General features: G+C 37.0%; 52 protein-coding genes, 2 pseudogenes and 2 riboswitches. Of the genes and pseudogenes, 45 read left to right on the forward strand and 9 right to left on the reverse strand.

Annotated elements, in window-relative coordinates:
* The first annotated feature begins 213 nt into the window (after positions 1-213).
* The 15 genes from HMPREF3116_RS06745 (at position 214) to HMPREF3116_RS06810 (ending at position 13,987) form a co-directional block, all read left to right on the forward strand.
* On the forward strand, positions 214-816 hold the full coding sequence (locus HMPREF3116_RS06745; RefSeq protein WP_026465298.1) for a CadD family cadmium resistance transporter: 603 nt from the start codon (positions 214-216) through the stop codon (positions 814-816).
* Positions 817-1,164: 348 nt separating this feature from the next.
* Positions 1,165-2,355, forward strand: a complete 1,191-nt coding sequence (locus HMPREF3116_RS06750) for an NAD(P)/FAD-dependent oxidoreductase (RefSeq protein ID WP_070468610.1) — start codon at positions 1,165-1,167, stop codon at positions 2,353-2,355.
* Between the two features lie 628 nt (positions 2,356-2,983).
* A complete protein-coding gene (locus HMPREF3116_RS06755; protein WP_070468612.1) occupies positions 2,984-4,261 on the forward strand; it encodes an ABC transporter permease in 1,278 nt (425 codons plus the stop codon).
* A gap of 9 nt (positions 4,262-4,270) precedes the next feature.
* The gene (locus HMPREF3116_RS06760) at positions 4,271-4,927 is read left to right on the forward strand and encodes an ABC transporter ATP-binding protein (protein ID WP_070468613.1); all 657 of its coding nucleotides are present in this window, start codon (positions 4,271-4,273) and stop codon (positions 4,925-4,927) included.
* Positions 4,927-6,303, forward strand: a complete 1,377-nt coding sequence (locus HMPREF3116_RS06765) for an ABC transporter permease (protein WP_070468615.1) — start codon at positions 4,927-4,929, stop codon at positions 6,301-6,303. The genes HMPREF3116_RS06760 and HMPREF3116_RS06765 overlap by 1 nt, the downstream gene beginning before the upstream one ends.
* A 96-nt stretch (positions 6,304-6,399) precedes the next feature.
* The gene (locus HMPREF3116_RS06770) at positions 6,400-7,053 is read left to right on the forward strand and encodes a response regulator transcription factor (protein ID WP_070468617.1); all 654 of its coding nucleotides are present in this window, start codon (positions 6,400-6,402) and stop codon (positions 7,051-7,053) included.
* On the forward strand, positions 7,050-8,372 hold the full coding sequence (locus HMPREF3116_RS06775; protein ID WP_070468619.1) for a sensor histidine kinase: 1,323 nt from the start codon (positions 7,050-7,052) through the stop codon (positions 8,370-8,372). Before HMPREF3116_RS06770 ends, HMPREF3116_RS06775 begins: the two co-directional genes overlap by 4 nt.
* A 364-nt stretch (positions 8,373-8,736) precedes the next feature.
* Positions 8,737-9,762, forward strand: a complete 1,026-nt coding sequence (locus HMPREF3116_RS06780; protein ID WP_070468621.1) for a KPN_02809 family neutral zinc metallopeptidase — start codon at positions 8,737-8,739, stop codon at positions 9,760-9,762.
* A 258-nt stretch (positions 9,763-10,020) separates the two neighbouring features.
* A riboswitch (SAM riboswitch) is annotated at positions 10,021-10,118 on the forward strand.
* A gap of 71 nt (positions 10,119-10,189) precedes the next feature.
* Positions 10,190-10,504: a hypothetical protein gene (locus HMPREF3116_RS06785; RefSeq protein WP_070468623.1), complete on the forward strand. Its 315-nt coding sequence runs from the start codon at positions 10,190-10,192 to the stop codon at positions 10,502-10,504.
* A gap of 82 nt (positions 10,505-10,586) precedes the next feature.
* The gene (locus tag HMPREF3116_RS06790; RefSeq protein WP_070468625.1) at positions 10,587-11,150 is read left to right on the forward strand and encodes a helix-turn-helix domain-containing protein; all 564 of its coding nucleotides are present in this window, start codon (positions 10,587-10,589) and stop codon (positions 11,148-11,150) included.
* Between the two features lie 5 nt (positions 11,151-11,155).
* Positions 11,156-11,707 carry an IS3 family transposase gene (locus HMPREF3116_RS09005; protein ID WP_083272798.1) on the forward strand — a complete coding sequence of 184 codons (552 nt, stop codon included), beginning with the start codon at positions 11,156-11,158 and terminating at the stop codon, positions 11,705-11,707.
* 51 nt (positions 11,708-11,758) lie between these two features.
* The gene (locus HMPREF3116_RS08790; protein ID WP_083272799.1) at positions 11,759-11,980 is read left to right on the forward strand and encodes an IS3 family transposase; all 222 of its coding nucleotides are present in this window, start codon (positions 11,759-11,761) and stop codon (positions 11,978-11,980) included.
* A gap of 431 nt (positions 11,981-12,411) precedes the next feature.
* Positions 12,412-12,723: a PadR family transcriptional regulator gene (locus HMPREF3116_RS06800; RefSeq protein ID WP_070468689.1), complete on the forward strand. Its 312-nt coding sequence runs from the start codon at positions 12,412-12,414 to the stop codon at positions 12,721-12,723.
* Positions 12,724-12,738: 15 nt separating this feature from the next.
* Positions 12,739-13,386 carry a DUF2812 domain-containing protein gene (locus HMPREF3116_RS06805; RefSeq protein ID WP_070468627.1) on the forward strand — a complete coding sequence of 216 codons (648 nt, stop codon included), beginning with the start codon at positions 12,739-12,741 and terminating at the stop codon, positions 13,384-13,386.
* Between the two features lie 52 nt (positions 13,387-13,438).
* A complete protein-coding gene (locus HMPREF3116_RS06810; protein ID WP_070468629.1) occupies positions 13,439-13,987 on the forward strand; it encodes a DUF3267 domain-containing protein in 549 nt (182 codons plus the stop codon).
* A 53-nt stretch (positions 13,988-14,040) separates the two neighbouring features.
* Here HMPREF3116_RS06810 and HMPREF3116_RS06815 read toward each other — a convergent pair whose 3' ends face one another.
* On the reverse strand, positions 14,041-14,421 hold the full coding sequence (locus tag HMPREF3116_RS06815) for a lactoylglutathione lyase (protein ID WP_070468631.1): 381 nt from the start codon (positions 14,419-14,421) through the stop codon (positions 14,041-14,043).
* 155 nt (positions 14,422-14,576) lie between these two features.
* Here HMPREF3116_RS06815 and HMPREF3116_RS06820 point away from each other — a divergent pair, with 155 nt between their 5' ends.
* The gene (locus HMPREF3116_RS06820; RefSeq protein ID WP_070468633.1) at positions 14,577-15,947 is read left to right on the forward strand and encodes a hypothetical protein; all 1,371 of its coding nucleotides are present in this window, start codon (positions 14,577-14,579) and stop codon (positions 15,945-15,947) included.
* Between the two features lie 195 nt (positions 15,948-16,142).
* Here HMPREF3116_RS06820 and HMPREF3116_RS06825 read toward each other — a convergent pair whose 3' ends face one another.
* A complete protein-coding gene (locus HMPREF3116_RS06825) occupies positions 16,143-16,625 on the reverse strand; it encodes an ECF transporter S component (RefSeq protein ID WP_070468635.1) in 483 nt (160 codons plus the stop codon).
* A gap of 533 nt (positions 16,626-17,158) precedes the next feature.
* Here HMPREF3116_RS06825 and HMPREF3116_RS06830 point away from each other — a divergent pair.
* A complete protein-coding gene (locus HMPREF3116_RS06830; protein ID WP_070468637.1) occupies positions 17,159-17,827 on the forward strand; it encodes an RluA family pseudouridine synthase in 669 nt (222 codons plus the stop codon).
* A 37-nt stretch (positions 17,828-17,864) separates the two neighbouring features.
* The gene (locus HMPREF3116_RS06835; protein WP_070468639.1) at positions 17,865-18,431 is read left to right on the forward strand and encodes a sugar O-acetyltransferase; all 567 of its coding nucleotides are present in this window, start codon (positions 17,865-17,867) and stop codon (positions 18,429-18,431) included.
* Between the two features lie 259 nt (positions 18,432-18,690).
* Here HMPREF3116_RS06835 and HMPREF3116_RS06840 read toward each other — a convergent pair whose 3' ends face one another.
* Positions 18,691-19,443, reverse strand: coding sequence for an SDR family NAD(P)-dependent oxidoreductase (locus HMPREF3116_RS06840; RefSeq protein WP_070468641.1), 753 nt, complete (start codon positions 19,441-19,443; stop codon positions 18,691-18,693).
* Between the two features lie 153 nt (positions 19,444-19,596).
* Here HMPREF3116_RS06840 and yaaA point away from each other — a divergent pair, with 153 nt between their 5' ends.
* The 9 genes and pseudogenes from yaaA (at position 19,597) to rlmD (ending at position 28,264) form a co-directional block, all read left to right on the forward strand.
* Positions 19,597-20,319, forward strand: a complete 723-nt coding sequence (yaaA, locus tag HMPREF3116_RS06845) for a peroxide stress protein YaaA (RefSeq protein WP_070468643.1) — start codon at positions 19,597-19,599, stop codon at positions 20,317-20,319.
* A 52-nt stretch (positions 20,320-20,371) separates the two neighbouring features.
* Positions 20,372-20,500 (forward strand): annotated as a pseudogene (locus HMPREF3116_RS09350) (NADH-dependent oxidoreductase); the annotation flags it as partial.
* A gap of 215 nt (positions 20,501-20,715) precedes the next feature.
* Complete coding sequence (locus tag HMPREF3116_RS06850; RefSeq protein ID WP_210382491.1) at positions 20,716-22,425, forward strand: catalase; 1,710 nt, start codon at positions 20,716-20,718, stop codon at positions 22,423-22,425.
* Positions 22,426-22,468: 43 nt separating this feature from the next.
* Positions 22,469-23,026 carry a hypothetical protein gene (locus HMPREF3116_RS06855; RefSeq protein WP_070468644.1) on the forward strand — a complete coding sequence of 186 codons (558 nt, stop codon included), beginning with the start codon at positions 22,469-22,471 and terminating at the stop codon, positions 23,024-23,026.
* Positions 23,027-23,357: 331 nt separating this feature from the next.
* Positions 23,358-24,305, forward strand: coding sequence for a 2-keto-3-deoxygluconate permease (locus HMPREF3116_RS06860; protein ID WP_070468646.1), 948 nt, complete (start codon positions 23,358-23,360; stop codon positions 24,303-24,305).
* A 174-nt stretch (positions 24,306-24,479) separates the two neighbouring features.
* Complete coding sequence (locus HMPREF3116_RS06865) at positions 24,480-25,415, forward strand: 2-keto-3-deoxygluconate permease (RefSeq protein ID WP_070468648.1); 936 nt, start codon at positions 24,480-24,482, stop codon at positions 25,413-25,415.
* A gap of 214 nt (positions 25,416-25,629) precedes the next feature.
* Positions 25,630-26,214 carry a sugar O-acetyltransferase gene (locus HMPREF3116_RS06870; protein WP_070468650.1) on the forward strand — a complete coding sequence of 195 codons (585 nt, stop codon included), beginning with the start codon at positions 25,630-25,632 and terminating at the stop codon, positions 26,212-26,214.
* Positions 26,215-26,251: 37 nt separating this feature from the next.
* Positions 26,252-26,749: a YehS family protein gene (locus tag HMPREF3116_RS06875; protein WP_070468652.1), complete on the forward strand. Its 498-nt coding sequence runs from the start codon at positions 26,252-26,254 to the stop codon at positions 26,747-26,749.
* Between the two features lie 102 nt (positions 26,750-26,851).
* Positions 26,852-28,264, forward strand: a complete 1,413-nt coding sequence (gene rlmD, locus HMPREF3116_RS06880) for a 23S rRNA (uracil(1939)-C(5))-methyltransferase RlmD (RefSeq protein ID WP_070468654.1) — start codon at positions 26,852-26,854, stop codon at positions 28,262-28,264.
* Positions 28,265-28,358: 94 nt separating this feature from the next.
* Here rlmD and HMPREF3116_RS06885 read toward each other — a convergent pair whose 3' ends face one another.
* Entirely contained in the window at positions 28,359-29,246 is an 888-nt protein-coding gene (locus tag HMPREF3116_RS06885; protein WP_246819068.1) for a polysaccharide deacetylase family protein, read from the reverse strand.
* 197 nt (positions 29,247-29,443) lie between these two features.
* On the opposite strand from HMPREF3116_RS06885, the gene HMPREF3116_RS06890 reads away from it, so the two are divergent.
* Positions 29,444-30,016 carry an LOG family protein gene (locus HMPREF3116_RS06890; protein WP_070468657.1) on the forward strand — a complete coding sequence of 191 codons (573 nt, stop codon included), beginning with the start codon at positions 29,444-29,446 and terminating at the stop codon, positions 30,014-30,016.
* Between the two features lie 47 nt (positions 30,017-30,063).
* Here HMPREF3116_RS06890 and HMPREF3116_RS06895 read toward each other — a convergent pair whose 3' ends face one another.
* A complete protein-coding gene (locus HMPREF3116_RS06895) occupies positions 30,064-30,579 on the reverse strand; it encodes a hypothetical protein (protein ID WP_070468659.1) in 516 nt (171 codons plus the stop codon).
* A gap of 178 nt (positions 30,580-30,757) precedes the next feature.
* Between HMPREF3116_RS06895 and budA the strand changes: the two genes are divergently transcribed.
* From budA to HMPREF3116_RS06915, 5 genes and pseudogenes are all read left to right on the forward strand, one after another.
* Positions 30,758-31,462 (forward strand): acetolactate decarboxylase, encoded by a 705-nt coding sequence (budA, locus tag HMPREF3116_RS06900; RefSeq protein WP_083272804.1) that lies wholly within the window; start codon positions 30,758-30,760, stop codon positions 31,460-31,462.
* A 56-nt stretch (positions 31,463-31,518) separates the two neighbouring features.
* Positions 31,519-32,226: a M48 family metallopeptidase gene (locus HMPREF3116_RS06905; RefSeq protein ID WP_246819069.1), complete on the forward strand. Its 708-nt coding sequence runs from the start codon at positions 31,519-31,521 to the stop codon at positions 32,224-32,226.
* Between the two features lie 107 nt (positions 32,227-32,333).
* The gene (locus tag HMPREF3116_RS06910; RefSeq protein ID WP_070468663.1) at positions 32,334-33,536 is read left to right on the forward strand and encodes a dicarboxylate/amino acid:cation symporter; all 1,203 of its coding nucleotides are present in this window, start codon (positions 32,334-32,336) and stop codon (positions 33,534-33,536) included.
* A gap of 815 nt (positions 33,537-34,351) precedes the next feature.
* A pseudogene (locus HMPREF3116_RS09355) lies at positions 34,352-34,609 on the forward strand (VOC family protein).
* 20 nt (positions 34,610-34,629) lie between these two features.
* On the forward strand, positions 34,630-35,130 hold the full coding sequence (locus HMPREF3116_RS06915) for an SRPBCC domain-containing protein (protein WP_070468664.1): 501 nt from the start codon (positions 34,630-34,632) through the stop codon (positions 35,128-35,130).
* 63 nt (positions 35,131-35,193) lie between these two features.
* On the opposite strand, the gene gpmA is transcribed toward HMPREF3116_RS06915, so the two are convergent.
* Positions 35,194-35,883, reverse strand: a complete 690-nt coding sequence (gene gpmA / locus HMPREF3116_RS06920; protein ID WP_070468666.1) for a 2,3-diphosphoglycerate-dependent phosphoglycerate mutase — start codon at positions 35,881-35,883, stop codon at positions 35,194-35,196.
* A 451-nt stretch (positions 35,884-36,334) separates the two neighbouring features.
* Positions 36,335-36,431, forward strand: a riboswitch (Fluoride riboswitch).
* A gap of 45 nt (positions 36,432-36,476) precedes the next feature.
* Here gpmA and HMPREF3116_RS06925 point away from each other — a divergent pair.
* A complete protein-coding gene (locus HMPREF3116_RS06925; protein ID WP_070468668.1) occupies positions 36,477-37,658 on the forward strand; it encodes a cation:proton antiporter in 1,182 nt (393 codons plus the stop codon).
* A gap of 145 nt (positions 37,659-37,803) precedes the next feature.
* Here HMPREF3116_RS06925 and HMPREF3116_RS08800 read toward each other — a convergent pair whose 3' ends face one another.
* Positions 37,804-38,082 carry an SDR family oxidoreductase gene (locus tag HMPREF3116_RS08800; protein WP_083272805.1) on the reverse strand — a complete coding sequence of 93 codons (279 nt, stop codon included), beginning with the start codon at positions 38,080-38,082 and terminating at the stop codon, positions 37,804-37,806.
* A 44-nt stretch (positions 38,083-38,126) separates the two neighbouring features.
* Positions 38,127-39,323 (reverse strand): NADH-dependent flavin oxidoreductase, encoded by a 1,197-nt coding sequence (locus HMPREF3116_RS06935; RefSeq protein WP_070468671.1) that lies wholly within the window; start codon positions 39,321-39,323, stop codon positions 38,127-38,129.
* Between the two features lie 207 nt (positions 39,324-39,530).
* Here HMPREF3116_RS06935 and HMPREF3116_RS06940 point away from each other — a divergent pair, with 207 nt between their 5' ends.
* From HMPREF3116_RS06940 to nox, 7 genes are all read left to right on the forward strand, one after another.
* Positions 39,531-40,547 carry an MsnO8 family LLM class oxidoreductase gene (locus tag HMPREF3116_RS06940; RefSeq protein ID WP_083272806.1) on the forward strand — a complete coding sequence of 339 codons (1,017 nt, stop codon included), beginning with the start codon at positions 39,531-39,533 and terminating at the stop codon, positions 40,545-40,547.
* 147 nt (positions 40,548-40,694) lie between these two features.
* Entirely contained in the window at positions 40,695-41,033 is a 339-nt protein-coding gene (locus HMPREF3116_RS06945; protein WP_070468673.1) for a glycine cleavage system H family protein, read from the forward strand.
* Between the two features lie 3 nt (positions 41,034-41,036).
* Positions 41,037-41,870 carry a protein-ADP-ribose hydrolase gene (locus HMPREF3116_RS06950; RefSeq protein WP_083272807.1) on the forward strand — a complete coding sequence of 278 codons (834 nt, stop codon included), beginning with the start codon at positions 41,037-41,039 and terminating at the stop codon, positions 41,868-41,870.
* Between the two features lie 67 nt (positions 41,871-41,937).
* The gene (locus tag HMPREF3116_RS06955; RefSeq protein ID WP_371440308.1) at positions 41,938-42,828 is read left to right on the forward strand and encodes an SIR2 family NAD-dependent protein deacylase; all 891 of its coding nucleotides are present in this window, start codon (positions 41,938-41,940) and stop codon (positions 42,826-42,828) included.
* On the forward strand, positions 42,825-43,850 hold the full coding sequence (locus HMPREF3116_RS06960; RefSeq protein ID WP_070468676.1) for a lipoate--protein ligase: 1,026 nt from the start codon (positions 42,825-42,827) through the stop codon (positions 43,848-43,850). The genes HMPREF3116_RS06955 and HMPREF3116_RS06960 overlap by 4 nt, the downstream gene beginning before the upstream one ends.
* Positions 43,851-43,905: 55 nt before the next feature.
* Positions 43,906-45,126 carry an AI-2E family transporter gene (locus HMPREF3116_RS06965; RefSeq protein WP_070468678.1) on the forward strand — a complete coding sequence of 407 codons (1,221 nt, stop codon included), beginning with the start codon at positions 43,906-43,908 and terminating at the stop codon, positions 45,124-45,126.
* A gap of 413 nt (positions 45,127-45,539) precedes the next feature.
* Entirely contained in the window at positions 45,540-46,877 is a 1,338-nt protein-coding gene (gene nox, locus HMPREF3116_RS06970) for a H2O-forming NADH oxidase (RefSeq protein ID WP_070468679.1), read from the forward strand.
* 81 nt (positions 46,878-46,958) lie between these two features.
* Here the strand turns inward: nox and HMPREF3116_RS06975 are convergent, their stop codons facing one another.
* The gene (locus tag HMPREF3116_RS06975) at positions 46,959-47,702 is read right to left on the reverse strand and encodes an alpha/beta fold hydrolase (RefSeq protein WP_070468681.1); all 744 of its coding nucleotides are present in this window, start codon (positions 47,700-47,702) and stop codon (positions 46,959-46,961) included.
* A gap of 259 nt (positions 47,703-47,961) precedes the next feature.
* Between HMPREF3116_RS06975 and HMPREF3116_RS06980 the strand changes: the two genes are divergently transcribed.
* From HMPREF3116_RS06980 to HMPREF3116_RS09315, 4 genes are all read left to right on the forward strand, one after another.
* A complete protein-coding gene (locus tag HMPREF3116_RS06980) occupies positions 47,962-50,109 on the forward strand; it encodes a beta-glucosidase (RefSeq protein WP_070468682.1) in 2,148 nt (715 codons plus the stop codon).
* A gap of 141 nt (positions 50,110-50,250) precedes the next feature.
* Positions 50,251-50,691 (forward strand): pyridoxamine 5'-phosphate oxidase family protein, encoded by a 441-nt coding sequence (locus HMPREF3116_RS06985; RefSeq protein WP_070468684.1) that lies wholly within the window; start codon positions 50,251-50,253, stop codon positions 50,689-50,691.
* Between the two features lie 64 nt (positions 50,692-50,755).
* Positions 50,756-51,496, forward strand: a complete 741-nt coding sequence (locus HMPREF3116_RS06990) for a CPBP family intramembrane glutamic endopeptidase (RefSeq protein ID WP_070468685.1) — start codon at positions 50,756-50,758, stop codon at positions 51,494-51,496.
* Between the two features lie 377 nt (positions 51,497-51,873).
* Positions 51,874-53,463, forward strand: coding sequence for a C40 family peptidase (locus tag HMPREF3116_RS09315; protein ID WP_070468687.1), 1,590 nt, complete (start codon positions 51,874-51,876; stop codon positions 53,461-53,463).
* Positions 53,464-53,566: the final 103 nt, after the last annotated feature.

Raw genomic sequence — 53,566 nt, forward strand, 5'->3', positions numbered from 1 at the left:
CAAACTCTCTGTTTTAACAGAGAGTAGTTGATGAGGGAACAAAGCGACTTCATAAATGTTGGTTTAGAAAGCATATGAGTCACGTGAAAAAAATATGAAAGTTGGATGTTTTATATGAAGCAATTTATTAAACATTCTCCCTTGGCTTTGGCCAAGTTGATGTGTTTGTGTGAAAACTACCAATTCTAATAAACATATTGAAAGGGGAGGCTTATGGAAATAATTATATCTTCAATGTTAGTTTTTATCTCTACGTCCATCGATTATTTGGTTGTTTTAACGATTCTTTTCTCTACCATGAATACGGGTAAACAACGATCAATTTATATTGGCCAATATATTGGAACGGGGTTGCTCGTTGGCTTTAGTCTCATTGCAGCGTACTTCCTGAACTTTATTCCACAAGATTGGGTGATCGGATTACTTGGTTTACTTCCTTTGATTCTGGGGATTCGGGCTATCTTCATCGATGAAGATGTAGATGAAAAGGACTTAGAAGAAAAGATGTCGCATAGACAGTCAGAAGTTGCGAGTGTGGTTGCTCTGACCATTGCCCTTGGCGGAGATAATTTGGGGATTTATATTCCTTACTTTACTGGAATGTCCTTCCAGGAAGTCATGGTTGTGATCCTTGTTTTTATCATTGGGATTTTTACCTTGTGTTATTTATCCAAACGATTAGCTTCGGTTCCTATGATTGGTGAAGTAGTTGAGCGTTACGAAAAAGTCATCGTACCAGTCGTTTTCATCGGCTTGGGTATTTTTATTCTGTTAGAGAATGGTACGATTCAACATCTTTGGTCACTGATTGCATAGAATTTTAAGCACCTTCACGGAAAGTAGAATATACCATTAAAGTATATAAGGTTGAGCTTAGATACATATAACACAACCGGAATATGAAAGAGGCACAGAACGATGTAATATCATTAGCGTCGTTTTGTGTCTCATTTTTATGTATATTTTTTAACAATTATGGATCACAGCTTTCTTATTCTCTAAATGGGAAATAAATAAGCTGATATTTTATTAATAGGTTATACTTGAAAAACTGAGACAATCATAGATCTAATTCGAGAGAGAATAAGAAATATAGCGTATGCAAAAATATTTAAGAAGAATTTTGGTAATATATGTAGGAAGAGAAAAAGGGGGGCATGATTTATGCAATATTCATATAAATATATAATATTAGGTGGCGGGATGGCTGGTGCCAATGCCGCAATGGAAATTCGTAAGTATGACCGTAAAGGGACATTGCTGATAGTCACGCAAGAAACTGACAAACCCTACTATCGTCCTCCATTAAGTAAAGAATTTTGGACAGAGCCAGCCTACCCAAAAGAAACGATATATTATAATATTTCGGATAATGAATCGATTGATATCTTAACTGGGACAACTGTGAAGCAAATTAATGCCGATCGACAAACGATTGAGATTGAGAGTGGAGAAATCTATCAATACGAAAAATTGCTTTATTCACTGGGTGGCGCTCCAAAGTGGATTGATGGGCTGGAGAGCGAGCGTGTCCTAGCTTTAAGAAACTTAGAAGATTACCGAAACCTCCGAAAGTTAGCCAAACCTGGGAGCAAAGTCATTATCGTTGGAGGAGGCTGGGTTGGAGCAGAACTTGCAGCAGGTCTAAAGCTGAATGATATGGATGTGACGCTTGTTTTTCCTAATGAAATATTAAATGAAAAACGACTACCACGAATGCTTGCTAAAGAATTTCAACAGCGCTTTGTAGATATTGGCGTTTCTTTGATAAACAATACTTATGCTAATAGTTACAGTGTAGCAGACGATCAGGTGAGTCTTACATTAGAGAATGGCGCTGTATTGAAAGCGGATATTCTTGTTTTAGGAATTGGATTAAAGCCAAATGTTGAATTAGCAGAAGCAGCTGGGTTAGAAGTGGGTAATGGCGTCATTGCTGACAAGTATTTGCAAACTTCCAACAAACATATCTATGCAGCAGGAGATGTGTTGAATTATCCAGATGTAATCATAGGACGTAATCGTTTTGAACATGAAGAGCAAGCGGAGTATTCTGGGAAAGTAGCGGGACGAAACATGACGGGCGCTGAAGAAGTTTATAATCATGGTGCGCCACTCTCTTATACGAATGTCTTAGATATTTCTATTGAAGGTGTCGGTGAAATGAGTCGCAACCGTGATGATGCGATTATTGAAGAAGTTGCCGGAGGTTATATTGTTTATTATCTTTTTAAAGGTAAACCAACAGGAATATTAACTTATAATGTGAAAGTTGATATGGATAAGGCCCGTGAAATTCTTGTTAACCCACCGAAAACATTAGATAAGCTAACGAGAATGTTGAAGCCTATTTAATTGATTTGTTGAATACTAGATAGCTTCAGAATTGAAAAAGATGATAAAAAGGAATATTTTATGGAAAAATTTTACGAGAGTTGACCAATCGTCAACTCTTTTTTATATCAATGACAATTAATGATTGTTGTCGACTTTACTGGTCACGATACTGTGCTGGACTGTACCAAACAAGTTTTGCTTTGATGCGTATTCGTTCTTCGTTATAGTGCTACCTAAATCTTCAAAACAATGATAAGTTTCTCTATCATATTTTTTTTAGTTTGCTAAAAAACTTTTCAATCGATAATTGATTACAATAATTTCTTAATAATACCCTCTAAAGTCAGGTTTCTGGTCTTACTTTAGGGGGTTTTTGTATGCTTATTTGCTAAGTATGTAAGAAGAAATTTAAGGATGTTATTTGTCTTGTTATAGCCTAGCTTAAAAAAATAAAGCAGTATTTCATAAACGTTTCATAAAAGGTGTATAGAATGTTATTGAAAATAGCGATCAAAGCTATTGTGTAAAAAATAATGGAGGACAAGCCTTCAGTTCTGAAGAGCTAGGAAGCTTAATTCATGCGAATGTTTGACCTGTGGCTACAATAAGTTTTTTGGAATAAAAATAGAAAGGGGCTTATTAGTAAGTGATAAAAAACGCACTAGCATATATTACAAGAAAAAAATATAGAACATTGATTATTTTTGTTATTTTAACAATCGTTCTTTCTTGTTTGTATGCATGTTTGATCATAATGAAATCAAGCAACGAAATAGAAGATTTTTTATATAAAAGTTCTAATGCTTCAATATCAATAACCCAAAAGGATGGTCATTATTTTAATATCAGTCAATTTAAAGATATTGAAAAAATAGCAGAGATTGAAGAAAAAATCATTCAATTTGATGGATTAGCAAAACTAAAAGATGCTAAAGCAGTTAGCGGAGAGCAAAAAATAAAAAGAGAGGATTTATCTGACGAGTTTAAAAATGTTGTTTCATTCGAAGCTACTAATAATACTTCAAGAAACATTTTATTCAGTAGCGGAGCATTTACAATGAAACAAGGTAAAAACATAGAAATAAATGATAAAAACGCCATAATTATCCATGAAGAATTTGCTAAACAAAACAATCTCCAATTAGGTGATGAAGTTGAACTTGAATTATTAGATATGGAAGAAAGTGGCAAAATAAATAGTCATAAATTTAAAATTATCGGAATATTTTCTGGTAAAAAACAGGAAACATATACAGGATTATCTTCTGATTTCAGTGAAAATATGGTTTTTATAGATTATTCAACAAGCCAAGAGATATTCAATAAATCAGAAGATAATAAAATTGCCAATAAAATTTTGATGTATGCTGGTAGTTTACAATCTACAGACTTAGCCTTAAAAAAAATTAAAGCCCTTGAAATTGACCAGTCGAGATATGTTATTGAGAAAGAGAATAAGGCGTTTGAAGAATCTCTAGAGTCAGTGAGTGGCATAAAACATATCATAAAATTAATGACTTATTCTATTATGTTAGCTGGTATAGTTGTGTTTTCGTTGATCTTGATTCTATGGTTAAGAGAAAGAATTTATGAAATAGGTATATTTTTATCGATTGGCATAACCAAGATACAAATCATCATGCAATTTATATTCGAGTTAATATTCATATCTATACCCAGTATCATAGTCTCATTATTGTTAGGAAACCTACTCCTAAAAGTAATTGTAGAAGGACTTATAAACTCAGAGGACGCAATGATATTCGGTGGAGGATTCATCAATAAAAGCAGTTTGATGTTGAATATCACAACCTTTATAGAAAGTTATTTAATACTAGTCAGTATCATTGTTTTATCAGTTGTCATTGCTTCCTCATTCATATTAATAAAGAAGCCAAAAGAAATATTATCAAAAATCAGTTAGGAGAAAATAATGGATATATTCGAAATAAAGAATGTAACTTACAGTTACGGAAATTCTAAAGAAAAAGTGTTATCAGGTGTAAATCAAAAATTTGAACTTGGAAAGTTCTATGCGATAGTAGGGAAGTCAGGAACAGGAAAGTCCACACTGCTGTCCTTACTTGCAGGACTGGATAAAGCACAAACAGGGAAAATCTTGTTTAAGAATGAAGATATAGAAAAGAAAGGATATCGTCATCATAGAAAGAATAATATATCCCTGGTGTTTCAAAATTATAATTTAATCGATTATTTATCACCAATTGAAAATATTAGATTAGTAAATAAATCAGCGGATGAGCAGATTTTGTTTGAACTAGGCTTAGATAAAACACAAATAAAAAGAAATGTGATGAAATTATCTGGTGGTCAGCAACAAAGGGTAGCTATTGCTAGAGCATTGGTATCAGATGCGCCAATTATACTAGCGGATGAGCCTACCGGTAACCTAGATAGTGTAACTGCTGGAGAAATCATTCATATATTAAAGACATTGGCTAAAGATAGAAATAAATGTGTAATTGTTGTCACACATAGTAAGGAAGTAGCAGATGCTGCGGATATCATTTTAGAACTGAGTGATAAAAAATTGAAAAAAGTCAATAAAATGAATTTGGAGGCTGAATAATGATAAAAAATGCATTTGCTTATGTAACAAGAAAAAGCTTAAAATCGTTCATCATTATGTTAGTTATTTTATCCATGTCAACTTTAAGTCTCATTAGTTTATCGATTAAAGATGCCACGGACAGAGCTTCAAAAGAGACATTTGCTAATATAACGAATAGTTTTTCTATAGAAATAAATAGACAAGTAAATCCAGGAACACCTAGGGGAGGGGGAAATGTAAAAGGTGAGGATATTAAAAAGATATCTCAAACAGATAGCATTGACGCCTATGTAAAAAGAATAAATAGTGTCGCAGACTTAGTTGATTATGATATTATTGAAACCCAAGATACGCTTGCGAATCAATCACCTGAAAGAGCGAAGAATTTTAAAAGAACAGTGATGTTAACTGGGGTTAACGATTCTTCAAAAGAAACAAAATTTATATCAGAAGCATATAAATTAGTAGAAGGAAACCATTTAGAAAATGAAGATAAAAATAAAATTTTAATGCACAAAGATTTAGCAGAAAAAAACCATCTAAAAGTTGGCGATAAAATAAAAATAAAATCTAATTTATTTGATGCTGATAATGAGAAAGGTGCAAATGAAACTGTAGAAGTAGAAATTAAAGGTCTATTTGATGGACATAATAGCGGTGGCGTAAGTGCAGCACAAGAACTATATGAAAATACATTAATCACTGATATTCATACAGCTGCTAAAGTTTATGGTAATACAGAAGATACAGCTGTATACCAAGATGCAACATTCTTTGTAAAAGGGGATAAAAATCTTGATAGTGTACTAAAAGATCTTGGGAAATTAGATATAAATTGGAGAGAATATAATTTGATTAAAAGTTCATCCAATTATCCTGCACTGCAACAATCTATATCAGGTATCTATTCAATTTCAAACAAATTACTTGTTGGCGCTTTAATATTTGCAGGAGTGGTAGTTTCGTTATTGCTATTCTTATGGATGGATGCTAGAAAAAAAGAAATAGCAGTATTACTATCATTAGGTACATCTAAATTAGAAATTTTTGGTCAATTCATAGTTGAGTTAGTATTTATATCCATTCCAGCACTACTTGGTGCTTATTTCTTAGCTCAATATACATCTGATAAGCTTGGAAACAATATATTGGATAAGGTTACTGATGATATAGCTAAACAAATCGCTAGACAATCTGCATCTAGCCAATTAGGTGGTGGAGCAGAAGTTGAAGGATTCAACAAGACTTTATCAAGTTTAGACATAAATGTCTTACCTAAATTCATCATTTATGTAGCTATATTTATGGGTCTAGTACTTCTGATATCATTGATTATTTCTTCCTTCAATATATTAAGAAAGAATCCAAAAGAATTATTAACTGACAATAATTAAAGCTTTCGGTGCTTTTTAGCACCGAAAATTTTTGACTTTCAAATATCCAATAATAGACATGTATAATATGGTATACATACACCAAAGGAGAAGGCTATGAAAATATTAACTGTTGAAGACGATCATATGATAAGAGAGGGAATCAGTGCATATCTTTCAGAATTTGGATATATGGTTATTCAAGCTAAAGATGGTAGGGAAGCCTTGTCAAAATTTAGTAGCGATATCAATTTGGTTATCCTAGACATTCAGATACCCTTCGTAAATGGTTTAGAAGTATTGAAAGAGATTAGAAAGAAAAGCAACCTACCAATTTTAATTTTGACTGCATTTAGTGATGAAGAATATAAAATTGATGCATTTACGCATTTGGCAGATGGATACGTAGAAAAGCCATTTTCATTGCCGGTATTAAAGGCTAGAATAGATTCTTTAATTAAGAAGCATTATGGTCATATAGAAAAGTTTGAATATAAGGATTTATCGGTAAATTTTAATAGTTATACAGCTAAAATAAATGGTGAAGAAATAGATGTAAATGCAAAAGAACTAGAGATATTAAAATGTTTATTGGATAATGATGGGCAAGTATTAACAAGAATGCAAATTATTGATTATGTATGGAAGGATAGCGAAGAAATTCCTTATGATCGCGTAATAGATGTGTATATAAAAGAACTTAGAAAAAAATTAAAATTGGACTGTATAACGACGATAAGAAATGTAGGATATAAATTGGAGAGAAAATGAAAAAGTTAACCATATTTCCCAAAATGTTCATACAAATATTTTCTGTTCTTGGCATAATTATTATATTCGTTCATTTATTGGTTTTTTTTATCTTTCCTAAAACATATTTGGAGACAAGAAAAGAAGAGATTCATGATATGGCAAATGAAATCTCTAGTAATATGAACGGAAAACACATAAAAGATATAGCGCAAACTTTGGAACTTTATTCTAAGAGTAGTGAAATCAAGGTATTTATAGAAGAAAAGAATAATCCACATGAATTACAGATCAACGATAATATCAATTTTAATTTAGAAAGTGATAGTAATTCTTTGATCATTGAAGAAAGAGAAATAGAGCTGAATGATGGAAACAAAACAAATCTACAATTTGTATCTATAGCAGATATGCAGAAAGATGCGAAAGATTTAAGTCTTAAATTTTTACCCTATTCTTTATTGATATCCATTCTATTTTCTACCGTTATTTCTTTATGGTATGCCAAATTAATAAAAAACAATATACAGGAAATAAAAATTGTTACTGACAAAATGATAAAATTAGATAAAAAAGCGCGTCTAAAAGTGCATTCTAATGACGAGGTTGGACAACTCAAACAACAAATCAATGACCTATATGTTGCTTTATTAAGAACTATTAACGATTTAGAATTTAAAAATAATGAAATTATAAAATTGGAAAAGTTAAAATATGATTTTTTTAAAGGTGCATCTCATGAACTTAAGACGCCTATAGCGAGTCTTAAAATCATACTGGAAAACATGAAATATAATATTGGAAAATATAAAGATAGAGATATTTATATTAACGAATGCATTGAAATAGTTGATAGTTTGACCAAAAACATTACGCAAATATTATCCGTTCATCACATAGAAAAATTGAATAATGATGAAGAATATTTGAAAATAAATGATACTTTAGAAGACGTATTGAACAAGTATGAAGTATTAGCAAATCAAAAGAATATTACTGTTAATAATCATCTATTAAATGCGCATGCTTATATAGGAAAAACAGCTTTAAAAATGATTCTATCTAATTTGATTAGTAATGCTGTAAAATATACTGATGTAGGTGGGGTAATTAATATAGGGATTGATAATAGTTGGTTTTATATCGAAAATTCAAATGGTAATCATAAAATTTCTAATATGGATCAAATATTTAAAGTTAAATTTGATTTAAACAAAGAAAATAGTAATGGGTTAGGCTTATATATTGTAAGTAATATTCTGAATAATTATAATATGGAATATAAAGCAGTGCAGGATGAAGAATTTTTTATTTTTAAAATTAAAATGCTTTCTAAATAATATATAAAGAATATTCTCGTTCTGCCATTTTAGCGGACTCCTTATGTCAATATCTAGGCGTCTTTTTTTGTTATGAGACCTATATACTGTAGCGCCAAAAAACTGGTAGAGCCGAATTATGTGCCCACCAATATATTTTGAACCGCATCCAGTCAGATAAAAGCCATATACTGCACGCACGTGACTTCTGCTACCAACGTCAAGTCGTCCAACCTGTTGACCAAGTTCCGTATAGGTATCGTGTTAAAACGATTGCGTTAGACGATTATCTTATATTTAATGATGTATATCGTTTAGATTACTTTAGTTTTCTGCATTATATTATATATGATATAATGTAGAAAACTGTCAGGAGGGTATTTCCATGAAATGGGAAGGACGTAAACGTAGCGGAAATGTGAAAGATCTCCGTGGCCAAAATACTGGAAGAAGTGGTTTGGGACAAGGACGGTCTGAAGGAAGAATACCTATTCGGCTTCCAGGCGGTCGTGGCACTTCAGCTGGAGGCAGAGGCTTAGGTTGCGGTTCGATTATTTTAATGTTGATTATATTCTTTGTATTTGGCGGGACCTCTTTATTAGGTGGCAACCAGTCTAGTTCAAGTAATCATCAAACCAATGATCAAACTGGACAGGTAGATGTCCAATTACCTGGACAGATGGAATCGAATACGCAAGTGCAAACAAACCCTGATCAGGTGAATTTACCAGAGACTAGGACCACCAATAGTGAGCTAGTTACTGAGGACGATTTAGCTGAATTTGTTTCTGTTATTCTCTATGATACAGAAGCGTATTGGGGACAGGCTTTTTCTGATGCGGGGTATACATATGAAGAACCCGACTTGGTTATTTTTGAAGACGCTGTGAATTCATCTTGTGGGCATAATACGTCTGAAGTTGGACCGTTTTATTGTCCAGTAGACGAAACGATCTATATCGATTTAGATTTTTATAATCAACTTGTTCAAAATTATGGCGGCGGTGGTGATTTTGCTATGGCTTATGTAATCGCCCATGAAGTAGGTCACCATGTTCAACAGCAGCTAGGTATTTCTGATCAAGTGCGACAAATTCAGTCTGAAGTGGGTCAAACTGAACAAAATCAATGGACTGTACGGATGGAATTGCAAGCAGATTATCTTGCTGGAGTATGGGCACATAACGTTGTTGAGAATGATTGGATGGAAGCAGGTGACCTGGAAGAAGGATTAAACGCTGCTTATCATATTGGTGACGACGTCTTGCAAGAAAAGGCTTATGGTTATACAATGCCGGATTCCTTTACCCATGGTACCGCAGAGCAACGGCAAAACTGGTTTAAGAAAGGGTTAGAAGCAGGTGACTTGTCACAATGGGATACTTACAATATAGACTACAATAGCCTATAAAGTGAGTCACAAAAATTGTTTGATGGTTACGTTATAGTATGCATACGCAGAGAATTTTAGTGCAGCAACACATATGAATGGTGACAGTTTTGAAACGTCGAACTAGCGTCTCGTAAAAGTATCATCATTTATACTTCATAATTGAATAGCTAAATAAGTCGAATAAAATTTTGCTTATCTTAATTTAAATATCGAATTTCACCACGATTTGAAATCTATCAATACATTTGATATAATGCAAATACAATTAAAGAACACAACTTATTCAGAGCAAGTGGAGGGATTTGGCCCTATGAAACTTCAGCAACCTACCGTTGGCAAGGTGCTAATTCCAACTCGAAAGAGATAGATGAGTCTAACCAAGTTATTGGCACGACGAGTCGCGTTGTGCTTTTTTTATTGAAAAAAATAACTAGGAGTGTGTCGAATGTTTAATGATGAGTGCGTAAATTTTAGTGAATTTGTAGGTGGGATTGCCGCCTTAGGTTTTATGCCGTATTTCCGTTTTCGCAAAAGTAAGACAGGAGATCCTAATGAGCATGATCATATTGCTGTGATCTGTCGTGATGAGCCATGTTCTGGGGCACATATCGCTAGAGTTTGCGTGTGTTGTATAGGAAAAGTCCATGTCAATGATTATGATGGTTTTAAGGAGGCAATAAGCCTTGAAACTTATGATCAATTAGTCAATTTAATTACTAATTTTTCCTATACAGATGTGGACTATAAAGCAATACGGTAGTAATAAAGAGACCCTACTAGTTGCCGCTAGGACCTTACCCCCAAAAGTTAGAGCTATAAAACTAACTTTTGGGGGTATTTTTATGTCTAAATATACTGAAGAATTTAAAATTAAGCTCGTTACTGAGTATTTAAATACTAATCTAGGATACAAATTACTAGCAAGCAAATATGGTATGCCCTCTTCATCACCATTAAAACAATGGGTTAGAACCTATAAATCCTTAGGGATAGAGGGTTTAAAACGAAAGAGCCGTAAGGCAACATACACTGTTCAATTTAAATTAGATACTGTAAAATTCATGTTAGAAACAGGGGCTTCTTTTCAAGAAACTGCAAATCAATTTAAAATGAATAATCCTGCCTTAATTTATAGTTGGAGGAAAGCATTTAATGAACAAGGAATAGAAGGCCTAAAACGAAAGTTAAAGGGGAGACCTTCAATGACAAAGAAACCTCGAAAATCTAAAAAGAGTGAAGAAAAAGCTTTAACACGTGAAAAAGCATTAGAGCGAGAGAATGAACTACTTAGACTTGAGGTAGCTTACCTAAAAAAGTTGAGAGCTTTTCGGGAAAACCAGAAAAAACTCCACGAAAAGTACAAGCCCAATGGGCATTCGAGCTCAAGCAAGATGGATTCCGATTAAAGAATATTTTAAAGGTAGTGGGAATTCCTGAAGCAACCTATCACTATCATGTCAAAAACTTAGGGAAAGAAGATCCTGAAATAGAACTTAAGACACTTATCACGCACTTGTTTAAACAATATCATGAACGATATGGATATAAGCGAATTACAGATGAGTTACATAAATTAGGATATTGTATTAACCACAAGAAGGTTTATCGACTCATGAAAGAATTAGGTTTAAAGTGTGTTAAATTCATGCGCAAATCTCGTAAATATAATTCTTATCGAGGTAATGTTGGTAAAGTAGCTAAAAATCGATTAAATCGACGTTTTGATACATCGAATCCACTCCAAAAAATCGTAACAGACGTTACAGAATTCAAGTGTTTACATAATGAGAAATTATATCTAAGTCCTATTCTTGATCTTTATAATGGGGAAATTATTGCATTTGAAATGAAAAGACGACCAACTTTAGACCTAGTGATGACACCGTTAAAAGAAGCCATCGGCATCATTAACAATCACGCACGCTACCGTACTACCATTCATTCTGATCAAGGTTGGCAGTAACAACATAAGCAATGGGTAAGTACACTGAAAGAAAATAAAATTTTCCAAAGTATGCCTCGTAAAGCGACCTGTGCAGACAATGCTTCAATGGAAAATTTCTTTGGTATCTTAAAACAGGAAATGTACTATGGGGAAAAACTGGTCAGCTTTGAAGAACTTAAGGTAAAGATTGAAGAATATATCTACTGGTACAATAATGAACGATCAAAGAAAAAATTGGCTGGATTGAGTCCGGTTGAATACCGAAAACAATCCAGCCAAACAGCTGCATAATAAAAACTCTAACTTTTGGGGGTCACTACCTCTATCCTGCAAAGCTCAACTTGCAGTGGGACCGGAATTAGCCAAGGTCTAATTCCTTGCCTGACGATTCAGAGAGTAAGGCATGAATGCCAACTCTCTGATATGAGTCAGTCATCCTCTTTCACTGCTAAGGCATGCTAGGAAGTTTCGGCCGTAGTAGCTAATTAAATACTCTTTCATTTCCAATCATAACTGAATAATTGTAAAAAGGAGTTAGTGACTATGAGCTAGCTTCTTTTTTACTGAGTATTTTCCTGATAAGCGAATGTCTTAAAAGCGAATCCTTGACTATTTTTGCATGGAAGAGTTGCGAATTTTTAAATAGATACTTGCAATATACAGTCTAACTGTATATAATCTAACTATACAGTTGAACTGTATATAATGAATAAGGGATGATCATCATGCGTAACAGCGCTCTACCACTTACAGAAACAACTTATTTAATTTTATTGAGTTTACTTGAACCACGTCACGGCTATGCCATTATCAAAAATGTGGAGGAACTGAGCGACAATCATGTCAAAATTGCAGCCGGTACAATGTACGGTGCATTAGACAATCTTTATAAGCAGGCTTGGATTGAGGAAGTAGCTAGCGAAAATAAGCGACGAAAGGTTTATCAAATTACAGAAAAAGGAAAAGAAGTACTTGAAGCAGAAATTGGTAGATTATCAAATTTAACTGCATTAGGTTATCGATTGTTTAATTAAGAGAGAAGGGGTACTATGTCTAAATCAACATATAAGTTTAAATTATTCTTATTTGCAGATATTGAAAAGGAAGAAGCATGGATAAACGCACAAAGACATAAACATTTATATCTAGATAGCATACCTATTGGCTCCATACTATATCGTTTTCGTGAAGCTGAAACCGACTTCGTCCCAATTACACGGATTGATTTTCGTGAATTCAAGAACAAAGCAGCATATGAAAACTACTTATCTTTATATGAAGACGGTGATTGGTACCGTATTCATGGTAATCGCTGGAATGGTCTGCAATATTTTAGACAGGATAATCCAAGCGGAGATAGCATCTTATATTCTGATGAAGACTCGAAAGCACAGTTATACCTAAGATACGCCAAGTACTTAGTGACCTTATTTATCTGTTTTTTACCAATTATATTAAACCTAGAACTAGTAGATTTATTAAACTTCTATACTTTTAAATCAGCCTATTTAACACCAGGACTTTGGCAAATGACAGGGGCTAAATTCTGGCGTGCATTTGCCTTCGAAACACCATTTGCCCTAATGAGAATTTTTTCTGGTTGGTTACTTGTCATATTAGTCGCTTCATTCTTATTAGGCTCATTTATTAACTGGCACCGCTATAAGAAATTACAAGATGAAGTGGCTAGTTTATAGATTTTTTTCAATATGTTAGCATATAAGGTTAAATACCTTATTGGAGGTTAACGTGGAACGAATACGAGAATACAATTTGCTTGAGGATAAGAAGGTAATTATTGGCATTAATATCGTTGCGCTACCACTCTTCTTGCTGGGCATTTTGATATTTAGAGGGCTCTCTATACATGATTCAATTAATTTATATCCGGAATCTTTAGCCCAGTATTTTATAAATGCCCTTATATTCCTTGCTTGTTATTTTGCGGTGATTATTATCCATGAATTAATCCATGGTCTCTTTTTCAAAGTATTTTCAGAAACAGGTAAGGTAATATTTGGCTTTAAAAACGGGATGGCATATGCAACGAATCCCGGGAGTAAATATACTTGGTGGCAGTTTTTAATTATTGTTTTAGCACCTTGTGTGTTTATTTCAGCTGTCTTATTTATCCTGTATCAATTCACTTGGATAAGTACACTCTTTTTTATCGCTATGGGGAGTATGCATTTCGCAGGTTGCGTAGGTGACCTTTGGTATGCTTTACTGATCATGAAATATGGAGATAAGTATTATGAAGATACTGAAGTTGGCATTTTAATATGGACGAAAGCATAATAAAAAGGCGTTACCCTAATAATAAGGGAGCGCCTTTTAAGGTGCTAAGAAGTTTATTTTTTACGTTTAACTTCGATGCGATAACCATCTGGGTCAGTCACGAAGAAGTATGATGGTGTGCCACCAGAAAGGCCTTTTAAATCACCAGTTTCATAGGCAGAAGCTTTACAAGTTTCATGCATTGCTTCTAAATCATCAACAGTAACACCTAAATGACTAAAGCCATCTCCAATAGTATATGGCTCTGCATCATAATTGTATGTTAACTCGATTTGAACAGAAGATCCTGGAGAATTTAAGTAAATTAAATCAAATTTATTTTCAGGAAACTCTCTACGACTCGCTACCTCAAAATCAAATAGATTCGTATAAAAATCTAATGTAGCATCAATATCTCTTACACGTAAACAAATTTCAACAAGTATTTGGCTCATTCTATTTACCTCCATTAATTTGATTAATTTCATCATAACATAGATGAGAAATGCAGTCGCATGATATGAATTGACTGAAAAAGGTAGGATTTAATTGTACTCCCTGTAACTTTTAATATAATATATCTAATTAAACAGTTTGGGAGACGATTGATATGACGGAGAATACACCATCAAAGAATAATGAAGTTACTGTTATGGTTGATTCCTCAGGAAATGAGCTACAATTTGAGAAAGCGTCAGAGGAAAAAATCAGTTTCGGTAAAAAATTTAAAGAGGTTAATTTAGGTACTACTTCATTAATAGGGGGAAGTTTAGTAGATGCTGGAGTATTTTTTAAGACCAACAGTATGGCATTTGAACAAATCTTAGAAGCTTATCCAAATGGCTTATATACAGCTACAGTAAGTCCTGAAAAATTATCTCATTTTAAAGTTGATAATACCTTCACGACTATGGTGAGAGACAGCGAAAATCATTTAATTGGTCATTCTGGCTTTTCTGAAATAAATATGCCAAACTCTATTAACCCTGCAATGGTTTTAGGAATCGGTATGCAAGTCATGGCTTTTGCTTCAAGTACCTATTATCTTGATAAAATTAATAGTCAAATTTCTGCTATTGATGAAAAATTAGACGTGCTTTTTAATATGCATGAAGATGAAATTATAGGCAAGATAATATCTGCAAGTAAAGGTTTACTAGAAATTGCTAAGCGTAAAATGGTAGATCAAGCGGATATCGTTCAAATCAGACATCTTAAAATTGAAATTACGAGTATCTATGAACAGTTCCAGCAAAGATTGAAACGATATGAACAAGAGCTACAGCAGAAGAATAATCAAAAAACAGAAGACAAATTGATAAGTGATATTAACTATGCAATAAAATATGCCTTTGAAACAGATAAATTATCCTTATATGCTGATTTAATAGAGATTAGTGTTCGAATAAAATTGGGTAATTCAAATGAATTAATTAAAGCGCGAGCTGAAGAACTTAAAGAAAAATTTGCGGATAGTTTCTATTTAAATTATGAAACGAAACTACAAGAGATCTATGATGTCATCGTTCAACAAAAAAATGAAGAGTTGGCCCATAAAACGAATCGACTAGAGGGATCTGAGAAATTGCTGGAAAGTTTTAGCGAAAAGTCTAGCAACTTACCGTTTTTGAAAAAGGATAAGAATGAAGACAAAGCTAAGAAGAAGGGATTAAAATTATCTGGACAAGTCGAGAAGGTTTCTGGGTCTGTTGGACAGTTTTCAAAAAATATTGGTGAGGCGTCAAGTAAGGGGCTTAAGTCCGTCGTAACAGGTTTGCCTAAGCGAGAAGTGGCCAAAGTTGTAGAAAGACTAACCGATATAAATCAGAAATTATTGACTACTACTGAAGCTTTATCTCGTAATAGAGATATCGATGAAATGATAAATGAAGTCATCTCTTTGCCTAATCAAGATCAAGAGTTGCTATATATTGTAACAGAAGATAATGAGCAACGATTATTCATACCTGAAAGGGTCTAATGATACGGAAAATAAAACGTACATTTGAATCTGGCGTATAAGTATAAATAGTCCAAGCAGTTTAAAATAAATTGCTTAGACTATTTTTTCATATTATTCCCCTTCATACCTTGATCGCTCGGAGGCGATAAGTGTTGCGTTTCGCAAGATTTGGGTATAGTTTTTGATTTTTTCCTTTTTAACTACATATTCAACCTATAAGTAGCGTTCAATAACTGGTTTTAACCTGATACTGATTGGAATAGCGATCAAGACCCCTACACCAGATTGTAGAATGTTAGTGAACAAGCCAGCAATCGCTGCAGCAGCCGTTCCATATAAAATCCAGCTAGCAATCGCATAACCGACAATCATCACAACTGCGGATAAAACTAAGTATAATACTTTTTCTTTACGGCCTTTTTCTTTAGCTAAACCAGCAATATATCCCTGCGCTCCGTGGATAAGTGCTGAGAAGATAATCCACTGTGCATAGCCTGAGAGTAGGTCAATTAAACCACCACTCATAGCCCCGACGACTAAGCCACCTATTGGCCCAAAAATCAAAGAAGCTGTGACGATGCCTACATCAGCAAATGTGAAGAATCCATTCGATGCAGGAACAGGAATAATGATTAATAAAGAAATAGCAACAACTAATGCAGCCGTCACAGCATAAAATGCATATTGTTTTTTCATATAAATTTCCTCCCTGACCATATTAAATTAAAAACTTCTCTATAAATGAAATTTTTATTAGATAACATGTATGATTTTAATCCAATATTTATCTTATCATTTGATGAGAAATAAAGAAAGGTAGATAAAACGCTATCATTTTTATTCACATATGAAAAACAATGACCAGCCGAAATTGAAACTAAATGATGAAATATAATTGATTATTCATCATCTATTTAAACATTTAACCGTGTTAAGAAAAATGTCATCTAGCGTCAAAAACGGTACTCATTCAGAACCACATGCTATAATAGTGATTGAAATACCTAGTAAGTTTGATGCTAGCTAAAAGATGCTTGTTGATGGCTAACGGTTGATGAAGAAATTTGTACTTGGTATGCGTCAATCTAAACACTATCAATATGAGCTCTTACCATTTTTAAATGTATCAAATGATCCAATTTTTTATGCATGAAAAACCTATTTAAATTAGAAGAAGTTGGTCAGATATGCTATGGTAGGACCATTATGTTCAAAAAGGAGTAGAGCCAATGGATGTACCAATACTATATGAAGATAATCATTTATTGGTGGTTCAAAAACCAGTAAATATACCCGTTCAAGGAGACAATAGTGGAGATAAGGATTTATTAACCTATCTGAAAGAGGATATTAAATATCGCTATCAAAAACCAGGCAATGTCTACTTAGGCTTAGTACATCGTTTAGACCGTCCAGTTGGCGGTGCGATAGTATTCGCCAAGACTTCAAAAGCAGCGTCAAGATTATCTGACCAAGTACGGCGTAATGCGATGGGCCGAACTTATTATGCAGTAGTTCATGGTAAACCTAAGCAACCTAGTAATCGGTTGGTCGATTATTTATATAAGAATCGCCAGAAGAATATTGTATCTATTGTTTCAAAGAACCACAAAGAGGCAAAAAAGGCTGTTCTGGATTATACTGTCATTGCATCAAAGGATGGTCTCAGTCTAGTTAGCGTGCAATTACAGACTGGTCGTCCTCACCAAATTCGTGTGCAGTTGGCAGGCATGGGGACACCTATCTGGGGCGATCAAAAGTATGGTCAACAATATAGTCAAGTCGGTCAGCAGATTGCCTTGTGGGCACAAAGCCTTACTTTAGAACATCCGGTTAAAAAGACAATACTTACTTTAGAATCACCACTACCAACAACTTACCCTTGGGATATTTGGTAAATAAGCAATGAAGAAGTAGATATAGGAGCGAACCGTCATGGATTTAGAAACTTATTTAGCAGAAGTGAAGAAGGGCAACCGCATTGAAGCGGATTCTCCAGCCCATCAAGTGATGCACCAGATGAGTCAGGAAGCTTTAAAGATAACCATGCAAATCAATAATCAGTATCATGAGCCACCAAAGCTACGGCAACTCATGTCAGATTTAACCGGTCAAAAAATTGATGACAGTTTTACACTGTTTCCACCGTTTTATACAGACTTTGGTAAAAATATTCATATTGGCAAAAATGTATTTATCAACGCCGGATGTAAGTTTCAAGACCAAGGAGGTATTGAAATCGGGGATGGGGCTTTAATTGGTCATAATGTGGTGATGGCCACCTTAAATCATGCAGAAAATCCCAATGACCGTGGTTCAATGATTCCCGGAAAAATTACAATTGGGCATCATGTGTGGATTGGGTCTAATGCCACTATTTTAGCCGGTACAACAATCGGAGATGGTGCGATTATTGCAGCAGGTGCGGTTGTCACAAAAGATGTCCCAGCCAATACGGTTGTAGGTGGCATTCCTGCAAAAGTGATTAAAGAAATACAATAATATCAAAATACCAGTTAACTGAAATAAATCTTTCAGTTAACTGGTATTTTATTACATCTTTATGAGCGAGTTAGTCTTTAGCGCTTACTCGCTTAAATGCGTTAGAAGTCTCCTGTCTAAACGCCCTGTCTCACATCCTGTTTAGTTGGGTTCGCGTCTCCAGAAAGGATTGCGTTTCAGATGAAGTTGTAGCTGACCTCGCATCTACTGCTTTCATCTTCCAACGGTTCCTTTCTTGTCGTCGACACTCACACCCTTTCTATTCTACTGGGTATCCGCCTAGTGTCCAACCGCCGTCTTGGATTAGGTTAATGCCCTGGATATAGTCAGAGTCATCTGAGGCAAGGAAGAGGGCTGTTTTTGCGATTTCATCTGGTTGGCCTGGTCGTCCTAGTGGTGATTTTTCTAGACGTTTGTCTGTTACAGTTTCGGTCATTGGAGTATCAATAAAACCAGGTGATAGTGTATTTACCTTAATGCCTTTAGGTCCTAGTTCATGTGCTAATTGGCGCGTCATCCCTACTAACCCATATTTACTTGACATATAAGGTGTTCCGCCAACACCAACCATACCGGTAGCTTGTGAAGCAATATTGATGATCACACCTGAACCACGTTCAATCATATGTGGTACGACAGTTTTTGTAGCTAACCAAGGTGCTTTTAAATTTAAGCGGATGACATCATCGAAAAGTGCTTCATCCGTGTCTTGAATTGGATCGTAATTATCCAAAATACCTGCACCATTATAAAGGATATCGATTCTACCATAGTGATCTAAAGTGGTTTGAACAGCATCTTTAATGGATTGGCTTTCATTTAAGTCGGCTTTTACAAAAAGACCTGTTGGCCCAAACTCAGCAATTGTATCTAAAATCTTATTTGCCTTGTCTTCGTTACGACCAACGATAGCAACTTGTGCGCCTTCTTTAGCGTACAAAGTAGCAGTTGCCTCGCCAATACCTGATGTACCACCAAAAATTAATGCGACTTTACCATCTAATTTTCCCATGAAAAACATCCTTTCTGATTTTAAATACTTATTACTTCTAGCATAGGAGATTTAGATAGCGCTTGCAAATGAAACACATGGTTGTGTCTTGGCTATTTTTTAAAGAATAAGCTAAACTAGTGACATAGATTGAAAAGTAAGGACGAGTGAACCATGAAAATTATTTTTGCCCCAGCCAAAGAAATGAATCTAGATCAAGTATCAGTAGATCAACCCAAGTATTTAAGCACCACCAAAGCCATTATCCAAACCTTACAGACGCTGTCAGATGAGCAAATAAAAGCAATTTACAAAATTTCCAATCAACAAGTGTCACAAGTAAAAGACTATATCCATCATTTAAATGTGGGAGATGCATACCCAGCCTTATCTCTATACAATGGTCTAGCCTTTCGCCAAATTGATGTGGATACAGGTGACGGCGCGATTGCGAAATATTTAGACCAACACTTGCGTATTTTATCTGCTTTATATGGACCCTTGAAAGCTTTCGAACCTATACGACCTTATAGACTGGATTTCAACACCACTTTAAAAGTTGCGGGTCAAAACTTACGTCAATGGTGGGGAAGTGATTTTAATGATTTTTTTGAAAAAGGGGAGACCATTTTAAATCTAGCGAGTCAAGAATTCTCAACAATGTTAGATAAAGACCGCTACACTTGGATTGACGTTGAATTCTATGAATATGATGCAACAAAAACAAATGGTTTAAAAAAACATGCAACCATTTCGAAAAAAGGACGAGGAAAAATGCTTGAATTCTTAGCGGAAAATCAAATTAAAGAGCTATCAGCTATTAAAGAATTTTGTAAAGATGGTTATCAATTTGACTCAGAGCGTTCAAATGAAAGAAAAATCGTCTTTATAAAATAAAAAATATTAGGCATTTTGTGAAAAAATAACGGAAGAGATTAAAAAAATTGCATATATCTCTTGGACAGAAGGATTGAAGGAAGCCTTTACTAGAGAAGATGCATTAGGATTGCCACCACTACCAGGTGGCGAAACCATCCGACACTTACATACAGGTCGTTATGATATGTTAAGAAAATAAATAAGATTAGGAAAAGCGTTCATACGAGCGCTTTTTTAATACACAATTGTTCTTAATAAACTACTTATTGTCCCCCGGATATTGAGGGGAAGTACTGACGATAGAAGAATGTATAGAATATAAAATGTTTTTATTATTTATTATATAAGCAACATTTTTGAGTACCATTCTAGTAGGTGTTACCCTTTAAGTAATATCAATAGGAGGTTTTAGATTTGAAAAATCCAATGGATAAAAATGGACTAGTTAAAAATAGCGAAAGTCGTAACCAAGTTGTGCCGGATAACCCAGCACTCCATACTGATGAAGGGGCACCGGTGATCAATAATGATGATACGATGACAGCAGGTCGACGAGGACCAAGCGTATTACAAGATACTTGGCTACAAGAAAAACTAGCGAATTTTTCTCGTGAAGTCATACCAGAAAGACGTATGCATGCGAAAGGTTCTGGTGCCTTTGGTACATTTACAGTGACAAATGATGTGACTAAATATACCAAAGCAAAGATTTTTTCTGAAGTAGGTAAACAAACAGAGATGTTTGCGCGTTTTTCTGAGGTTGCTGCTGAACGTGGGGGTGCGGATGCTGAGCGTGATATCCGTGGTTTTGCGCTAAAATTCTACACAGAAGAAGGAAACTGGGATATGGTTGGAAATAATACACCAGTATTTTTCTTGCGTGATCCTAAACACTTTATTGATTTAAACCGTGCAATTAAACGTGACCCTAAAACCAATATGCGTAGTGCCAATACCAACTGGGACTTCTGGACATCACTACCAGAATCACTACATCAAGTCACAATTACAATGAGTGACCGTGGTATTCCATCTTCTTATCGATTTATGCATGGCTTTTCTTCTCATGCCTATAGTTTGATTAATGCCAATAACCAACGTGTATGGGTGAAATTCTTCTTCCGTTCTCAACAAGGTATTCAAAATCTTACTGACCAAGAAGCGGCTCAAGTTATTGCGGAAGATAGAGAATCACACCAACGTGACTTATTTGATGCGATTGAATTTGGACAATATCCTAAATGGACATTATATTTCCAAATTATGACTGAAGAAGAAGCGAAACAAGTAGATTTTAATCCGTTTGACTTAACAAAGGTATGGCCAAAAGAAGATTTCCCATTTGTTGAAGTAGGGGAAATGGAATTAAATAAAAATCCGGAAAATTATTTCCAAGACGTTGAACAAGCTTCATTTAACCCTGCAGCCTTAGTACCTGGTATTGGTGTTTCGCCAGACCGGATGTTACAAGCACGTTTATTCTCATATCCGGATGCACAGCGTTATAGAATTGGTGTCAACTATCATCAAATTCCAGTGAACTATCCGCGTGGTGTAAAAGATTTCCATCCTTATAGTCGTGATGGTCAAGGACGTATGGATGGTAATGGTGGGGGACAAATCCATGTTGAACCCAATTCATATGGCAACTGGAAAGACCATAAAGATATGGCAGAACCGCCAATGGATGCGGGAGATGTAGATTATTATGATTTCCGCGGAGACGATAATGACTATTACACACAACCAGGTATTTTATTTAACCGAATGACACCAGAACAACAATTAGTTTTATTTGAAAATACCGCACGTGCGATGGGCGATGCTACGCTACAAATTAAGCACCGTCATATTAATAATTGCTACCAAGCAGATCCTAAATACGGTGAAGGTGTAGCAGAAGCCTTAGGTATTGATATCCATACTGTTGATTTAACACCAACACCAAGGGATTCAGATCAAGCCAACCGTGAAGCCAATGCCCGCGGTGCTGAAGACCTTAATGTGCCAACTGAACCTGCACAACCAGCATCAGCGAAGGATTTACCAGAAGAAGGCCGTGATACCAACGTTCAAGATCCAACAAGCTTAACAGGTATTATGGACGACCCATTTGTATTATAATCAGCAGCACCTTCAAGTTAGTCATTTATTTTAGGAGGAAAAAATGAAAAAAAGATTTTATCCGATACTAGGAATGGTTATTTTTCTGACACTGCTTGCTAGTTTAATTGGAAAAGCAAGTATTTCAATGGAACTGGTCATGGGTTTAATGGTATTTGCTTTAATGTTAGCGAGTACCCTGCAAATTATTTTGAACAATGACCAAGGTTCACATATACAAGCGGCATCCACTACAATCATAGGCGGAATCTTAGCGATGGTGAGTCACGTTGCAATAGCATTCACAGGTTTCGATAATCTGTTATCAGGATCAGTTGTTGCTATTACAGGATTTGTCGCTATAATTGGTTTTATTGCTTATGCAATAGCTAGTTTTATCCGTTTAAAAATGACCGGAAAAATGACTCAAGCTAGTCAATTGACCTTTAATAAATGGACAAAAGGGATTCTTATTGTAAGCACTTCTGCAACCCTTATCCATATGTTGTCATTTGATTTCTTACATCAAAATATTGTATTCATGACCTTAATTACTTTTTATTTTGTATCAATAGTCATTACTTTTATATACGCCAACAGGAAACAAACCGTGAGCGTGTAAAATTTAAAAAGAAAAAATTGAAAAATCTAACAATATCAAATCTTACTCTATTTAAAATAGTAGCTAGTTAACCATCTAAGGTGATATACTTTAGATGGTTATTTTTTAACTTTTAAATTATTAAAACTTTGATCATAATTGAAGATAGAAATTCACAAAGTATTTCTAAGACGAAATATGCGTTTTATTCATTTCAGCTTATTAAAATTGATTTAAAAATGCTACATTCAGGATTTAAGCAATAGTACATGGCATTTTTATAATCTTTGAAATTCGCTTGAATTATTAAAATTTCAGCCGTATGATTGTGAAGAAAGAAGGAGTGTTATACATGATTAACTTAATGCGTAGAGTGCCAGCGGGTACTTTTTTAATTCCAATGATTATTTCCATGATTATTTACTCGATAATGCCTGATTTATTTAGAATTGGTGGTCCAACCGAGGCTTTCTTCTCAAGTTCAGGAACGAATTATATTATTGGTTTACTTGTATTTGCATCTGGTACAACAGTTGATTTGAAGAAAATAGGTAAATTACTGAAACACCAGGGAGCTTTAGTCATTTTTAAAATCGTGATTGCGACAGTTTTCTCATTTATCTTTTTAAATATCTTTGGTTTAGATGGTATCTGGGGGATTTCAGGTTTAGGATTTGTTTCTGTGATGTTGTCTTCAAATCCAGCTATCAACTTATCTATCACTGATTCATACGGGGATAAAGATGATGCTGCAATTTATCCATTTGCGGTTATTCCTTCACTTCCTGCAATACCTTTAATCATTATGAGTGTTTATATCAACGGCGGTTTTGGTGGTGTAGATTGGATGCCGGTTATTTCCGTTTTCTTACCGTTAGTAGTAGGGATTATTTTTGGTAACCTAGATAAAGAATTCGGTAAAGTATTTGGTGCAGTTATGCCAGCATCATTAATGCTATTAGGATGGCTGCTTGGTCAAAATATGGATATGTTTGAGGCAATTAAGTCAGGGGTTTCTGGTATTATTGTGACAATCATCTTCATGATATTAGAAATGCCAACTTCTTATTTCTTTGAGAAAAAAGTATTACATTATGAAGGCTATTCAGCGATCGCTTTATCAACCGTTGCAGGTGTAACAACAGCCGTGCCAGCGGTGGTTGCAGTGGCTTTACCTGAAGTTGCTAAAGACGTAACTTCTGCTACAGCGCAAGTATTAATGGCTACAATTATCACATCGATTGTTGCACCACTAATTGTTAATAAAATTCATGATAAGTATACAGAAATAGATCACTAGATTAAGATAAATAGCAATCGATTTTGAGACTGGATTTTACAGTCTCTTTTTCTTCGTCAAGATGTTAAAAAAAAATATTGAATACTAGTAAGGTCCTTGTATTCAATATTTATGCATAGTATGATAGTTTTGATGTACTGATTTATAAAATAAAAACAGAAGGAGTTTATGTGGTTGATTAAATTTATGCGTCGAATACCAGCAGGGACATTTATAGTCCCAATGGTTGTGTCTATGGTGATTTATTCGTTTTTCCCTAGTTTATTTAATATAGGCGGTCCAACAGAGGCTTTTTTCTCTAATTCAGGGACAAATTATATTGTTGGTTTATTGGTATTTGCATCTGGTACAACAGTAGACTTAAAAAAATTAGGGCATTTGATGAAACATCAAGGCGCGTTAGTTTTAATAAAAATGTTTATTTCCATCATTTTTGGGACAATCTTTCTGCTAGTATTCGGTCTTGATGGTGTTTGGGGGATTTCTGGATTAGGTTTCTTAGCGGTTATTTTATCGATTAATCCAGCTGTACACTTGGCTTTAACTGAAATGTATGGTGATAAGGATGATGCTTCTATTTATCCATTTGCGGTTATTCCAGCCTTGCCAGCCTTACCAATGATTATGTTATCAGCATACATCTCAGGTGGTTTTGGTGGTATTGAGTGGACACCCATCATCTCGATCTTCTTACCTTTGGTGATAGGTATTATATTGGGTAATTTGGATCCTGAATTTGGCAAAGTATTCGGTCCGGTAATGCCAGCTGCCTTAATGCTACTTGGTTGGTTACTTGGTCAAGGGATGGATATGTTTGAAGCTATTCGATCAGGTATTTCTGGTATTATTGTGACAATTATTTTCATGGTTTTATCTATGCCACTAATGTACTTCATTGATAAGAAAATATTGAAATATGATGGGTTAGCTGGGGTATCTATCGCTACAGTCGCAGGTATGTCTACAGCTGTTCCAACAACTGTTGGTGCAGCTATACCAGCGGTAGCAGGCGATGTAACATCTGCTACTGCGCAAGTGTTGATGGCAGCGATTATCACTAGTATACTTGCACCAATCATTGTAGATAAACTTTATCAAAAAAAGGATTAATTTAGTATCATTAAATGAGCTTGAGAGGTCGGGAATTGATCCCGGCTTTTTTTATTAGACTTTAGACTTAAATGGTCTAGCGCGATCAGTACATGATGCGTATTACACAATCTAGACAGATTTGTAAATGAGGAAGGACGTTATTTCTGGTTAACAATAGATTTTGTTATACTAAGCATTAAGAAATAGGTTAAAGACATAAGGAGTTTCATTCATGACAACTGAGAAAGAAAAGATGCTAACTGGCAAAATTTATGATGCGAATTACGATCCAGAACTCGTTGCTGCAAGAGCGGATGCTAAGGAATTGTGTTTTGACTTTAACAATGCGCGACCTAAAGAAATATCTAAACGACAAGATATTATTCGACAATTATTAGGTAAGATAGGTAAGCAATTTGAAATTGCAGGGCCATTCTTTTGTGATTACGGCTTTAATATTGAAATTGGAGACCATTTTTATGCTAACCATAATTTAGTAATTTTGGATGGTGCCAAAGTGATATTTGGAGACAATGTTTTTATCGCACCAGACTGCGGTTTCTATACTGCTGGTCATCCGCTAGATGTTGACAGACGTAATAAGGGATTAGAACACGCTAAACCAATTACAGTCGGTAATAATGTATGGTTTGGTGGTGGCGTAAAAGTTATGCCAGGTGTGACGATTGGTGATGGGGCTGTTATTGGTGGTGGATCGGTTGTTACTAAGGATATTCCAGCAAATATGGTTGCAGTGGGAAACCCTTGTAAAGTGATTCGTGAAATCACTGAAGCAGATGCCCATCGTGATGGTTAAACTACTATAATAGGCCATTAAGAGAGGTTGAGATAAAATGAATAATAATGACCGACTAACGCGCTTGCGTTATGCTTTAGATATCAAAGACGAAGATGTTGTAAAAATTTTCGATATGGGTGGGGCAAGTGTGACTGCTGATCAAGTTCGTGCTTTTACCACTGTTACACGAACGAATGAAAACGAAAATGAATATGAGCGTGAGTATGAAGAAGTATTGAATAATGAATACTTTGAGCGCTTTCTAAATGGGCTGATTACTTCCCAACGTGGTGTTCGAAAAGATGCGCCTGAACCTAAACTAGCGCTAACTGCTGAAAATGCTAACAACTTATTATTGAAGAAGATGAAGATTGCTTTATCACTAACCACCGAAGAGGTACATGAAATCATGGAAGATGCTGGTGGTCGTTTAACTAAAAGTGAGTTGGGTGCTGTTTTACGTAAAGAAGGTCACCGTAATTACAAAGCTTGTGGCGATCGTTATGTACGAAGCTTCTTAAATGGGTTAAAAATACGCTACCGTGGTGAATAAAAATTTGTCAGCTAGCAGTAGAAATTTGACTAGGGGAAACCTAGTCTTTTTTAATGTAACCTGTTATAATTTCATGACAATTGCTTGAAGAGGTGTGAATCATTGAAGAAGAATCTATATCCAACTGAGATCCTTGATGTGACGGTTGAAAGTCTTGACCATAAAGGGGTGGGCTTTGCACGTTATATCCATCCCCCAGAAAAAGGGCCCCATGGAAAACATTTATTATTATCTATTGACAATGTTGTACCAGGAGATAAAGTTCGGGTGACTGTTCCTAATGCTAAAGGTCGTCATAAAGCTAGTGTATCGTTTGATGAGTTACTGGAACCAAGTCCGCTGCGGAACCTAGATATGCCGATTACGCCTGAAATGGCCGCTGGTGCGCCTTTACAATTTATGAAATATGAAGACCAGCTTAACTACAAAGAAAATCTGATTAAAGGCTACTTAGCTGAGGCTGGTTTTGATACGGATTTAGTTAAACCAATTATGGGAATGGATAATCCTTATCGCTACCGTAATAAGATGGAGCTAACCTTTGGTGTGGATGGTAGTTTAGGGATGCACCAACAAGGAAACTACCGTAAAGTAATTGATTTAGAAGATTCTATTCTAGCCCCAGAGGAAATGATTGAGATTAAAAAAGTTGTCTCACAGTGGCAAAAAGATTACCAATTACCAGGATTAGATAAGGATTCTAAAGAAGGTTTATTGTGTAATTTATTGATGCGCCAATCATTTGCGACGGGAGAAATTATGGTAGTCATCTATGCTTTAGAAGCGCCGGATGCTTATATGCGAGCTATTGAAGACCTTACACAACGTCTGTTGAATGCGCAGCCCCGTATTGTTTCTTTCCAGTGGTTGAAGAAAAATGGTGGCATTGAAAGGTCATATGATAACGACGTCTATTTAATTCATGGCCGTGATTATATTAATGATGAATTACAAGGATTTAAATTCCGTATTTGGCCAGATACTTTCTTCCAAGTGAATCCTGTTCAAGCAGATAAGATGGTTGAAACGGCAATTGAAATGGCTCAAGTAAAAGCAGATATGAAAGTCTTAGATTTATTCTGTGGCATTGGAACATTTTCACTACCTTTAGCAGCAGCCTCTCAATCACTTGTAGGTATTGAAATCGTGGAGAATTCAATTCATTCTGCTAAAAGAAATGCTGAAGATAATGGACTAGACAATACTTACTTTATGGTGTCAGATGCTAGAGCTGGTTTACGCGTTTTACCAGACGTTTGGGGCCAACCTGATTTGCTATTATTAGATCCACCACGTAACGGTGCCGGAGGTAAAGTTATGCGTGCGATCGGTCGTTTTGGGACAGACCGTATCGTTTACGTATCTTGTGGCCCCAAAAGTTTAGCGGCCGATTTGGTTTGGCTACCAGATTTTGGCTATGAAGTTGTTGAAGTACAGCCAATTGACCAATTCCCACATACTGCCCATTTAGAAACCATCGTCTTATTAAAGAAAAAAGTAACGCATGATGAATAGCTGAATTGCTTTGTACGTATATGTATCATAAAAAAGATAGTGCATGTGAGCTTGACATGCACTATCTTTTTTAATATTTTCATGTAAGACATGCCTAATCAATATTTAGGTCATTCATTTGTTCACGAGTGGCGATTTTTCGGGCATCGACAAATTCGTAACCTTTAGCTTCAATGCCATCAAGAATAGTAGGCATAGCTTCACTTGTCCAAGTTAAGTCATGCATGAGTAAGTTAGCGCCAGGTGATAAGAGTTCAGTATTAACCATGATATCTGCCAAAGCATTTGGGTCTGAGTAAGTTTCTTCCCAATCAAAACCGTAAGACCAGTTCATGCTAATCATATTCTCTTCTTCCAAAATAGCTTCAAGGCCATCTGTTTGAATGCCATGAGGTGGACGGAAGAAATGAGGACGATATCCAATGACCTCTTCAATGATATCTTGATTACCGATAATTTCGTTGCGTAGTGTTTCTTCATCGGGAATTTCATCTAGGCTATAGTGCGTTAGCGTATGGTTACCAATGACATGCCCCATATCAGCGATTTCTTTTAGGGCTTGGCGTCCTTCTTCGCCATCTTCACCTTGTAAATACATGCCGTTGACGAAGAAGATGCCGTAAATACCGCGATCAGCCATGGCCTTGGCCTCTTTCACTGAAGAAGTTGGTGTTTCAGGTAATTTCCTTGGCACATCATCGACCGTTGCCAAGACGACATTTGAATTTGCGTCTTCCGTTATTGGCACAACACTTGAGCTGTCTGGATCAATATAGTACGTGACCTCATCACTTGCTACAGCTTCAGTAGTCTCTGTAGTCTGATGGTTACTTTCGCTGCTAGCGTCATGAGGTTGACTAGTAATTTCTGAAGCTTCGCTAGAAGTTGTTTGCGCTAGGGACGCTTCATCATTTTCTTGGTCGTCAGCAGCACAAGCTGTTAGAAGCATACCAGTTAACAATAAGATGGGTAGTTTTTTCAATATATTTCTTCCTCCCTATGACAGATAATATATATCTATCATACACCAATATAATAAAAGATATAAAGGAAAACGGTTAAATTTTAGGAAATGTAAAGGACAAATAAAAAAGACTGGGGCAAAAAATATCTCAGCTCCAAGGACTTGTCATATGGGTTTGATTTGTCTAAAATATTGAAAAAGAAAGGGTGTTGTATATGGCACTTGAAAGTGTTGCGGTATATTTAGGGTCTGCCAAGGGTGATGACCCAGTTTATGAAGAAACAGCTAGAAAAGTTGGGGAACTCATTGCCAAGTCGGGGAGAACACTCGTATACGGCGGATCCAATGTTGGTTGTATGGCCGCTTTAGCTAATGGGGCTTTGACATTTAACGGAGACGTAATGGGTGTAGTCCCACAAAAATTAGTAGACAATAAGATTCAACATCCTGGTTTAACCAAATTATTTGTTGTTCGGGGGATGCATGAACGAAAAGCCAAAATGATTGACCTTTCGGATGGCTTTATCGCCTTACCGGGTGGTCCAGGCACGATGGAAGAGTTATTTGAAGTGATTACTTGGGGACAAATTGGTTATCACGCTAAACCTATTGGGATTTTAAACGTGAACAACTACTATGATGGCTTACTAGCTTTTATCGATTCGATGATTGGACATGGATTTATGCACCAACAATACCGTGATATGATATTGGTGGAAACAGATCCTGAAGTATTATTGGAGAAAATGGCTAGCTACCAACCGTCAGCGGTTGCTAAATGGCAATAAACAAAAAAGGCTGAGAATATATTGTTCTCGGCCTTTGCTATTGTTATCTACCATAGATTTTCTGCCTGGTCATAGTATGTTTGGTATTTTTTGATAATCGCATCTTTTTGTCTCAAAAGATTTGTCAAACCTTTAACCAATTCACTTGATGTCTCTACCATTGACATATCTTCTTTCTGACTCAAAATCGCATCAGATACACCGTCATACGGTACAGCTTCATAGATTTCATCCAAAACTTTGGTGATTTGAAAGGCCAAGCGTTCCTTACGCTGTGCTTCATAACCTTTAATTTGTGGCAAGGCATTGATCATGTAACGAAAGTCAAGGTGACGAGTCATTTGACCATTTTGTACAAGGACATACTCTTTTTCGAAGGGGGAAATACCAGGGAATTGACCATGAATTTGATACCAGCCGTCATAAATTTCCCAAACGCCCGGACGGATTTCCGGTTGAAAATCTCGCTTCAATACAAAAGTTTCATCATCACCCGTAATCTCTGCCATCCACCGTTTCTCATCCTCACCAATCGGCATCAATGGCAATTCATGTGAGATCATCCAATCACTCCTCTCGTATTTCTTCGTCCAATAAGTATAGGGAAAAGGACAGTCAATTTCAAGCTAACCTCATTGCCATAACTTGCTTGACGAGCAAGAAACAGGTAGTATTAGCATGATAACCATTGCCTATATTTAAACAATTATGGCGATAAATAAGCGATATGGGGAGACGGAAATGGCAAAATTATTTCAACATCAAACATTGGGCGATTTAATGGCAGGCTTTTTTGATGGGTCAATGACAATAGCTGACTTATTAAAAGAAGGGAACTATGGTATTGGTACCATGGATCATTTAGATGGGGAATTGATTGTAATTGATGGTCAAGCATATCAAGCAAAAGGAAATGGTGAACTAGTCGTCTTAAAAGGTCATGAAACGGTTCCGTATGCTGCAGTCACTAACTTTACACCAGATCGAACTTTTACGGTGAATGATTTGTGGACTTTAAATGAATGGCATCAATATTTAAAAGGGCAATTAAAGTCGTTATCCACTTTCTCTGTTATTCGAATCGAAGGTTCATTTGACTTTATGCATACAAGGGTTATTCCACGTGTTGAAACACCCTATCCACGTTTTGTTGAAGTTAGCCGTAAACAACCAGAATTTAAACAGGAGAATGTTAAAGGAACATGTATTGGTATTTACGGTCCGTATTTATTTGAAGGGGTAGTTAAACAAGGTTTCCATTGTCACTTTATTAGTGATGATAAGACCTTTGGCGGGCATATTATTGATTACACAATTAATAAAGCAGAGGTGTCCATTCAAACAGTCACTGATTTTCATCAACATTTCGCAACAAATAATGCAACTTTTATGAATGCAACAGTAAATTATGATAATTTAGTGACTGAAATAAATGAGAGTGAATAAGACGCGTTACTTTACCGTTTAAAAACATTTATTGAATGACTGAAAGAAGTGGCAGAATGAAAATTGATATGACTATAGCGGGTTTTCCCGTCCAGGTAAATAAGCAAGCGAATTATAAAAATTTAACATTAAAGGTCCTGCCCCCTCATGGCAGTATTCGAATTTCAGCACCAAAATATGCAACCAAATCAGCTATTGTAGCCTTTGTAGAAAATCATCTCCCAAAAATTGAGCAAATGCAAGATGAAGTCAAGCGTCGTTATCAAGATCAAATTAAGCGGTATGAAACTGGCGAAATCCACTATTTATGGGGGCAGGGCTATCCCTTGAAGGTGGTTGAACAAACTGGACCATCAAGCTGTCAGCTTAAGGATGATATGTTATTGTTGACGATTAAACCCGGGATGGGTCAAGCTGAACGAGCGCAGTTGATGACAGCCTTTTACCGGCAAGCATTAAAAGATCAATTAGCAATTACGGGACCCAAAATGATGGCCCATATGGATGTTTGGGCAAATGAATTTCGGGTGAAACAAATGAAAACCAGATGGGGTACCTGCAATATTCAAAAGAAACGAATCTGGATTAGCTTAAATTTGGTCATAGCACCCTTGATTTGCTTAGAAGCAGTTGTCGTTCATGAATTGGTCCACCTCATAGAAACTAATCATACCAAGCGTTTTTACCAATTAATGGATGCATATTTTCCGAAATGGCAAGAAGCGAATGCGATTTTGTCGAAATTACCTAGTTTATTTCATTAAAAATCTGTTAAAATAGAAGCAGTAATCTCATAAAGATAAGTTAAGCCCCAAGTTGATTTGGGACTTTTTTCTTTCTGAGAAAGAAATGATTTAGAGGAGTTGTTCATATGGCAAAGAAGGGGTTTAAAATATCGCTAGCCTTGAAATTAGTAATTGCAATTATATTAGGGATTATTGTCGGCCAATTTGGTTTTCTACCAGAAATTTTCTTCCAAGTATTAAAAACATTATCCGGATTATTCTCTGAGTTCCTGTCCTTCATCATTCCATTGATGATCGTCGGCCTGATTATTCCAGGTATCGCTGAACTGGCAGAAGGTGCGGGTAAACTTTTAGGGATTACTGTAGCCATTTCCTACGGGTCAACAATCGTTGCCGGTATCCTTGCCTATACTGTAGCCAGCAATTTATTCCCAATGTTTATTACCTCTGACTTGGCAAATACCATCCAAGAATCAGGCGAAGGGGCAACCGCCTTATTCTCAATTGGTCTAGAACCCATGTTTTCAGTTACCGCAGCCATTATCTTCGCCTTTATGTTAGGCTTAGGGATTTCTTGGCTACGAGCAAGAGGACGGGGAGAAGCTTTGATGACAGTATTTACCGACTTCGGTAAGGTTATCGATTTAACCTTACAAACAGTCGTGATTCCATTCCTGCCATTCTATATCTTCTTCAACTTTGCAGACATGTCATATTCAGGTTCAGTATTTGCCGTTATGTCAGTCTTTTGGCGGGTATTAGTCACTGCCATCTTCTTACATTTACTATACCTAACCTTCATGTTCGCCGTGGTTGGTGCTTACGCCGGTAAGAACCCAATTCAAATGATGAAGAATCAAATTCCAGGTTGGTTAACAGCCGCAGGTACCCAATCATCTGCCGCAACCATTCCAACAAACGTTGAAATTGCCCGGAAAAATGGCGTCTCTGAGCAAATCGCTAACTTCGTTGTGCCACTATGCGCCACTATCCATCTAGCTGGTTCAATGATTACCATCATAACTTGTGTGACAGCCATCTTAATGATGTACTCAATGCCAATCTCAATTGGTACAATGGCTGGCTTCATCATGGTATTAGGAATCGCTATGGTCGCTGCACCAGGTGCACCAGGCGGGGCCATCATGTCAGCTTTACCTTTCTTACCAATGGTTGGTCTAACAGAAGCCTTCAACCAATTAGCCATTTCTTTATACATCACCCAAGACTCATTTGGTACCGCAACAAATGTATCAGGTGACAACGCCATCGCCGTCATCGTCGATGCCGTCTACAAAAAAGATAAAAAAGCAGAACAAGCTAAGTAGATTTACTCTAAAGGATTCAGTGTAAAGGCTGTATCTTTTTTTATCTAGTGATTAAAATCCTTCGGCTTTCACTATACCTATCATTACCTTAGATTCGGTGGGGCCTCCAACTGCCAAGGTCTAATGGTTTGGCTGACTATACATTCTGTAAGGGATAAACGCCTAACAAACTGACATGCGCCAGGCCACCCTGAGTTCACCGCGAAGGCATGCTAGGTATGTTCCAGCCTTTGCTTAGTAAGTCCACAACCGAGTAATAACTTCAATGAAAAGTAAAATGTGGATTAAGTAAAGTATTTTTGGATAAATGGTATACTACTTTTTTAATCGAGGAAAGAAAAGCATAAGGCTGACGGCAACATTATTTGTTCTATTGATGATACGGTTGCTGTTGAAGCTAATGTGAATGATCATGGTGGAATCATCGATGTAGTTAAAGCGTACCTGTAGTCATCGACAAGGGTTATTGGTGGTAGGTCGATGATGGTGTAGGTCGTTTTTCAGTGGGGAATAGGCCTAATTGGGATAGCCCGTTCGAATTTTCAATTTCTTGTGGTAAACTATATAGGTATTAGTGACGTATGACTAACCAGCACCCAATGAGGAGGAGCTATCGTGAAGTGGATTGCCCCTTGTTTATGGTTTAGTGACGGCGATTGTGATAGGCGGTTCGCTTCTATGTAGATTTGATTCCGAATTCAGAAATTCAGCACATTGAATACTATCCAGATGCCAGTTTACAGGAACACTTTTAGGGTATGTCAGGTTAAGTTATTACGGCAGAGTTCACTTTAAATAACCAACCTTATATTGCTTTGGATGGCGGGCCATATTTCCGTTTTAATGAAGCGATATCTTTGAGCCTTAATTGCGAGAGTCAGATGAAATAGATTATTACTGGGAAAAATTATGCCGCTGGTCCTAAAGCTGAGCAGTGTGGTTGTGTAAAAGATAGATATGGTTTATCATGGCAAATTGTGCCGATAAATATTGGAGAATTACAACATAATTCAGCACAAATTCAAGCCATGATGCAGATGAAGAAGATTATATCCAAAGGCTATTATATTTAGCGTAAGGGAAAGGAAACACAATGTTATTTGGGCAATTAATTGAAAACGAAAGTTCGTATTCACTATACTTTGAAAGGGACTTTTACCAGTCAAAAGAGGTGGTATTCAACGCTTTGACAGATCCGGTCATTTTTTCAAAATGGTATCCATTCGCAACAGGGGAAATGGATGGCCAAGTTGGCGGATTGATAAAATTTGATGACGGCGAAGGGAATCTTTACCAAGAGGTGATTACTAAGTATTCACTTGAAGATGGTTTTGAGTTTATCGAAGATGGCCGCGATGTGATACGCATGGAGATTTCTGAAACGGAATCTGGTGCTAGATTGCATTTTAACCATACATTTTCAGACCTTGCCTGGGTAGTGCAAACGGCTATCGGTTGGCATAATTGCTTAAATGTATTCGTGCAAATCATGAACGGTCAACCACCACAATGGCCATTGCCAGATGAATTGGTTGAGTTAACGCAAGCTTATGAAACACAATTTAAAGAAGCAAATTTTAAAGAAGAAAAATAGCCCAGAAGTCAAGGGACACAACGTTCCAGGTTTCCGGGCTATTTATTTGCATGTCATTACATGTTATTTGGTGATATGTTTCGTTAAGACTTTTTTGTTTGAGATATGAAGGTTTTCGTCAACGTCATAAATAATGGGTTCACCGGTGGCGATTTCTAAGTCAGGAATATCTTCATCAGAAATACTTTCCAAGTATTTGGTTAATGACCGCAAACTGTTACCATGAGCGACAACAAGGACATTTTTGCCTTCTTTTAAATCAGCTGCAATATGGTCTTCCCAATAAGGCATGGTCCGGTTTAAAGTGTCTTTTAAACTTTCGCCAGCTAATAAATGGTCGATATCAAGGTCTTGGTAGCGGCGGTCAAAAGTATTGGCAGTCGCTTGAGGCGGGCGGACATCATAAGAACGGCGCCAGATATGCACTTGGTCTTCACCGTGAATAGCGGCCGTTTCTGCCTTATTTAATCCTTGAAGTGCACCGTAATGACGTTCGTTTAACCGCCAATGTTTGTGGACTGGTAAGTAAAGTTGGTCTAAATTATCTAGCGTATAAAAAGTTGTTTGAATCGCACGTGCTAGTAGGGAAGTGTGTACAACATCAAAAATTAAACCTTCTTCTTTAAGCGCTAGACCGGCGGCCTTAGCCTCCTCCACCCCCAGAGGACTTAAAGCCGGATCTAACCATCCAGTAAACACATTTTGTAAATTTAATTCACTTTGTCCGTGGCGGATAAATACTAATTTAGCCATCTTTCTCCATCCTTTCAAGGATACTGTCGTTTTATTTTTAGGTTCACCTACACTATACACCCAGGTAAAAAAGATAGCAATAAAATACACCTCAAATTCTTTAATAACAAGCGAAAATGTCTGGTTGATAAAGTTTTGTATATATTATGATCTCACTGTTTTTGTAATTGTTATTATGGAGAGTAGTCCTTTATATATGAGTAAGAGACTGAAACGTCCTAGCATGCCTTAGCAGGGAAGAGAGGCTGACTACTGACCCATATCATTCTATTAGGCGCATTAGCCCTTACAGAATGAATTGCCAGACAAAGAATTAGACCTTGGCTAATTCTGGGCCCACTGCTTTTAAAACTATGATAGGTATGTGAAGGCCGATGACCTGCTATAATAATAAGAGTATGTGTATTTAATACCTTGTATTTTTCAGAAAAATGGCGTATGCTTAGGAAGCATAAAAAGAGGGAATGAGGTTCTCCCTGGTCAAGTAGATGGTGATTTTAGGCCATCCCATACCGAACCGCTGAAAAGCTGATGACTTCTGCAAGTAAAACTGCAGGCGTATCAGCTTTTTTTGCCTGCAAAAGGAGGAAATTATGTTACTATCGTTAGGTTTTATCATTATTGTGGGGTATTTATTGGGGCGCTTGTTGAGTGCGATGAATTTACCTAGTTTAATCGGCTACATCATCGCTGGCTTAATCATGGGACCGTCATTTTTTAATCTAATTGACCAAAGTACATTGGATATATCCAGTGATTTAAGACGGATTGCCTTGATGATCATCTTACTTAGAGCGGGTTTAAATATCGATTTGCAGGACTTGAAGAAAGTAGGGCGCCCAGCCATCTTGATGAGCTTCCTACCAGCCACCCTAGAAATCATCGGGACTATCATTTTGGCACCAATATTCTTTGGGATGTCATACTTATCTGCCGCTATCTTAGGGACTATTATCGCGGCCACATCACCAGCCGTCGTCGTTGCCCGCATGTTAGATTTAATGGGTAAGGGATACGGTAAGAAAAAAGGGGTACCGCAAATGATTCTAGCGGGCTCTTCTATGGATGATATCTTCGTCATCATCATATTCACTGCCTTAACAGCCCTTGCTCAAACTGGTGAATTCCATTGGTTAAGCATGCTATCTATGCCAACTTCTATCATATTAGGCATCGCTGGGGGATTATTGGTAGGTTGGCTACTGTCACTAGCCATTGAAAAATATCAATTATCAGGTGGATACCCAGTCATCTTAACCTTTGGGATGGCTATGTTATTTGATGGAATTGAAAAAGCCATGACAGGACCAATCGGCTTCTCCGCCTTACTTGCTGTGATGGCGATGGGCTTTATGATGCTTCGCGTCAATCCAGTTCAAGCCAAATCTGTTCAAGTAGGGTTTAATAACTTATGGCAAGTCTTTGAAATTATCCTGTTCGTGTTAGTTGGTGCCAGCATGTCCATCGAATCCGTGAAAGATTCAGGCATCATTGCAGTAGTGTTAATTGTCTTGTTGTTGGTATTTAGAGGACTTGGTGTACTTTTATCTGTTTTAGGCACTCAATTAAACAAAGAGGAAAAAGCATTCACCATTTTTGCCTACATTCCAAAAGCCACAGTACAAGCAGCCATAGGGGCGGTGCCCTTAACGATGGGCTTGCCGAGTGGTCAAATCATTTTAACCATCTCAGTCGTTGCCATCTTAGTCACCGCACCGCTTGGCGCTGTCTTAATCGACCAAACCCATAATCGACTATTGCGTGATGATCGATAAATAAGAATATGAAAACAAAAAAAGCTGACCCTCAGAAAAATGAGGACCAGCTTTTTTTTGGGATATTTATTTATTTTAGAATGGTGCCGTGAAGCCACCATCTACAGTGATAATATCACCGTTGATAAAATTGCGTCATCTGATGCTAAGAATACTGCGGCATTGGCAATATCTTCAGGTTGATAACACCTGGGTTTATGGCGCTGACGGCACCAATCCGAGCGTTCGCAAAGTCACTTGAGTCGGTCATCGTTGAGGCAATACTTGTAGCGATGGCACCTGGGGCGATACCGTTAACACGAATTTTGTTGTTGGTATACATGAAGGCAGTTGATTTCGTCATAGCAGACACAGCGTGTTTAGACGCAACATATGTCGTTCCAGCAACTAAGGCAATGATAGAGAAAGCTAAAACCGAAGGCATATCTATAGGTATTTAAATGTTTAGATTTTTAGATGTTTAAGTGTTTATTTTGAATCATAATTTTTTTCGTGTTCACGTAATTTGTCGCGGGCTTCTTGTGGTAAGCCTTTGCCGTAATCCATCATACGGACGATGTCTTTGAAGGCTGCTTTTGGTATAGCAAGGTCATCAATATCTTTGTTGGTTAATTGTAAGTCAATTTCATCTGCTTTTCCGGCTGCTAATTTATTGACAAAATCCGGCTCTGTAATAAAAGGCGATGACATCCCAACCATATCTGCATATTGGATAGCTTCCATGGCTTTGTCAGGTGAATTGATCCCACCAGTTGCCATCATGACAACGCGGCCATTTAAATGGTCATGAACGATTTTATTGACTGGTTGACCATAGTATCGACCTTCAGCGCGTACAGTATGTTGGAAAATGTTTTGACCCCAAGAGGCAATAGCGAGGTAATCTAAATCTGCCACTTCAAGGATCCAGTCCACCCATTGGTTAAATTCTTCAACGGTATAGCCGATTTCTTTGCCGCGCGTTTCTTCAGGGGTGCCTCTAAAACCAAGGATAAAATCACTTGGCGTTTCTTCATTGATCACTTTTTGTACTTCTTTAAAGACTTCAAGTCCAAAGCGGGCCCGGTTCTCTAAACTTTGTGGACCATATTCATCTGTCCGTTGGTTTGAATAAGGAGAGAAGAAAGTCTGCATCAATAAACGTTGAGCCGCTGAAATTTCCACCCCAGCAAAACCTGCTTTAATTGCACGACGGGTTGCATCACCGTATTGACGGATCACTTGTTTAATTTTTCGTGGGGACATTTCAAGCACTTGGTGGTCGATTGGTGTATGTAAGGATTGCGGACTTGGGCCGTAAACGGTGTAATAATCAAGAATTGCTTGATTGGCAAATCGACCAGCATGGGTTAGTTGCAAAATAGCTTTAGCACCTTCAGCTTGCATCGCATCAGCCATTTTGCTTAAACCAGGAATAGCACGGTCATCGTCAACTGAGAAACCATATTCAAATAATTGACCATAAGGTTCAATGTAAGCGGCACCTGTCACTTGGATAGGGGCAGATTTAGCTCGCCGACTAGCGTAATCAAGGTCTTCTTGCGTAATAAAACCCTCTTGAGTAGAAGAGTTGGTAACGATTGGGGATAATACAAAACGGTTTTCAAGGACTTGACCGTTGGGTAGGGTAACAGGTTCTAATAATGTCTTATAATCTTGCGTCATCATGTGATTTCCTTTCTATAGATGTATACGAAGTAAATGTTTGAGAAAATGCATACGTTGTATGCGCATACAAAAAATATTTTAGTCAAACATTTGAACAGTTTATATGATATCATGATAATAGTTGAAAAGGCTAGTAATGTTATTTTTGGATAGAGTGATATACTTGTAGTATAACAGTGTGTGAAAATAAAGGAGTACAGAATTATGGCGGATACAGTGAAATTTAATATCCTTGATTTCGTCGCGCGTGACCTAGGAAAAAGTGATACAGACGCTTACAATGATACCTTATATTTAGCTAAAAGGGCAGAAGAATTGGGTTATCATCGGTTTTGGCTTGCCGAACACCATAGTTTAGCAGCCTATCCATCAGCAGCCCCTGAAATCATGATGACTTATCTATTAAGTCAGACGAAGAGGCTTAAATTCGGATCAGGCGGGGTGATGCTACCGCATTATGCCCCATTTAAAGTGGCAGAGGTGTTTAATACGATTGCCCATTTATATCCTGGTCGTGTAGATTTGGGGATGGGTAATAATCCAGGCCGACAAGCGGTTCGAGATGCTTTAGACAGCAATCTTAAAGGCTATAAAGATAATGAAGAAGCTATGGGGGAAGTAAGGGATTTTGTTAGCCAAGCACCTAATCACTATGGCGATCTCAAAGTCTATCCAAGACCAGATACCCCACCAACAATGTGGACCCTCTCAGCCAGTGAGGCATCTGCTTATAAGGCCGCCCGCTTAGGTATTGGCTACGTCTATAGTTTATTATTTAACCAGGATGAAGATGCTATCGAAGCAGCTGAACGGATTGCGAAAATCTATCGGGACAACTTCCAACCTTCAGCCACTTTGTCCAAACCGCAATTTATGGTTTCAGCATTCATTGCTGTTGTACCAGAGGGGGTTGATATTCAGCCACTTCAGCGAGCTTTTGAGCTATGGATTCTTGGTAAAAAAGACTACAGCGAATTTGACCACCTACCAACAATTGAAGAAGCTGCCAATTATCAATTTACGGAAGCCGACCAGGTAAAAATGGCCCGTAATCGTAAAAAGCTGATTATCGGAGATATTCAACAAGTCAAAGATCAAATCCAGCAAATTATTCAACTGACAGCTGCTGATGAATTTATGGTCATACCAACTGTACCAGGAATCGAGCGCCGGGAAGAAAACTTAGCACTGATTGCCAAAGCATTTAATCTATCGTCTTAGACGATAGAATAGGTGCATAATCTTAGCTATATTTTATCGTAGCATCACAACAAATGAAATATTAGCCAAGTCAGTCAAAACATGCTACATTAAAAACGTAAATAAGCAAAATACAAGAGAATGATCAATATTTGAGGAGGAAACAACATGCGCAAATTAGCAAATTATTTATGGGTAGAACAAAACGGGGATGAATTCACATTTATCATGACACCAGAATTGCAAGATGATATCGGTACAGTTGGTTACGTAGAATTTATTACCAAAGAAGGCGACCAAATCGAAGAAAATCAAGCCATCTTAAACTTAGAAGCATCTAAAACAGTCCTAGAATTGCAAGCACCACTAGCTGGAACAATTACAGCCATCAATAAGGCAACTGAAGATACACCAGAACAATTAAACTCAGAAAAAGCCGACGAAAGCTGGGTTTACAAAATGACCAACGTAGACCAAGCCGCTTACGACAAACTACCAGAAGCCTAACATATGGAAAGAAAGCACAACCCACTCATCCAATACCTATGGGAACAGCAAACCACTTTAACCAATCATCAAAAAGCCTATCGAGATGATTTGAAAAGGGCAGGCATCGTCCAAGCTGATAACAGTCTAGACTTATCAGCTATCCCTGATGATCACAGTCGTTGGGCGGTTTTTAGAGGCTTAGTCAATGTGCGCGAACCCTACCAACCAAGCACAGAATACCTATTGGCAGAAGAATCGCTACTGCAATCCAAGTTAGCGCACGCTGCCAACTTAAATCAATGGCAAAAAAGTCATTTAGACCAAGATATTTTTCTTTGGCAAGGGGATATCACCCACTTGAAGGTAGATGCTATTGTGAATGCGGCGAATAAGGATGGACTAGGTTGCTTCATTCCAAACCATCATTGTATAGATAATACAATTCATACAATGGCGGGTGCCCAAGTAAGAACAGATATGGCCAAAGTACTCAATGGACGTAAATTACCAGTAGGTAAAGTAGTAGTGACAGAAGGTTACAATTTGCCAGCAAAATTCATTTTTCATACGGTGGGTCCGGTGATTTATAAGGAGTCTGTGTCCAAAATGAATCAAGATTTATTGGCAGCCTGCTATAAAAATTGCTTGGTAGAAGCGGATGCTAGAGGGCTTTCGACTATTGCTTTTTGTAGTATTTCAACTGGTGAGTTTCATTTTCCAAAGATATTAGCTAGAGATATTGCCATCCAAACAGTTCAAAACTATTTAAAGGACACAGGTAGTGTATTACAAGTTGTCTTTAATGTCTTCTCGGATGAAGATTTGGCTTTATATCGAAAAGTGTTAATCCATTAAATAAGGCATTTTAGAGTAGGTAGGCTAAAGACTAGCTGCCTACTCTTTTTATAGGAAAGGAAGAAGTATAGGTATGTGGCAATCCTTTAAGGACCCAACAGAAAATCAAGCAAGTATGTTAAAAGAAGCAATAACTGAGGCAGATGCTATCGTTATCGGTATTGGGGCTGGCATGTCAGCTGCAGATGGCTTTACCTATGTGGGCCCACGGTTCGAAAATAATTTCCCTGACTTTATTGAGAAATATGGTTTCTTCGACATGTTACAAGCTAGTTTATTCGATTTTCCCTCAACGCAAGAATACTGGGCTTTTGAATCGCGTTTTATCGCCTTAAATTATCTAGATCAACCAGTTGGGGCATCTTACATTGCGTTGAAAGAATTATTAGCCAATAAACCATATCATATTATAACGACCAACGCCGATAATGCCTTTGCGGTTGCTGAATATGATATGGATAAAGTTTTCCATATTCAAGGAGAGTATATCTTGATGCAATGCAGTCAAATGTGCCATCAAGAAACCTACCGGGATGATGATTTAATTAGAGAAATGATAACAAGGCAAGAAAATATGGAGATTCCTTATGATTTAATTCCTCATTGTCCAAAATGTGGCGCTGTGATGGAAGTAAATAAACGAAAGGCGGGTAAAGGGATGGTGGAAAGTCCAGATTTCTTTGCGCAAAAAGCTCGTTATGATGCCTTCTTGGATGAATACGAGGGACAAGCCATACTCTTTTTAGATATTGGGGTTGGCTATACTACCCCACAATTTATTAAGACATCTTTCCAGGAGCTGACGGCTAAAAACCCTAAAGCCATGTATGTACCGATGAATAAGAAATTATACCGTATTCCTGCTCACTTAAAACAACAAACATATCGTTTTGATGGGGATATTCAAGAAACAATTATTGGTGCAAATGCTTTAATGCAGGAGGCGTTAGCTGAATGATTGTTATCGAACCTATTCGAAACGGTGAATATATGATGGATGGTGCTTATGCCTTAGCGGTCCAAGTCTATGTGCAAGAGCATCTTGAAATTACTGAGCCGATTTTATTACCTTATATTGTAGGGCCAACTGTCCAAGTGGGGCGTTTCCAAAATTCCTTGGTAGAAGTTAACACGGAATATGTGAAGGCACATGATATTCTATTAGTCCGTCGTGATACCGGTGGTGGAACCCTTTATCAGGATGCAGGGCACGTCAATTTCTGTTTCGTATATCGTGGTGATATGGATATATATGGTAACTATGCTAAGTTGTATCAACCAACTATTGATGCCCTTAAAAAATTTGGGGTAAAAGATCTGAGTCAAAGCGGTCGTAATGACCTAGAGATTGCTGGGAAAAAGATATCTGGTGCAGCTATGACCATGAAGAATAATTTAGTATATGGTGGCTTTTCCTTAATGCTTGATGTCGACTATGATGCTATGGTCAAAGCACTCAATCCTAATGAAAAGAAAATCATTTCAAAAGGGATTCAATCCGTTCGCGCTCGAGTTACAGATATTAGAAGTCATCTCGCTCCTGAATATCAAGGCCTATCTAATTTTGCTTTCAAAGATCTTATGGCTGCAGAATTACTAGGGATTGATGATATGAAACAGGCCAAGCGATACATGCTTAATAATGAAGATTGGGCAATCATTGACCAGATGGTAGCAGACAAATATAAGAATTGGTCCTGGAATTTTGGTAATAATCCTAATTATGCCATCAATAATGATGTACGCGTTCCAGGTGTTGGTACAATTGAAGTAACCTTAGAAGTTTCAAAAGGCCATATTCAAAAATGTCGTATTTATGGAGATTTTTTTGGAAAGAAAGATGTCCAAGATATTGAAAACCTACTCATAGGCTGTGCATTAAAGGAAGACGCAGTTATGAACGCTTTAAAAGATATTGACTTAACACCGTATTTTGGTCCGGTTGATTCAACAATTCTAACTCACTTAATTTTAGCCTAATATGCTAAAATATAAATAATTCATAAATATTAAAAAGAGAAAGAGTTGAATTGAATTGAAAAAAATAACTGCCCCAACAAAACAAGGCGTACAATGGTTGGTCTTGATTGCAGTATTGATATTAGCTGTCATCAATTGGTCCTATCTTGTACAGACTGTCACGATGATTTGGTCAGTGATTTTTCCCTTAATTTTAGGTGGAATGATTGCCTTTGTCTTAAATTTATTGATGACTTGGATTGAAAAATATTTATACCCAAACGCAAAAAATAAGTATTTGAAAGGCTCTAGACGACCAGTTGCAATGATGTTAGCTATCTTAGTCGTCTGCTTAGTGATCGCAGCGACAGTTGTCGTTGTGGTACCACAATTGGCTTCAGCAGTGATGACCCTGATTGATGTGGTGCCTGAAGCTGTTGATAATCTAACAGATTGGTTTAACAGTCAAAAAGCTTTAGTTCCTTTAGTGAATCAGTTAGCAAACCAAGCGGATATCGATTGGGGCAGTATCTTTTCTAATGTAGCAAATGGCATTAACAACCTAGCTTCAGGCCTAGCGTCGACATCTATTTCGGTATTAACTACTTCAGTCGGTGCTGTAACGAATATCTTCTTAGGTATTATGTTTGCGATTTATATTCTTTTTTCAAAGGAAAAGTTAGCCAAACAAATGGATCGGTTGCTAGCGGTTTATGTCCGCGATGATATGAATCAATTAATTAAAAATGTGGCACGAGTTGCGAATGAAACATTTTCTAGTTTTATTTCAGGTATGGTAATTGAAGCGATCATCTTAGGTGCTTTAGTCACAGCGGGACTATTTATTCTGCAGGTGCCCTACGCAGCAATGTTGGGAGTCCTTCAAGGTGTAATGGCATTGATTCCAATTATTGGCGCCTTCTTATCTGGTGCAGTAGGGGTAGTGATTCTCCTAGCTTTAAACCCGACTTATGCAGTAGTTTATCTTATTTTTGTCCTCCTTGTTCAACAATTAGAAGGGGACTTAATCTATCCACGTGTTGTAGGAGATTCAATAGGTTTACCAAGTATGTGGGTTTTATTTGCCGTGACTGTTGGTGGCGGCTTAATGGGGATTCCAGGTATGCTGATTGGGGTGCCGTTCTTAGCTTCTATTTATAAAATTATCAAGATTGATGTAGCTTACCGTGAACGTATGATTCAACGGACAAGAGATCAGGATAGTGAACAAAAAGTACAATTTTTAGAGAGTTTACGTCATCAAACATTAACGAATAAAGAAATTGATAAAATATAACATCGTATAAAAATGCACAAACTTTTTCACATATAGAAAATTCACAAGTGAAAAAGGTGAAAATGTTGATATATAGGGAAAAAGCGCTCAATATTTGTGAGTGCTTTTTTCTTTTACCAACAAGCAAAAACACATTTAATACAAAAAATGTACTTAAGAATCCGAATTTGTGAAATAACGAATTTGGATTAAAGGAAAGAATTTATAGATAAATAACAAAAAATGCAATAAAACAATCGCTTTTGAAGATGTATAATAAGTTTTTCACAAACTATCGTTTAAAAATGCTTGATATAGACTTTGTGAGCTTTTAGATATTATACAACTTTGGTTTGTCATCCCTAAAAAATGGTGTTATTCTCACCTTGTAAATAAATGAGCAATAAATATATGCCCCAAGGAGGAAATGTTTCATGAAAGTTGTAGTAGTAGGAACTAACCATGCAGGTATTTCAGCAGCAAACACCTTATTAGATTCAGATCAAGACGTAGAAGTTACATTATTAGACCGTAACTCTAACTTATCGTACTTAGGTTGTGGGACTGCATTATGGGTAGGTCGTCAAATTGATGGTTATGAAGGTTTATTCTACACAAATGCTGCAGATTTCGAAGCTAAAGGTGCAAAAATATCTTTAGAAACAGAAGTAAAAGAAATCGACTTTGAAAACAAAGTGGTTTACGCAGAAACTAAATCAGGAGAAAAATTAGAAGAAAACTATGATAAATTAGTTTTAGCGACTGGATCTCTTCCAATCGCACCTAAATTACCAGGTCATGACTTAGATGGATTACACTTCCTAAAATTATTCCAAGAAGGTCAAGCTGTTGATAAAGCCTTAGCAGCAGATGATGCAAATGTTGTATGTGTGATCGGTGCTGGTTACATCGGTGTTGAGATTGCAGAAGCAGCAGCTCGCCGTGGTAAAGAAGTACACATTTTTGACGCTGAAGCACATTCATTAATGAACTACTATGATGAGGACTTTGCAGTAGCTATGGATGAAAACTTACGTGCTAACGGTATTCACACTCACTTTGGTGAACTAGCTGAAGAATACTTAGGCGAAAACGGTAAAGTTACAGGACTTAAAACAACAAAAGGCGAATATAAAGCAGATGTTATCATCAACTGTATTGGTTTCCGTCCAAACGCTGGATTAGGTGCTGACCACTTAGAAACATTTGTGAATGGTGCTTACTTAGTTGACCGTACTTTCAAAACAAGTGATGATGCTGTGTACGCAGTAGGTGACTGTGCAACAAACTACTCAAACGCTGTAAATGACACAGCTTATATTGCACTAGCATCAAATGCTGTTCGTTCAGGTATCGTTGCAGGTCAAAATATTTTAGGTAACCATGTAGAAGGTGCTGGTATCCAAGGTTCAAATGGTATCGAAATCTTCGGCTTGAAATTAGTATCTACTGGTTTATCAGTACGTGCAGCAGAGAAAAACGGCTTGAAAGTGAAATACACAGACATCGAAGATACACAATTACCAGGTTTCATGCCAGCAGATGAAAACGCAGAAGTGAAATTACGTATCGTATACGAAGAAGAATCTCGTCGTATTGTAGGTGCACAAATGGTATCTCATTATGACGTATCAATGGGTATCCACATGTTCTCATTAGCAGTACAAGAACAATTGACAATTGATAAATTAGCATTATTAGACTTGTTCTTCTTACCACACTTCAATCAACCATATAACTACATCACAAAAGCAGCTTTAAAAGCTGAATAATGAAATCTAGCATAATTTAAAAAAGGGCAACCCTCTTAGCGAACATTAGCTAAGAAGGTTGCCTTTTTTGATATTAGTTTATTAAAGGTGATCTAAAAAGAAAGCTGTCATCATATCCATAGTTTCTGTTTTAACCAAATGGTCCTCATCTTCGTGGATAAAAATAATATTATCTAAATCCGCATGTTCTTTCACAAACGCTGCAGTTTGGTCATAAGGTACACGCCAATCACGCTCACCATGCCAGATAAAGAAAGGTCTACCTGCTATTGTATCTATTTGGCTAGAGAGATCATACCGGTCAACCCAAGCGGTTAAATCGATTAAATCTTCAGGGACAAAATGGTTAGAGAATTGACGAGCATAAGCAATTAATTGGTCTCGATATTGAACGGGTGTCGGCGACCCCATCATACATGACGCTACTTTGATTTCTGGGTGGTGGGTCAATAAAGCGGATGAAGTAAAACCACCCATAGAAGTTCCCCCAACGCCGATACGATCATCTAGAATTAAATTCAGCCGCTTAAAGTGTTGGACAATAGCCCCAAATTCAAATAAGTTACTTTGGATACTTTGCCAAAAAGTTAAAGACGAAATAGCGGATACTGGTTGTTTACGGCTACCATGGTTCATGGCATCTGGTAATATCACCCGAAAACCGACTTGTGCTAATTTACGCCCTTGCGTTAAGTTTAATTCCTTATTTGACTGCCAACCATGGTAATAAACAATCAATGGGAGAGGTACATTGCGGTCTCTTACAGGGACAACTTCAAGTAAAGGTATTTGGCCGATGTGACGTCTTCTAATGGTTATTTTCAATTGTTCTACCCCACAATCATTTTTTCATGTTTTGTTTACTAGCTAGCATAGCGACAGGATTACAAGAATGCAAATATTTAGAATTTACTGTTGTTAGTAGACTCAGCTTGCTTTAACATGGATTAAAGTTTGCAAATCTTGTGCTTTTGGTGTGAGAGAACTGGTCAAAAGGCTAAAATTATTGTATGATAAAGAAAATGATAAGGGTTTCATAAATGCTGGGAGAACTGAAACAAAAATAAAAAAATGGGGGATATATATGGAAATGAATACAAAAGATATGCCTTGGCTAGATACAAGTTTAGAACCTAAGGAACGGGCAGAATTGTTAGTCGCACATATGAATATTGATCAAAAAATCCAGCAATTACACGGCGCAATGGAAACGATTGACATCTATGGGTCTATGGGTAAAATCACTGATGAAGAAGAAATGGCAAGACTAGCTAGTCAAATCCGTGTAGAACGTCACGTTAAAGCCAATGAAGAATTGGGTATTCCACGTTATCGGATTACAAATGGACCAGTTGGTGTTGGTATGGGGGACGGTACACCAAGTCCAAAAGCAACAGCCTTACCAATGACAATTGGTGTAGCTGCATCATTTGATCCGGAATTGGCCTATGCATATGGAGATATCATTGGTGAAGAAACCAAAACATTAGGCCAACATGTATTAGAGGGACCAGCTGTATGCTTACACCGACTACCCATATCAGGACGTAACTTTGAATACTTTTCAGAAGATCCATTCCTATCAGGTGTGATGGGGGTTGAAATTACTAAAGCAATTCAAAGTCATGATGTCATTGCTATGGGTAAACATTTTGCAGTAAATGACCAGGAAGATGAACGCTTCCGTTACTCTGTTGAAATCGATGAAAATGTGTTACGTGAATTATACTTACTACCATTTGAAATGTTAGTAAAAGATGGTGAAGTAGCCTCTATCATGTCAGCTTATAACCGATTACGTGGTACTTATGCCACTGAAAATCGTTACTTATTAAATGATATTTTACGTAATGAATGGGGATTTGAAGGATATGTTCAAACTGACTTCTGGTCAGCTCGCTCAGCTGCAGCTTCACTAAACGCGGGATTAGACCATGAAATGCCTGATGCTAAATGGTTAAATGAAACAAATATTAAAGCCGCTTTAGCAGATCAATCACTTGAAGAGAAAACAATCGACCGGGCATTAATCCGTCGTTTCACGCAAATGTTCAAATTTAATGTATTTGAAAGTGAATATAAGCCAGGAGAAATTGATGCTAAGACTAACGGTCAACGTGCACGTCGTATTGGTGAACAATCAGCTGTCTTATTGAAAAATGATCAAAATATCTTACCACTAGATGCAAAAGCACACGATAATATCTTAATTGTTGGTCAATCAAAATTTGCTGAGTTTGCTACTCAAGGTGGTGGTGGTTCTTCTAAAGTAGACCCATTATATACAGTTGCGCCTAAACAAGGAATGGAAGATGTTTTAGCGGATCTAGATAGTCATACAAAAGTGAATACTTTCATTGTGGCAGATGATTTAAGTAACTTAAAAGAGGCAAAAGCAGCTGTAAAGGATGCTGATGCAGTAATTATTATGGCCGGATTAGTCGCAACAGAGGGAATGGACATGGAGACAGCTCACCAACCAAAAGACCAAGATACAATGGTAGATGCATTACTTGGTTTAAATGCACAAACGGTTGTTGTATTAAAAGATTCAAGTCCAGTCGTATTACCTTGGATTGATAAAGCTTCGGCAGTATTAGAAGTATGGAATCAAGGGGTTGAAGATGGCCATGTTGTTGCTGATTTAGTATTTGGTAATGTCAATCCATCTGGTAAAGTGCCAACAAGCTATCCAGCTCGTGATGAAGACACCATCTTTTATGGACATGCAGAACGTCATCCAGGTGTTGATGAAGGCGAAGGATTCCCGACAATTCGTTACTCAGAAGGATTGGAAATGGGTTATCGCTGGTACCAAGCTCAGGAGGTCAAAGCAGGATTTGCATTCGGTCATGGTTTATCCTATACAAGTTTTGCCGTTGAAGAAGCTAGACTAGATAACTTAGTGTCAGACGGGCACGAACCAATAAATATTCAAGTTGCTGTAACCAATACTGGCGACCGTGATGGTGCAGAAGTAGTACAAGTTTATGTTGGCCTTCCAGTCGATGGACAACCACCGATGCGCTTAGTTGGTTTCAAGAAAGTTCACCTAGCTGCTGGAGAAACATCGGATGTCACAATCACTATTGACCCGTTCGCTACTAACCATCCACTAGGTGTATGGGATAATAATGCCCACGACTTTATTATTGAACCTGGTGAGTACAAGTTCTATGTAGGAAATGCAAGTGACAACACACCGTTCACTTTAACGCATACAATTCAATAAAATTTAACTTGTCACAACTGGAAAAGACCATCTGTCATTTTCCAGTTGTTTTGATATATTTTTGATTTAGATTTTACTAAAGGATTTCTAGCATTTGCGTTATAATGGAAGAAAGAAGTACAATAAGGGAGATGTTGTAAAATGGCATTACAAGATTACATGAAGTTATTAGAAAATATTGGTGCAGTAGTTTTTGCTACGGTGGATAGTGATGGAAAACCACATACTAGATTTGCGAATATTGGTGTTGCCAATGAAAATGGTATCTTCTTTATGACAAAGCCAGGCAATGAATTTTATACGCAATTAAAAGGCAACGAAAACGTGTCTATTTCAGGGATGTCCAATGATGAAAATGGTATTCAAGCGATTACGATTGAAGGGAAAGTGCGTGAAGTTGACCAATCATATTTAGAAGATATCTTAAAAGATAATCCTTACGTAAAAGATGTCTATCCTGATGAAGAAGATCGTAAATCAGTTGTGCCACTTCAAGTATATGAAGGAAGTGGTTTCTATATGAATCTAAAAGAACATATAAATGATGCATTTGAATTTTCAGCAAATAAACACAAAAGTTAATGAATATAAATGAACCTTTTATATAGAAGGAAATTGTAATCAGACAAAAAGTTAGGGGAACTATATGGGGAAAAGGAAGAATAGAAATACTGAAGCTTACTATCAGAATCCAACTAGACAAAAATGGCTTGGCTGGATAGTGGGCGGGGTTAAGGTTATTTTGTGGACATTCGTTTATACGCTAATTGTCTCACTTCCTCAACTATATGTGATGTATGGTGGCCTTTTAGATAATACATGGGTAACTATCATAGGAATTATCAGCATAATCTATATGCTCGCAGTAAGCTACTGGTTCTACCGTCGTTATCAAAAGCAACATCCTGAAAATGTAATCAGTTTAACATGGGATGATGTGCTGAAGGATTTAGGGATATTTGTAGCAATTTTAGGGTTTAAACTGGCCATGTCTTATTTAATGTCTAGGATTTACGGCGAAGACACTACTGTAAATGATGAAGCAATTTTTGGATTACTAGCAGATAATACCAATATATTGTTAGCCTTGAATCTTGGATTAACTGTTATTACGATGGCACCCATAATGGAAGAAATTATCTTCCGCGGCATGATCAGTAAAGGCATGTTCAAAGATAAGCATTTTACGGTAGCCATTATATTATCCTCAATATTCTTCTCGAGTATGCATCTTTCGGGTAATATTATTTCATTTATCATCTATGCAGGAATAGGCGCAGCTTGCTTTATGGCCTATTGGCGAAGCAAAAATATAAATGATGCCATCCTAATCCACTTCTTGAATAATTTACCGGGTGCAATCATGTTAATATTCGGTCTATATTAAAGAATGTTATGTAACAAATACCACTTTGAACGATAGCGTGTCTATAAAAGCACTTGTTCAAAGTGGTTTTTTTACGTTGTTTTCAAGTAATGTTACATTTGTGTTACATAAATGTAATATTTTTGTGTTACGTATAAATGAAAAGTGCGAACTTGAGTATTCTTGAAAAGTTGATTTATTAAGCTTCTGGATAGCTTGTGAATATTTTGAATAGATTAAATTTATAAAGAAACAATAATCCATCTAAAAGTATTAGCTAAATATAAGGAAAAGTGTAAGAAAGAGTAAAGGATTTGTAACCTGATTGTTACGGAAAAGTGTCGATTGCTTGTATATAATAGCAGTTGTAATTAGAAATTTCAGGGGGTAGAAATTTAATGAAGTTTTCAGTAAAAAAAATGGTAGGGACATCGTTAGCGACGTCAGCGGCTTTAGCAGCCTTTTCAACTACTAATGTTTCAGCAGATGAAGTGTATACAATTGAAACGGGAGATACGCTAACTGCTATTTCACGTAAATTTGATTTATCTATTGCAGATATCGTTGAAGCCAATACAATTGAGAATCAAGATTTAATTTTCTCAGGTCATACTTTAAATATTCCGACTGTAGATGCACCAGTTGTTGCTAGCACAAAACGTGTAGCAGATGCATCTAACGTTTACACTGTTGTTGAAGGGGATACTTTAAATAAAATCGCGGCAGATTTTGACACAACAGCACAAAACTTACGTGAATTAAATGGTATTTCAGGTGATTTGATTTTAGTTGGACAACAATTAAAAGTTAAAGGCCAAGTAGAACAAGCAGCAACTGTTGTTGAAGAAACTTCAGTAGTAGATGCACTAGTTGAAACAGCAGAAATAGAAGCTACATCAGTAGAAGCAGAAACTGTGAATAACTACGTTGCAGATGAAAATGGTAACTATACTGTAGTTGCTGGCGACTCTATCAATAAAATTGCTAGTCAATTTGGCGTCTCAGTATCTGAATTACGTGCTCAAAATAACTTATCAAGTGATTTAATTTTAGTTGGTCAAACATTAGCTATTCCTGGTTTAGCTGTTGCGCCAACAGTTGAAGAAGAAGTGGTTGAAGAAGCACCAGTAGTAGCAGAAGCAACAGAAGTAGTTGCTGAAGAAGCAGTTGTTGTTGAAGCGCCAGAAGTTACACAAGTTTCAAATTCAGTAGAAGAAGTAGAAGCAGAGGCAGAAGCTCAAGCGGCAGCAGAAGCAGCAGCCCAAGCAGAGGCAGAAGCTCAAGCGGCAGCGGCAGCGGAAGCAGAAGCAGAGGCAGAAGCTCAAGCGACAGCGGAAGCAGAAGCAGCAGCCCAAGCAGAGGCAGAAGCAGCAGCCCAAGCAGAGGCAGAAGCTCAAGCGGCAGCGGAAGCAGAAGTAGCAGCTCAAGCGGAGGCAGAAGCTCAAGCGGCAGCAGAAGCAGCAGCCCAAGCGGCAGCAGAAGCAGCAGCTCAAGCAGAGGCAGAAGCTCAAGCGGCAGCGGAAGCAGAAGCAGCGGAAGCAGAGGCAGCAGCTCAAGCGGCAGCGGAAGCAGAAGCAGCAGCCCAAGCAGAAGCAGCAGCTCAAGCTCAAGCACAGTCAGGTAATGTAACAGCATTATTAAATAATGCTTATGCACAAGTTGGCGTACCTTATGTATGGGGTGGAAAATCACCTGCAGGTTTCGACTGTTCAGGTTTCGTGAACTATGTTTACCAACAAACTTATGGGGTTAACGTAGGTGGCTATACTGGTGAGCAACAATATGCTGGTCCAAAAATTGCAGTTTCATCTGCTCAACCTGGGGACTTAATTTTCTGGGGTTCTTACGGTTCTCCATACCATGTGGCAATTTCATTAGGTAATGGACAATACATCCATTCTCAACGTCCTGGTGAAACAGTTCATTCAGAATCAATTAACCCATACTGGGCACCATCATTTGCTGTAAGTATGGCAGCTTATAATTAAGCAATCATTTAAATAATGAATACAAAAGGTCGAGATGATTACCCCCCTCGGCCTTTTTTTATTAGAAATAATTGGCTCTTCGTCAAATCGGACTGATGAGAAT

The sequence above is a fragment of the Aerococcus sp. HMSC10H05 genome (assembly GCF_001806975.1).
In the GTDB taxonomy this organism is placed as follows: Bacteria; Bacillota; Bacilli; order Lactobacillales; family Aerococcaceae; genus Aerococcus; species Aerococcus viridans_B.

Coding starts and splice junctions, on each gene's coding strand:
- HMPREF3116_RS06745 (WP_026465298.1), top strand. CDS start 214: ATGGAAATAATTATATCTTCAATGTTAGTTTTTATCTCTACGTCCATC.
- HMPREF3116_RS06750 (WP_070468610.1), top strand. CDS start 1,165: ATGCAATATTCATATAAATATATAATATTAGGTGGCGGGATGGCTGGT.
- HMPREF3116_RS06760 (WP_070468613.1), top strand. CDS start 4,271: ATGGATATATTCGAAATAAAGAATGTAACTTACAGTTACGGAAATTCT.
- HMPREF3116_RS06765 (WP_070468615.1), top strand. CDS start 4,927: ATGATAAAAAATGCATTTGCTTATGTAACAAGAAAAAGCTTAAAATCG.
- HMPREF3116_RS06770 (WP_070468617.1), top strand. CDS start 6,400: ATGAAAATATTAACTGTTGAAGACGATCATATGATAAGAGAGGGAATC.
- HMPREF3116_RS06775 (WP_070468619.1), top strand. CDS start 7,050: ATGAAAAAGTTAACCATATTTCCCAAAATGTTCATACAAATATTTTCT.
- HMPREF3116_RS06780 (WP_070468621.1), top strand. CDS start 8,737: ATGAAATGGGAAGGACGTAAACGTAGCGGAAATGTGAAAGATCTCCGT.
- HMPREF3116_RS06785 (WP_070468623.1), top strand. CDS start 10,190: ATGTTTAATGATGAGTGCGTAAATTTTAGTGAATTTGTAGGTGGGATT.
- HMPREF3116_RS06790 (WP_070468625.1), top strand. CDS start 10,587: ATGTCTAAATATACTGAAGAATTTAAAATTAAGCTCGTTACTGAGTAT.
- HMPREF3116_RS08790 (WP_083272799.1), top strand. CDS start 11,759: ATGCCTCGTAAAGCGACCTGTGCAGACAATGCTTCAATGGAAAATTTC.
- HMPREF3116_RS06805 (WP_070468627.1), top strand. CDS start 12,739: ATGTCTAAATCAACATATAAGTTTAAATTATTCTTATTTGCAGATATT.
- HMPREF3116_RS06815 (WP_070468631.1), bottom strand. CDS start 14,421: ATGAGCCAAATACTTGTTGAAATTTGTTTACGTGTAAGAGATATTGAT.
- HMPREF3116_RS06820 (WP_070468633.1), top strand. CDS start 14,577: ATGACGGAGAATACACCATCAAAGAATAATGAAGTTACTGTTATGGTT.
- HMPREF3116_RS06825 (WP_070468635.1), bottom strand. CDS start 16,625: ATGAAAAAACAATATGCATTTTATGCTGTGACGGCTGCATTAGTTGTT.
- HMPREF3116_RS06830 (WP_070468637.1), top strand. CDS start 17,159: ATGGATGTACCAATACTATATGAAGATAATCATTTATTGGTGGTTCAA.
- HMPREF3116_RS06835 (WP_070468639.1), top strand. CDS start 17,865: ATGGATTTAGAAACTTATTTAGCAGAAGTGAAGAAGGGCAACCGCATT.
- HMPREF3116_RS06840 (WP_070468641.1), bottom strand. CDS start 19,443: ATGGGAAAATTAGATGGTAAAGTCGCATTAATTTTTGGTGGTACATCA.
- yaaA (WP_070468643.1), top strand. CDS start 19,597: ATGAAAATTATTTTTGCCCCAGCCAAAGAAATGAATCTAGATCAAGTA.
- HMPREF3116_RS06855 (WP_070468644.1), top strand. CDS start 22,469: ATGAAAAAAAGATTTTATCCGATACTAGGAATGGTTATTTTTCTGACA.
- HMPREF3116_RS06860 (WP_070468646.1), top strand. CDS start 23,358: ATGATTAACTTAATGCGTAGAGTGCCAGCGGGTACTTTTTTAATTCCA.
- HMPREF3116_RS06870 (WP_070468650.1), top strand. CDS start 25,630: ATGACAACTGAGAAAGAAAAGATGCTAACTGGCAAAATTTATGATGCG.
- HMPREF3116_RS06875 (WP_070468652.1), top strand. CDS start 26,252: ATGAATAATAATGACCGACTAACGCGCTTGCGTTATGCTTTAGATATC.
- HMPREF3116_RS06890 (WP_070468657.1), top strand. CDS start 29,444: ATGGCACTTGAAAGTGTTGCGGTATATTTAGGGTCTGCCAAGGGTGAT.
- HMPREF3116_RS06895 (WP_070468659.1), bottom strand. CDS start 30,579: ATGATCTCACATGAATTGCCATTGATGCCGATTGGTGAGGATGAGAAA.
- budA (WP_083272804.1), top strand. CDS start 30,758: ATGGCAAAATTATTTCAACATCAAACATTGGGCGATTTAATGGCAGGC.
- HMPREF3116_RS06905 (WP_246819069.1), top strand. CDS start 31,519: ATGAAAATTGATATGACTATAGCGGGTTTTCCCGTCCAGGTAAATAAG.
- HMPREF3116_RS06910 (WP_070468663.1), top strand. CDS start 32,334: ATGGCAAAGAAGGGGTTTAAAATATCGCTAGCCTTGAAATTAGTAATT.
- HMPREF3116_RS06915 (WP_070468664.1), top strand. CDS start 34,630: ATGTTATTTGGGCAATTAATTGAAAACGAAAGTTCGTATTCACTATAC.
- gpmA (WP_070468666.1), bottom strand. CDS start 35,883: ATGGCTAAATTAGTATTTATCCGCCACGGACAAAGTGAATTAAATTTA.
- HMPREF3116_RS06925 (WP_070468668.1), top strand. CDS start 36,477: ATGTTACTATCGTTAGGTTTTATCATTATTGTGGGGTATTTATTGGGG.
- HMPREF3116_RS08800 (WP_083272805.1), bottom strand. CDS start 38,082: ATGCCTTCGGTTTTAGCTTTCTCTATCATTGCCTTAGTTGCTGGAACG.
- HMPREF3116_RS06935 (WP_070468671.1), bottom strand. CDS start 39,323: ATGACGCAAGATTATAAGACATTATTAGAACCTGTTACCCTACCCAAC.
- HMPREF3116_RS06940 (WP_083272806.1), top strand. CDS start 39,531: ATGGCGGATACAGTGAAATTTAATATCCTTGATTTCGTCGCGCGTGAC.
- HMPREF3116_RS06945 (WP_070468673.1), top strand. CDS start 40,695: ATGCGCAAATTAGCAAATTATTTATGGGTAGAACAAAACGGGGATGAA.
- HMPREF3116_RS06950 (WP_083272807.1), top strand. CDS start 41,037: ATGGAAAGAAAGCACAACCCACTCATCCAATACCTATGGGAACAGCAA.
- HMPREF3116_RS06960 (WP_070468676.1), top strand. CDS start 42,825: ATGATTGTTATCGAACCTATTCGAAACGGTGAATATATGATGGATGGT.
- nox (WP_070468679.1), top strand. CDS start 45,540: ATGAAAGTTGTAGTAGTAGGAACTAACCATGCAGGTATTTCAGCAGCA.
- HMPREF3116_RS06980 (WP_070468682.1), top strand. CDS start 47,962: ATGGAAATGAATACAAAAGATATGCCTTGGCTAGATACAAGTTTAGAA.
- HMPREF3116_RS06985 (WP_070468684.1), top strand. CDS start 50,251: ATGGCATTACAAGATTACATGAAGTTATTAGAAAATATTGGTGCAGTA.
- HMPREF3116_RS06990 (WP_070468685.1), top strand. CDS start 50,756: ATGGGGAAAAGGAAGAATAGAAATACTGAAGCTTACTATCAGAATCCA.
- HMPREF3116_RS09315 (WP_070468687.1), top strand. CDS start 51,874: ATGAAGTTTTCAGTAAAAAAAATGGTAGGGACATCGTTAGCGACGTCA.